General features: G+C 69.7%; 60 protein-coding genes and 1 pseudogene (2 of these 61 only partly in view). 26 read left to right on the top strand and 35 right to left on the bottom strand.

Annotation, left to right across the window (positions count from 1 at the left end; all coding sequences use genetic code 11):
* Both OXS27_RS11440 and OXS27_RS11435 read right to left on the bottom strand, forming a co-directional pair.
* Nucleotides 1-90: the 5' end (the start) of an ABC transporter permease gene (locus OXS27_RS11440; protein ID WP_267356315.1), read on the bottom strand. Its footprint begins 1,128 nt before the window's first position; only the first 90 of its 1,218 coding nucleotides appear in the window; its start codon is at nt 88-90; the stop codon falls past the left edge of the window.
* A 107-nt stretch (nt 91-197) separates the two neighbouring features.
* Nucleotides 198-1,106, bottom strand: a complete 909-nt coding sequence (locus tag OXS27_RS11435) for an ABC transporter substrate-binding protein (RefSeq protein WP_267356314.1) — start codon at nt 1,104-1,106, stop codon at nt 198-200.
* A 351-nt stretch (nt 1,107-1,457) separates the two neighbouring features.
* Here OXS27_RS11435 and OXS27_RS11430 point away from each other — a divergent pair, with 351 nt between their 5' ends.
* Entirely contained in the window at nt 1,458-1,673 is a 216-nt protein-coding gene (locus tag OXS27_RS11430; protein ID WP_243924007.1) for a hypothetical protein, read from the top strand.
* A 7-nt stretch (nt 1,674-1,680) separates the two neighbouring features.
* Here OXS27_RS11430 and OXS27_RS11425 read toward each other — a convergent pair whose 3' ends face one another.
* The 6 genes from OXS27_RS11425 to OXS27_RS11400 form a co-directional block, all read right to left on the bottom strand.
* Nucleotides 1,681-3,147: a protein adenylyltransferase SelO gene (locus tag OXS27_RS11425; protein ID WP_267356313.1), complete on the bottom strand. Its 1,467-nt coding sequence runs from the start codon at nt 3,145-3,147 to the stop codon at nt 1,681-1,683.
* A 237-nt stretch (nt 3,148-3,384) separates the two neighbouring features.
* Nucleotides 3,385-4,428 (bottom strand): phosphatase PAP2 family protein, encoded by a 1,044-nt coding sequence (locus OXS27_RS11420; protein ID WP_267356312.1) that lies wholly within the window; start codon nt 4,426-4,428, stop codon nt 3,385-3,387.
* Nucleotides 4,429-4,534: 106 nt separating this feature from the next.
* Complete coding sequence (locus OXS27_RS11415; protein WP_267356311.1) at nt 4,535-4,786, bottom strand: hypothetical protein; 252 nt, start codon at nt 4,784-4,786, stop codon at nt 4,535-4,537.
* Nucleotides 4,787-4,894: 108 nt separating this feature from the next.
* The gene (locus OXS27_RS11410; RefSeq protein ID WP_243924015.1) at nt 4,895-5,410 is read right to left on the bottom strand and encodes a MucR family transcriptional regulator; all 516 of its coding nucleotides are present in this window, start codon (nt 5,408-5,410) and stop codon (nt 4,895-4,897) included.
* A 502-nt stretch (nt 5,411-5,912) separates the two neighbouring features.
* A complete protein-coding gene (locus tag OXS27_RS11405; protein WP_243924017.1) occupies nt 5,913-6,215 on the bottom strand; it encodes a hypothetical protein in 303 nt (100 codons plus the stop codon).
* 147 nt (nt 6,216-6,362) lie between these two features.
* Nucleotides 6,363-6,743 (bottom strand): hypothetical protein, encoded by a 381-nt coding sequence (locus tag OXS27_RS11400; protein ID WP_243924019.1) that lies wholly within the window; start codon nt 6,741-6,743, stop codon nt 6,363-6,365.
* A 96-nt stretch (nt 6,744-6,839) separates the two neighbouring features.
* On the opposite strand from OXS27_RS11400, the gene OXS27_RS11395 reads away from it, so the two are divergent.
* The 3 genes from OXS27_RS11395 (at nt 6,840) to OXS27_RS11385 (ending at nt 8,454) form a co-directional block, all read left to right on the top strand.
* On the top strand, nt 6,840-7,598 hold the full coding sequence (locus OXS27_RS11395; RefSeq protein ID WP_267356310.1) for a CDP-diacylglycerol diphosphatase: 759 nt from the start codon (nt 6,840-6,842) through the stop codon (nt 7,596-7,598).
* Between the two features lie 81 nt (nt 7,599-7,679).
* Nucleotides 7,680-8,102: a hypothetical protein gene (locus OXS27_RS11390; protein ID WP_267356309.1), complete on the top strand. Its 423-nt coding sequence runs from the start codon at nt 7,680-7,682 to the stop codon at nt 8,100-8,102.
* 106 nt (nt 8,103-8,208) lie between these two features.
* Nucleotides 8,209-8,454, top strand: a complete 246-nt coding sequence (locus tag OXS27_RS11385) for a hypothetical protein (RefSeq protein ID WP_243924024.1) — start codon at nt 8,209-8,211, stop codon at nt 8,452-8,454.
* 12 nt (nt 8,455-8,466) lie between these two features.
* Here the strand turns inward: OXS27_RS11385 and OXS27_RS11380 are convergent, their stop codons facing one another.
* Nucleotides 8,467-8,655 (bottom strand): hypothetical protein, encoded by a 189-nt coding sequence (locus OXS27_RS11380; protein WP_243924026.1) that lies wholly within the window; start codon nt 8,653-8,655, stop codon nt 8,467-8,469.
* Between the two features lie 133 nt (nt 8,656-8,788).
* Entirely contained in the window at nt 8,789-9,049 is a 261-nt protein-coding gene (locus tag OXS27_RS11375) for a hypothetical protein (protein ID WP_267356308.1), read from the bottom strand.
* A 154-nt stretch (nt 9,050-9,203) separates the two neighbouring features.
* On the opposite strand from OXS27_RS11375, the gene OXS27_RS11370 reads away from it, so the two are divergent.
* The 3 genes from OXS27_RS11370 to OXS27_RS11360 all read left to right on the top strand — a co-directional run bounded on the left by OXS27_RS11370 (nt 9,204) and on the right by OXS27_RS11360 (nt 10,336).
* Entirely contained in the window at nt 9,204-9,470 is a 267-nt protein-coding gene (locus tag OXS27_RS11370) for a hypothetical protein (protein ID WP_243924030.1), read from the top strand.
* Nucleotides 9,471-9,527: 57 nt separating this feature from the next.
* Nucleotides 9,528-9,827 carry a hypothetical protein gene (locus OXS27_RS11365; protein ID WP_267356307.1) on the top strand — a complete coding sequence of 100 codons (300 nt, stop codon included), beginning with the start codon at nt 9,528-9,530 and terminating at the stop codon, nt 9,825-9,827.
* A gap of 188 nt (nt 9,828-10,015) precedes the next feature.
* Nucleotides 10,016-10,336 (top strand): hypothetical protein, encoded by a 321-nt coding sequence (locus OXS27_RS11360; protein WP_346732994.1) that lies wholly within the window; start codon nt 10,016-10,018, stop codon nt 10,334-10,336.
* A gap of 24 nt (nt 10,337-10,360) precedes the next feature.
* Here OXS27_RS11360 and OXS27_RS11355 read toward each other — a convergent pair whose 3' ends face one another.
* Nucleotides 10,361-11,101, bottom strand: a complete 741-nt coding sequence (locus OXS27_RS11355) for a DUF4336 domain-containing protein (protein WP_267356306.1) — start codon at nt 11,099-11,101, stop codon at nt 10,361-10,363.
* Nucleotides 11,102-11,317: 216 nt separating this feature from the next.
* Nucleotides 11,318-11,893, bottom strand: coding sequence for a YgjV family protein (locus OXS27_RS11350; RefSeq protein ID WP_267356305.1), 576 nt, complete (start codon nt 11,891-11,893; stop codon nt 11,318-11,320).
* 613 nt (nt 11,894-12,506) lie between these two features.
* Between OXS27_RS11350 and OXS27_RS11345 the strand changes: the two genes are divergently transcribed.
* Entirely contained in the window at nt 12,507-13,484 is a 978-nt protein-coding gene (locus tag OXS27_RS11345) for a class I SAM-dependent methyltransferase (protein WP_267356304.1), read from the top strand.
* Nucleotides 13,481-14,394, top strand: a pseudogene (gene egtD / locus OXS27_RS11340) (L-histidine N(alpha)-methyltransferase). The gene OXS27_RS11345 and the pseudogene egtD overlap by 4 nt, the downstream one beginning before the upstream one ends.
* Nucleotides 14,395-14,428: 34 nt before the next feature.
* Here egtD and OXS27_RS11335 read toward each other — a convergent pair.
* The 3 genes from OXS27_RS11335 to OXS27_RS11325 all read right to left on the bottom strand — a co-directional run bounded on the left by OXS27_RS11335 (nt 14,429) and on the right by OXS27_RS11325 (nt 15,666).
* On the bottom strand, nt 14,429-14,653 hold the full coding sequence (locus OXS27_RS11335; protein WP_243924043.1) for a hypothetical protein: 225 nt from the start codon (nt 14,651-14,653) through the stop codon (nt 14,429-14,431).
* 71 nt (nt 14,654-14,724) lie between these two features.
* A complete protein-coding gene (locus OXS27_RS11330) occupies nt 14,725-15,168 on the bottom strand; it encodes a DMT family transporter (RefSeq protein WP_243924045.1) in 444 nt (147 codons plus the stop codon).
* Between the two features lie 39 nt (nt 15,169-15,207).
* The gene (locus OXS27_RS11325) at nt 15,208-15,666 is read right to left on the bottom strand and encodes a DMT family transporter (protein WP_267356301.1); all 459 of its coding nucleotides are present in this window, start codon (nt 15,664-15,666) and stop codon (nt 15,208-15,210) included.
* Nucleotides 15,667-15,888: 222 nt separating this feature from the next.
* Here OXS27_RS11325 and OXS27_RS11320 point away from each other — a divergent pair, with 222 nt between their 5' ends.
* Genes OXS27_RS11320 through OXS27_RS11310 form a run of 3 tightly spaced genes read left to right on the top strand, consistent with a single transcriptional unit; the run spans nt 15,889 to nt 18,553 of the window.
* The gene (locus OXS27_RS11320) at nt 15,889-17,895 is read left to right on the top strand and encodes an oligopeptide transporter, OPT family (protein WP_267356299.1); all 2,007 of its coding nucleotides are present in this window, start codon (nt 15,889-15,891) and stop codon (nt 17,893-17,895) included.
* Between the two features lie 2 nt (nt 17,896-17,897).
* Nucleotides 17,898-18,401, top strand: coding sequence for a DUF2243 domain-containing protein (locus tag OXS27_RS11315; RefSeq protein ID WP_243924051.1), 504 nt, complete (start codon nt 17,898-17,900; stop codon nt 18,399-18,401).
* Nucleotides 18,398-18,553: a hypothetical protein gene (locus OXS27_RS11310; RefSeq protein ID WP_243924053.1), complete on the top strand. Its 156-nt coding sequence runs from the start codon at nt 18,398-18,400 to the stop codon at nt 18,551-18,553. Before OXS27_RS11315 ends, OXS27_RS11310 begins: the two co-directional genes overlap by 4 nt.
* A gap of 16 nt (nt 18,554-18,569) precedes the next feature.
* Here the strand turns inward: OXS27_RS11310 and OXS27_RS11305 are convergent, their stop codons facing one another.
* The 3 genes from OXS27_RS11305 to OXS27_RS11295 all read right to left on the bottom strand — a co-directional run bounded on the left by OXS27_RS11305 (nt 18,570) and on the right by OXS27_RS11295 (nt 21,228).
* Complete coding sequence (locus OXS27_RS11305) at nt 18,570-19,328, bottom strand: amino acid ABC transporter ATP-binding protein (RefSeq protein ID WP_267356297.1); 759 nt, start codon at nt 19,326-19,328, stop codon at nt 18,570-18,572.
* Nucleotides 19,325-20,005 (bottom strand): amino acid ABC transporter permease, encoded by a 681-nt coding sequence (locus OXS27_RS11300; RefSeq protein WP_267356295.1) that lies wholly within the window; start codon nt 20,003-20,005, stop codon nt 19,325-19,327. The genes OXS27_RS11305 and OXS27_RS11300 overlap by 4 nt, the downstream gene beginning before the upstream one ends.
* A gap of 446 nt (nt 20,006-20,451) precedes the next feature.
* Nucleotides 20,452-21,228, bottom strand: coding sequence for an amino acid ABC transporter substrate-binding protein (locus OXS27_RS11295; protein ID WP_267356293.1), 777 nt, complete (start codon nt 21,226-21,228; stop codon nt 20,452-20,454).
* A 329-nt stretch (nt 21,229-21,557) separates the two neighbouring features.
* On the opposite strand from OXS27_RS11295, the gene OXS27_RS11290 reads away from it, so the two are divergent.
* A complete protein-coding gene (locus tag OXS27_RS11290; RefSeq protein ID WP_267356291.1) occupies nt 21,558-22,484 on the top strand; it encodes a dihydrodipicolinate synthase family protein in 927 nt (308 codons plus the stop codon).
* Between the two features lie 7 nt (nt 22,485-22,491).
* Here OXS27_RS11290 and OXS27_RS11285 read toward each other — a convergent pair whose 3' ends face one another.
* Nucleotides 22,492-23,706, bottom strand: a complete 1,215-nt coding sequence (locus tag OXS27_RS11285) for a pyridoxal phosphate-dependent aminotransferase (RefSeq protein WP_243924062.1) — start codon at nt 23,704-23,706, stop codon at nt 22,492-22,494.
* A gap of 253 nt (nt 23,707-23,959) precedes the next feature.
* Here OXS27_RS11285 and OXS27_RS11280 point away from each other — a divergent pair, with 253 nt between their 5' ends.
* Genes OXS27_RS11280 through OXS27_RS11265 form a run of 4 tightly spaced genes read left to right on the top strand, consistent with a single transcriptional unit; the run spans nt 23,960 to nt 27,116 of the window.
* Nucleotides 23,960-25,378, top strand: a complete 1,419-nt coding sequence (locus OXS27_RS11280; RefSeq protein ID WP_267356289.1) for a cytochrome ubiquinol oxidase subunit I — start codon at nt 23,960-23,962, stop codon at nt 25,376-25,378.
* 7 nt (nt 25,379-25,385) lie between these two features.
* The gene (gene cydB, locus OXS27_RS11275; protein ID WP_267356287.1) at nt 25,386-26,393 is read left to right on the top strand and encodes a cytochrome d ubiquinol oxidase subunit II; all 1,008 of its coding nucleotides are present in this window, start codon (nt 25,386-25,388) and stop codon (nt 26,391-26,393) included.
* Nucleotides 26,393-26,515 carry a DUF2474 family protein gene (locus OXS27_RS11270; protein WP_243924069.1) on the top strand — a complete coding sequence of 41 codons (123 nt, stop codon included), beginning with the start codon at nt 26,393-26,395 and terminating at the stop codon, nt 26,513-26,515. Before cydB ends, OXS27_RS11270 begins: the two co-directional genes overlap by 1 nt.
* Before the next feature lie 34 nt (nt 26,516-26,549).
* Nucleotides 26,550-27,116 carry a GbsR/MarR family transcriptional regulator gene (locus OXS27_RS11265; RefSeq protein ID WP_243924071.1) on the top strand — a complete coding sequence of 189 codons (567 nt, stop codon included), beginning with the start codon at nt 26,550-26,552 and terminating at the stop codon, nt 27,114-27,116.
* 48 nt (nt 27,117-27,164) lie between these two features.
* Here the strand turns inward: OXS27_RS11265 and OXS27_RS11260 are convergent, their stop codons facing one another.
* Nucleotides 27,165-27,860, bottom strand: a complete 696-nt coding sequence (locus OXS27_RS11260; RefSeq protein ID WP_267356284.1) for a GntR family transcriptional regulator — start codon at nt 27,858-27,860, stop codon at nt 27,165-27,167.
* A 317-nt stretch (nt 27,861-28,177) separates the two neighbouring features.
* Nucleotides 28,178-29,143, bottom strand: coding sequence for a LysR family transcriptional regulator (locus OXS27_RS11255; RefSeq protein WP_267356282.1), 966 nt, complete (start codon nt 29,141-29,143; stop codon nt 28,178-28,180).
* A 121-nt stretch (nt 29,144-29,264) separates the two neighbouring features.
* Between OXS27_RS11255 and OXS27_RS11250 the strand changes: the two genes are divergently transcribed.
* The 4 genes from OXS27_RS11250 (at nt 29,265) to OXS27_RS11235 (ending at nt 32,413) form a co-directional block, all read left to right on the top strand.
* Complete coding sequence (locus tag OXS27_RS11250) at nt 29,265-30,188, top strand: ring-cleaving dioxygenase (RefSeq protein ID WP_267356280.1); 924 nt, start codon at nt 29,265-29,267, stop codon at nt 30,186-30,188.
* 59 nt (nt 30,189-30,247) lie between these two features.
* Nucleotides 30,248-30,880 carry an alpha/beta hydrolase gene (locus tag OXS27_RS11245; RefSeq protein ID WP_267356278.1) on the top strand — a complete coding sequence of 211 codons (633 nt, stop codon included), beginning with the start codon at nt 30,248-30,250 and terminating at the stop codon, nt 30,878-30,880.
* 37 nt (nt 30,881-30,917) lie between these two features.
* Nucleotides 30,918-31,340, top strand: coding sequence for a DoxX family protein (locus OXS27_RS11240; RefSeq protein WP_243924081.1), 423 nt, complete (start codon nt 30,918-30,920; stop codon nt 31,338-31,340).
* 95 nt (nt 31,341-31,435) lie between these two features.
* Complete coding sequence (locus OXS27_RS11235) at nt 31,436-32,413, top strand: Gfo/Idh/MocA family oxidoreductase (protein ID WP_243924082.1); 978 nt, start codon at nt 31,436-31,438, stop codon at nt 32,411-32,413.
* 10 nt (nt 32,414-32,423) lie between these two features.
* Here the strand turns inward: OXS27_RS11235 and OXS27_RS11230 are convergent, their stop codons facing one another.
* The 3 genes from OXS27_RS11230 to argJ are packed head-to-tail and all read right to left on the bottom strand — an operon-like array spanning nt 32,424 to nt 34,806.
* Complete coding sequence (locus OXS27_RS11230) at nt 32,424-32,852, bottom strand: (deoxy)nucleoside triphosphate pyrophosphohydrolase (protein ID WP_243924083.1); 429 nt, start codon at nt 32,850-32,852, stop codon at nt 32,424-32,426.
* The gene (locus tag OXS27_RS11225) at nt 32,849-33,559 is read right to left on the bottom strand and encodes an SIMPL domain-containing protein (protein WP_267356274.1); all 711 of its coding nucleotides are present in this window, start codon (nt 33,557-33,559) and stop codon (nt 32,849-32,851) included. Before OXS27_RS11225 ends, OXS27_RS11230 begins: the two co-directional genes overlap by 4 nt.
* The gene (argJ, locus tag OXS27_RS11220) at nt 33,556-34,806 is read right to left on the bottom strand and encodes a bifunctional glutamate N-acetyltransferase/amino-acid acetyltransferase ArgJ (RefSeq protein WP_267356272.1); all 1,251 of its coding nucleotides are present in this window, start codon (nt 34,804-34,806) and stop codon (nt 33,556-33,558) included. Before argJ ends, OXS27_RS11225 begins: the two co-directional genes overlap by 4 nt.
* 230 nt (nt 34,807-35,036) lie before the next feature.
* On the opposite strand from argJ, the gene OXS27_RS11215 reads away from it, so the two are divergent.
* Nucleotides 35,037-35,471, top strand: a complete 435-nt coding sequence (locus OXS27_RS11215) for a histidine kinase (protein WP_243924086.1) — start codon at nt 35,037-35,039, stop codon at nt 35,469-35,471.
* 656 nt (nt 35,472-36,127) lie between these two features.
* Nucleotides 36,128-38,023 carry a HAMP domain-containing methyl-accepting chemotaxis protein gene (locus tag OXS27_RS11210; protein WP_267356268.1) on the top strand — a complete coding sequence of 632 codons (1,896 nt, stop codon included), beginning with the start codon at nt 36,128-36,130 and terminating at the stop codon, nt 38,021-38,023.
* Between the two features lie 26 nt (nt 38,024-38,049).
* On the opposite strand, the gene OXS27_RS11205 is transcribed toward OXS27_RS11210, so the two are convergent.
* From OXS27_RS11205 to OXS27_RS11170, 8 genes are all read right to left on the bottom strand, one after another.
* The gene (locus OXS27_RS11205) at nt 38,050-38,874 is read right to left on the bottom strand and encodes a TetR/AcrR family transcriptional regulator (protein WP_267356266.1); all 825 of its coding nucleotides are present in this window, start codon (nt 38,872-38,874) and stop codon (nt 38,050-38,052) included.
* Nucleotides 38,875-38,977: 103 nt separating this feature from the next.
* Entirely contained in the window at nt 38,978-39,781 is an 804-nt protein-coding gene (gene proC, locus OXS27_RS11200; protein ID WP_267356264.1) for a pyrroline-5-carboxylate reductase, read from the bottom strand.
* A gap of 26 nt (nt 39,782-39,807) precedes the next feature.
* A complete protein-coding gene (locus OXS27_RS11195; RefSeq protein ID WP_243924094.1) occupies nt 39,808-40,317 on the bottom strand; it encodes a YbjN domain-containing protein in 510 nt (169 codons plus the stop codon).
* A gap of 294 nt (nt 40,318-40,611) precedes the next feature.
* Nucleotides 40,612-40,896, bottom strand: a complete 285-nt coding sequence (locus tag OXS27_RS11190; RefSeq protein WP_243924096.1) for an accessory factor UbiK family protein — start codon at nt 40,894-40,896, stop codon at nt 40,612-40,614.
* Nucleotides 40,897-41,042: 146 nt separating this feature from the next.
* Nucleotides 41,043-41,285, bottom strand: coding sequence for a hypothetical protein (locus OXS27_RS11185; RefSeq protein WP_267356261.1), 243 nt, complete (start codon nt 41,283-41,285; stop codon nt 41,043-41,045).
* A gap of 133 nt (nt 41,286-41,418) precedes the next feature.
* The gene (locus tag OXS27_RS11180; protein WP_243924100.1) at nt 41,419-42,135 is read right to left on the bottom strand and encodes a PhoH family protein; all 717 of its coding nucleotides are present in this window, start codon (nt 42,133-42,135) and stop codon (nt 41,419-41,421) included.
* A 421-nt stretch (nt 42,136-42,556) separates the two neighbouring features.
* The gene (locus OXS27_RS11175) at nt 42,557-44,911 is read right to left on the bottom strand and encodes a UvrD-helicase domain-containing protein (RefSeq protein WP_267356259.1); all 2,355 of its coding nucleotides are present in this window, start codon (nt 44,909-44,911) and stop codon (nt 42,557-42,559) included.
* Between the two features lie 299 nt (nt 44,912-45,210).
* Complete coding sequence (locus tag OXS27_RS11170; RefSeq protein ID WP_243924102.1) at nt 45,211-45,408, bottom strand: hypothetical protein; 198 nt, start codon at nt 45,406-45,408, stop codon at nt 45,211-45,213.
* A gap of 392 nt (nt 45,409-45,800) precedes the next feature.
* Between OXS27_RS11170 and OXS27_RS11165 the strand changes: the two genes are divergently transcribed.
* On the top strand, nt 45,801-49,244 hold the full coding sequence (locus OXS27_RS11165) for an AsmA protein (protein WP_267356256.1): 3,444 nt from the start codon (nt 45,801-45,803) through the stop codon (nt 49,242-49,244).
* A gap of 10 nt (nt 49,245-49,254) precedes the next feature.
* On the opposite strand, the gene OXS27_RS11160 is transcribed toward OXS27_RS11165, so the two are convergent.
* Nucleotides 49,255-51,402 carry a S9 family peptidase gene (locus tag OXS27_RS11160; RefSeq protein ID WP_267356254.1) on the bottom strand — a complete coding sequence of 716 codons (2,148 nt, stop codon included), beginning with the start codon at nt 51,400-51,402 and terminating at the stop codon, nt 49,255-49,257.
* 229 nt (nt 51,403-51,631) lie between these two features.
* Between OXS27_RS11160 and OXS27_RS11155 the strand changes: the two genes are divergently transcribed.
* Nucleotides 51,632-51,853 (top strand): hypothetical protein, encoded by a 222-nt coding sequence (locus tag OXS27_RS11155; protein ID WP_243924105.1) that lies wholly within the window; start codon nt 51,632-51,634, stop codon nt 51,851-51,853.
* A gap of 95 nt (nt 51,854-51,948) precedes the next feature.
* Entirely contained in the window at nt 51,949-52,803 is an 855-nt protein-coding gene (locus OXS27_RS11150; protein WP_243924106.1) for a DUF6456 domain-containing protein, read from the top strand.
* Nucleotides 52,804-52,973: 170 nt separating this feature from the next.
* Here OXS27_RS11150 and OXS27_RS11145 read toward each other — a convergent pair whose 3' ends face one another.
* The gene (locus OXS27_RS11145; protein WP_243924107.1) at nt 52,974-53,402 is read right to left on the bottom strand and encodes a SufE family protein; all 429 of its coding nucleotides are present in this window, start codon (nt 53,400-53,402) and stop codon (nt 52,974-52,976) included.
* A gap of 96 nt (nt 53,403-53,498) precedes the next feature.
* A protein-coding gene (locus OXS27_RS11140) for a histidine kinase dimerization/phosphoacceptor domain -containing protein (protein ID WP_243924109.1) crosses the window boundary here: on the bottom strand, nt 53,499-53,676 show its final stretch. Its footprint extends 917 nt past the window's final position; the window shows 178 of its 1,095 coding nt (coding positions 918-1,095); its start codon lies beyond the right edge, outside the window; its stop codon occupies nt 53,499-53,501.

The raw sequence follows: 53,676 nt of genomic DNA, 5'->3' as shown, positions 1-53,676 counted from the left end.
GAGGGCCACGCCCAGGAAATCGAGGCCGGATACGATCCGGCTGGCCGGATGGGCGTCAATGCGCGCGCCGGCTGCAGAGGGTTGGCCCATCCCGAGGCTCCGGGCGCGGCCGCAGGAGCGTGGCCGCGCGTCGCTTGGACTTAGCGTGCGCTCCGCCGAAGTGGAAACCGGTTCGGCTCAGACCGCGCGCCTCCGCCTTACGGCACGAACCCCGCCGCCTTCAAAAAATCCGCCGCCACCGTGGAGGCAGGTTCGCCGCCGATCTGAACCCGTCCGTTGAGGTCGCGCAGTGTGGCGAGGTCGAGCCGGCGGAAGATCGGATCGAGCACCGTCGCGATCTCTGGATGCACCTTGAGGACAGCTCCGCGGACCACGGGTGCCGGCTGGTAGACCGGCTGGACGCCGCGGTCGTCCGCCATCACGATGAGGCGGGCGGCGGCGAGGCTGCCATCGGTCCCGAACACCATGGCGGCGTTGGTTCCGGAGGTGCCCCGCGCCGCCGCCGCGATCGTGGCGGCGGTGTCCCCGCCGGCCAGGATGACGAGCTGGTCCGGCCTGAGGCCGAAGCCGTAGGTCCGGCCGAAGGCCGGGAGCGCGGCGGGCGCGGAGACGAATTCCGATGAGGCGGCGAGCTTGATCGGACCGCCACCGGCCACGTAGCGGCCGAAATCGCTCATCGTCCCGAGGGCGTTCGCCTTGGCGATGTCGTCGCGCACCGCGATCGCCCAGGTGTTGTTGGCCGAGGCGGGCGCCAGCCAGACGAAGTCGTTGGCCTCGCGGTCGAGGCGCCGGGCGGTCTCGTAGGCGGCCTGTGCGTCCTTCCAGACCGGGAGATCCTGCCGTCCGAAGAAGAACGCCGCGTTGCCGGTGTATTCCGGGTAGATGTCGATCTGGCCCTCCAGCAGGGCCTGGCGGACGATCAATGTCGACCCGAGCTGGGTCTTATCCACCGTCGGGATGCCCCTGGCTCCGAGCGCCTGCAGGATGATGGCACCGAGAACCCCGCCCTCCGTGTCGAGCTTGGAACTGACCACGACGGGCGCTGCCTGCGCGGTCGCCAGACCGATCAGCAGCGCGACGAGTCCGGCCAGGATCCGCTTGCCCATCGATCCGGATTCCCCAGTCCGCGCCGCCCAGGATCGGCACCGGGCCGGATCACGGTACACGACCCCGTGGCAGAAACATCGCGCGATCCCGTTCACCTGCTCTTCCCAAGGTGACCGCGTCGCCGCTGCAGCGGCGATGAAGCTGATGCTGACCCTGCTTCAGCTAACCGAGCCGGATCGCGCGGCCGGGTCGTATCGGCCGGCCTGAAGCGCGCTGGTTCGTGAAGACTCCATCAAGTCTCCAAAATCTAGTTAAGACCGCTTAACCTTGACACGAACTTGCACTGAACCCAAGCGATCCAGGCGATATATGCACGTATAGGTTGTTCCAGGTGGAGCCGAGTCTGACACATGTCGTATTCGATCTTCGTCCGTGATCTTGCCCATGACGACGGGCGTACGCCGCAACTCCTGGCCTATGACATCCAAGACCGCTCCCTGGCGGCCTCCCTCGTGTCGGTGATCGCCACCTCGTACCGGGATCACGGGTTCAACCCGGCCACGCGGGTGCATTGGTTCCGCGCCGCGGGCACCGTGCACGAGATCTACACGTGGCCACAGGCGTGAAGGCGCACTACGTGCCACAGAAGGTCCGGTAGCCGACCCCGCCGTCCTCCGGCGCCTGCGCGTAGCGGGCGTACTCCGACTGGTCGGCGTAGGGCCGTGCCAGCACCGCCAACAAGGTTTCGAAGGGTGCGAAATCGTTCCGCTCCACGGCGGCCGCAATCATCGCCTCGACCTGATGGTTGCGCGGGATGAAGGCCGGATTCACCGCCCGCATCGCGGCGGCGGTCTCGGCCGGGTCGCGGGCTTCCTCGTCGAGGCGCGCCTGCCAGCGAACCGCCCAGTCGTCGTACGCGGTCGGGTCGACGAACAGGTCGCGTACGGCTCCGTCGCCCTCAACGGCTCCGCAAAGGGTCCGGAAGGCCAGGGTGAAGTCGGCCTGGTTCTCGGCCATCCGTTTCAGCAGGTCGCCCGCCAGCGCGGGGTCGCCGTCCCGGACCGCGCCGAGCCCGAGCTTCCGATTGAGGCCGCCGTGATAGCCGTCTTCGAAGGCCTGTGCGTAGCCGGAGAGCGCCGCTTCGGCCTCACGGACCGCCTGCTCTTCGGCATCAGCGAGCAAGGGCAGCAGGGTTTCGGCGAACCGGGTGAGGTTCCAGAGCGCGATGCGCGGCTGCTGGCCGTAGGCGTAGCGCCCGTTCTGATCGATCGAGCTGAAAACCGTGCCTGGATCGTAGGCGTCGAGGAAGGCGCAGGGGCCGTAATCGATCGTCTCGCCGGCCACCGCCATGTTGTCGGTGTTCATTACCCCGTGGACGAAGCCCACGAGCAGCCACCGCGCCACCAGCCTGGCCTGGGCGGCGATGACCGCGTCGAGCAGCGTCCGGTAGGGATTCGCCGCCTCCGCCGCCGTGGGATAGTGCCGGGCCACGACATGGTCGGCCAGTGCCCGCAGGCCCTCGACGTCACCCCGGGCCGCGAAGAACTGGAAGGTGCCGACCCGGATGTGGCTCGCCGCGACCCGCGTGAGCACGGCCCCGGGCAGCGGGGTCTCGCGCACCACGGGTTCACCGGTGGCGACGGCCGCGAGCGCCCGGGTGGTCGGAATGCCGAGCGCCGCCATGGCCTCGCTGACGAGGTACTCGCGCAGCACCGGTCCGAGGGCCGCCCGGCCGTCGCCGCGCCGGGAGAACGGGGTCGGGCCGGAGCCCTTGAGCTGGATGTCGCGGCGGATGCCGGTCCGGTCGATTACTTCGCCGAGCAGGACTGCGCGCCCGTCCCCGAGTTGCGGCACGAACTGGCCGAACTGGTGCCCGGCATAGGCCGCCGCGATCGGTTCGGCGCCGTCCGGAACCGTGTTCCCCGCCAGCGCCGCCACCCCGTCCGGACCTGCGAGCCAGTCTGCATCGAGCCCGAGCTCGTCCGCCAGTGCCCGATTCAGGTGGATCAGGCGCGGGGCCTTCACGGGCGTCGCAGGGCGGCGCGCGTAGAAGCGCTCCGGCAGGCGGGTGTAGCTGTTGTCGAAGGGAAGTGCCGTCATTGGGATGATCTATGGAGCGGCGTTGCCGCGGGCAAGCAGGGCGGGTTTCGACCGGGACCGTGCAGGCGGTTCCGGTCAGCGTCTCCGAGAGAGACCAGAACCCCTCCGCCGCGGCGCCCGTGAGATAGCCAGCCGTCCGGCTTGGCGCGCCTCGTCCACCGCGTCTCAGGCATGGTCCGTCGGATCCCCCTGTCAGGCTAATCAGCTGGCGGTGGGATGGTTCGCGGCCAACCCCGCTCAGGCATCGGCCGGGCTGATCGCCCCAGGAAGCGGACAGGCCGGGACGGCGGACGGCGTGCGCCGCCGGACCCGCGCCCGAACCGCCAGGGCCGCGATCGCCAGGGTCGCCCCAGCCAGCACGTCCGGCAGGTAGTGGCCGCCCGCGCCCAGCGTCGCCACGATCACGGCCGCGTTGAGGAGGATCGCGAACGGGCCGAGGACGGGCAGGGGTGCCAGCGCCCAGGCGGTCAGGAGCGCGAGGCACACGTGGAAGGACGGGAAGGTGGCCAGCCCCCGCAGGTCGCCGAGCGCCAGCGTGTCGAGCGTCCCTGCCCGCAGCCGTGCCACCGGCTCTAGATGCCAGAGCGCGCCGACGGTCTCCAGATGGTCCGACGGAATGATGCGGGGCGCGTAATGGGCGTAGGGGCCCAGCGCCGGCAACAGGGCGGCGAGGACGATCACGCACAGCAGTGTGACCGAGAACAGCCGGATATAGGCCCAGAGCCGCCCAAGCCGGCGGGTCGCGCTCAACGCGATGACCACGACGCCCACCTGCGGCCCGCTGGAGTGATAGGCGAGCGCCAGCCACCACGACAGGGTGGGATGGTGCGCCAGGAAGGCCACGTAGGCCGTCCAGTCGAAGCCGAGCCGCGCCTCGAACCGAGCCAGCGCGTCGTCGATGAAGGGCAGCCCCAGACCCGCGGCGAGGAAGTGCAGAACCGCCACCGGTAGGGTGAAGGTGATCAGGAATGCGCTCGCGAGCGCCATGCCGCGCAGGGGCGGATCCGATTTCACGGTCGCGAGGCAGGCCGCCGCGACCAGTAGGACCACCACCATGGCGGCAGCCACGACGAAGCCGGTTGGCGCGATCGTCATGCCGGCCGCTCGCATCCAGGCGGCGTCGATCCCGATAAGGGCGAGGCTCAGGGCCCAGAGCCGGGGATCGGGGGCGGCAATTCCCGTGGTGGACCGGCGTAGCCTGCGCGACCAAGAGGGATACGCGCCCGCATTGTGGTTGCCGGCCCAGGGTCGGGCTGCCCCGACCCGCTCGTGAGATATCATCCGGCTCTGCTCACCCCGCGGCCGATGCTTGGCCGCACCGGGCAGACGCATGAGGGCCGCAATGGTTCGCCCGCGGACGCGCGGGCGGGCCCTGTGTGTGGCCGGCCTATCGGCCCGGCGCGGGGGCCGTGCCGGCAGCCGGCGGCTTGCCGCTGCCGACGGCGCCTTCGGTCGGCGGCACGGTGGCGGGGTTGGTCACGGCCTCCGTTGCCGTCTTGCCCGGATCCCGCGTGTCGGCTGCAGGCTTGGTCGCGGTCTCGGCCTTGGGATCCGCCCCGGTCCGATCCTGCGCCCGAGCCGCCGACAGGCCGCTGAGCGTCGCGGCCGCAATGAGGAGGGCGAGGATCGATCGGTTCAATGTCGGCTCCGGGCTGATCGAGGGGCAACGGTCGGCCGCACGCGTCGTTCCGGCCCGGGCGAGCGCAGGGGCGCATCGCCCGGGATCGCCGGACCGAAGCGGTCAGGCCTACGCGTCGGCCTTCTTGCGGCCCCGCGTCGCCTTGGCGGGCTCCGGTGCCGCCGCGACGGTCTCGGTTGTAGCCGCGCCCTTTGCTGCCGGGCCCCGGCGCTTGTGACCGAGGCCGGCATTGCGGGCGAACTCGGCGCGCATCGCCGAGTAGGTCGACGCCGTCGTCGGGTAATCGGGCGGCAGGCCGTAGCGCTGCCGGTACTGCTCGATCGTCATGCCGTTGCCGGTCAGGTGGCGCTTGAGCGTCTTGTACGGCTTGCCGTCGATGAAGCTGACCAGCGCGTCCGGCGTAATCGACTTCTTGATCTGCGCGGGTGTCGCCTTCTTGAAGTCCGGCTCCGCAGGTGTCGAACCTTGGCCAAGGCTCGACAGCGCAGCATGGACGCCGGACAGAAGCGTCGGCAGGTCCGGCATGGGAACGGAGTTGTTGGCTACATAAGCCGAGACGATATCGGCGGTCAGCTCGACGAAATCGATCGTGTCTTGGTGCGGGGCTGAAGTGTTATCTTCCATCGACGCCTCTCTCGCGGGAATGCGCCATGAACGTGGCTTTCTCTGCCATCCGTCAAGGGCTGGTCTGATCGAATATAACCAATCACGGTTGTTATCTACCGGTTGCACGGCAAATAACAACATGGATCAATCGCTGCGCTCTTGCCGGAGACGTTCAGTTACAATCTTGCGTGGGCCCCTTTACGGGCCTTAGGTCTACGCATTCGGTTCGAAGACGTGTCTGCCCGACCCCTGCCTACTCTGCTCGCGAGCTTGCAAAGGAACGCCTCGTGGGCTCACCCGCGAGGTCGAAGGGGCACGGGGCCCCTTTCTGTGGAGGAGACCTGATCCACTCAACGCTGGGCTGCTCAAGCGCCCGCGGCGGATCCGAGAAGCTCTCTTCCCACAAGCAAGACGAGGGGGAACCCGCGCTCCGACTTGAGATGTATGAACATTCAAGCCCACCAGAGACAGGATGGCTGTCGTGGCCCGAAGGGCGCGGCTCGGCGCTCCTCCGCCGCCGTCAGGCGCTGGCTGCCGTCCCGTGCGGCGTGGCTATGGCGCCCCGTGTCCCGGACGGGACGACTGACTGAAGCACCCGCGCAGCGCTCGAACCGTAATCCGCCCGATACGTCCGTTCGAGGGTCATCAGCGTGCGCATCGGCGCCTCCGCCAGATCGAGCAGCCGCGCGTCGCGCCAGCGCAGCTTGGTGAGTCGGCCGCGGCTCAACCACCGCGGCTTCTCCTCCTCGACGAGCAGGACCAGCTTGCCCGTCCACGTCTTGCGAAACCAGAACCGTCCCGTGAGCTTGGCCGCGCCGAACATGCCATCCTCGCGTGCATGAACCTTGTCACGCCCCCGTGAGACAATGCGCCGGTTGATCGGCGGTTGCCGGGGGAAACCGGTCCGGTGCGCCGAAATCGGACCGCCTGTCTCGTGAGGTTGGGCCTCCGACGTCGGGGCCCGCGGGCGCTATCGATCCGAGAGGCGTGTCGGGCGTCGGGCTGCCAATGTTGCGACCACGAGACCCGTCACCGCGCCGGCCAGCGCGGCACCCGCCTTGATCAGAAAATCCTCGAACCGGCCGTGGCGCGTGCTGGTGAGGGTCTGCGCGGCCTCGAGGCCGCCGGCCAGGAGGACGCTGCCGATCAGGATCTGAAGCCGGTGTCGCGGGTAGCCCACCATCATCAGCAGCCCGGCAAGCGCGTAGGCGGCAATCCGCTCGATGCTCGGATTATGGGTCACCACCGGCCGGAGGCCGATCGGCACGAGGGTCACAGCCACGATGAAGGCCACCAGGATCCAGGCCGCGATCCGCACCAGACGCAGGTGCCGCGTGTCCGATTCAAGCATTGGCGGTCCGTAACCTCGTGCTGACGGCTTGAGGATACACTGTTTGCCGGCCGTTGCCTGTTGCTGAACGGCCGACGAGGATCGGACGGTCTGATCATGCGCCGTATGCTGGCCATCGGGACGCTGCTCGCATTCACGCTGATCCCGGTCGCCGACGCGGCCAATCCGGCGCGGGACGTGCTGTGGATCGCGCTGCAGGGCTGTGTCCTCGCCAAGAAGGCCGCGGGTCGAAGCTTCCCGTGCCTGTCCGTCGATCTCGGCGACGGCGAGCGGCCGGGTTCGGCGGTGCTGCGCGCGCCGGGCGAGCCGACCCACGTCGTCGTGATGCCCACCGACAACGTGTCGGGGATCGAGGCCCCGGTACTCCAGGGCCCCCGCGGCGTCGCGTACTGGCAGGCTGCGCTCCGCGCGCGGCACTTCGTGTCGGACGCCCTCCAGGGGCGCCTGCCGGCTGCCGCGGTGGGTTTGGGGGTGAACTCCGTCGATGGCCGCAGCCAGGACCAGCTCCACATCCACCTCGATTGCATGCATCGCGGCGTCATGGCGGCCCTGAAGGCGCATGGCTCCACCATCGGCGAGAGCTGGGCGCCGTTCCCCGTGCTCCTGGATGAGGATCAATACCTCGCCCTGCGGGTGCCGGCCGACGCGGTTGAGCACTTCAACCCGTTCGCGGCGCTTGCCCGCGTGCCGGGCTGGCAGGGGAACCTCCACGATGCGAGCTTCGCGGCGGTCGCCGCCGATCCGGACGATCCCGGCGCGGGCATGATCGTCCTGGCCTACAGGATGCCGGAGGCAAGCGCCGAAGCGCTGATGGACCACACCTGCCGGGTCACCCGACCCGGCCGGGGCAGTTGAGCCGCGGCGCCGAACACGCCCCACTGTTGCCGATCCGTTCTATCTAGAAGCTTGGCCTTGGGGCATAGGACAGGCATGCGCATGCCGTTGCCCGAGCGCTATCCGTCGGACGTGATCCGGCGGTGGGAAGCGCGTTGCGACACAGGTCCGAAAAGGCTTCCGGAGCTGACGCGCCCGGGGGCTCTCCTCGGCTTGTCTGCGATCCTGACCCTGGCCACCGTCCCGGTACGCGCCGGCCCGTCGGCTGAGGCGGTTGATCCGCGCGCCCTGGAACTGGCTTGGCACCGCTGCCTGCGCGAAGCGTCCGCGCATCAGCCTTCGGGGCAAAGCCGCGCTGGGGACGAGCGCAACGCCCTGGACGAATGCAAGCCGCGGGAGGACGCCCTGGTGGCCGCGCTCATGGCCAGCCGCCCCGAGGACGGCCGGAGCGGGACAGTCTGGTCACGGACCTGGGCGGCCTTCGTGGAACCGCTGACAGCCTGGATCGGCGGCTTACGGCGCTGAGCGCCGGGGCATCGCATCGGTTTATCGAGCACGCGCTCTCGGCCTCCGCGGCACCGCACCGCGCCGATCCAGCCGAACCAGCGCGCAGGCCGCTCGTTGGGCCCGCATGACAGAGCAAGCCCAAACCTCGCCCCAAGACCCGATCGTCGAGGCCCGCCGCCGCGAAATGGCGACCGAGCATCTACTGTTCGGGACGATCCGCTTCCTCGCCCAGCGCCATCCGGAACTGCTGGACGAACTCGACGGCAGCCTCGATCACCTCTGGGATACCGGCGATAGCGAATCGCGAGACGATGCGGCCGTGCGCAAGATCGCGAGCCGCATCATCAAGAGCCTGCGCGCCGAGCGCTGAGCCGGCCCAGCTCTACCGCTGGCCGTTGTCGTTCAGCCGGATGGTCGGGATCATCGCGACGGCCTTAGCGGTCACGCGGTCGAAGACCTCGCCGGTCAGGCCGCGCTCGGTCGCCAGTTTCCTGATCCGCTCCGCGAGCTGGGACAGTGTCAGGCCGTAATAGGTCTTCTCTGTCGTCTGATCGACAGCCTCGTTTGCCACGCGTCAACTCCTGTTCGTGGTGGGTTGGGGATCGGTGATGTGGCCGATGCTGTGCGGCCGTTCAAGTCACTTTGCACGATGGCTGCCTTGAAACGGCCCGAAGCGGATCGCTCCGCTTCGGGTCCATTCGCACTTAGCGTGCGCAGCCGATGCAGATGCCGTTGGTGATGGCATCGTTGCGCTGCTCGTTGACACTGCGCCGGTCGATGCTGCCGGTCTCTTTCGGGTTGAGAGCGCTCGGGCTCGGCACGGTTTGGCCCGTCGCGGCGGTGTGCGGGGCCTTCGCGGCCGTGGTCGGGCCGCCGCCCGTGCCAGTCTCGCTCACCGGATCCGCGAAGGCGGGGACGGCGAAGGCGAGGGAGGCGGTCAGTGCGAGGATCAGCGGCGTACGCATCGGAAGCTCCTGAAACGACAAGCGTCTATGTGCGAAATCGACGCTCGCGGACGGCGGAAGTTCCCGCGGACGTCGCGCGGCCCGCTGACGGGGCGACGGTCATGGCCTATGACAACCGGAAGGGATCGCGCGCGGACGTGAAGGGGGCGCAGGGATGGGCAACGGCGAGGGTATCCGCGCGCCGAACGGGAAACTCGCGGAGGTCCAGCGTCTGGCGACGGCGCTCGCCGCCCGGGTGCGCTACGCGCAACTCGTCGGGCGGCCGGTCTACGATGCGCAGATCACCGCCCTGGTCAGCGCCGCGCGCCTGATGGATGCGGAGCACGCAACCTGGCCCCCCATGGTCGAGGAGGTGCTGACCGAACTCGCCAAGTCCCTCGAGAGCGGCGATCCGGGCCCTGAGGCTGGCGACGGCCCTTGAAGGCGCGGCGCCATGAGCCACCCTAGTCGCTCGGAGCAGCGGGATGAAAGGTGCGCGATGAATCAGGACACGCCGGAGGTCGATCAGACCGCGCGAACGATCGCCGAGAAAGTCTATGCAGCATATTGGCGGCAGGCGCAGGGCTCGGACCATTCGCAGATCGAGCAGACGGTGCTCGCCCGGCTGGTCGAGGCCATCCGGCCGGAGATTCCGGGCAGCTCGCCGGGCGCGATCATCGCGGCAGCCAACACGGTTCTCGACGCCCTGGAGCAACGCAGCCCCGAGATTCGCGGGCCCCGGGTGAGTGCCCTCAACCGGGCGGACGGCACCGTTGTGATGGGGCCGACCGGCGGCTGACGCCGCCGTGTTGGCCCGGGTTCCAGCGGCGCGCATGGAGCCGTGCCCGATCGCATTGCAATCGAACGCGGCTCTGAGCCATTGTTGTGACGCGCTTTAGGAGAGTTCGGCCGGCCGGGCGGTCTCGGCCGTGTTCCGGGGCGGTGCCGGTGAGGAACTTCGGTGTGGGGGGCTGATTGGACAGGCAGGTGCGGAACGCTGCGGAGCACGTCCCGTCGCCGCATATCCGCTCGCCGGACGCACGATGGAAAGCCGGGCGCCCCATGATCCTGAACCTGCAACCCGCGCAGGTCGCGACGAAGAGCGACGATGCCGATAGCCAGCTCGTCTTCGCGGATGGCTTCCTTGTGGCGGTGCTGGTCCGCCTCTCGGAGCAGCACGGGGCCGATGCGGGCAAGTGGTTCCTGGAAGCCGGGTTCGGTCCGGTCGACCCGATCTGTCCGCCGACCTTCGCGGATCTCGCCGCCGCGCGGGCCTGGATCCTGCGGCAGCTCGTCAACGACCCTTAACGAGGGTCGCGGTCCGGCGCGCTCTCAGGTGAACCGACCCAGCCAGCGCAGGGCGTGGCGCAGGCGCGCGGTCGCATCCCCCGCGAACCACAATCCATGCGCGAAGATGACCCGTTCCGGCACCAGCACGACGAGTTCCGCGGCCGCCCGTGCCGCCGCCTGTCGACGCAGCTTGATGACGAGGCGCAGGTAGGGCGGCGGCTGGCCGTGGGGCGTGGTCATGCGGGCCAGCTGCAGGAACGGCCGCAGCACCGCCGGCATCTTGGCCGGTTCGAGGTTGAGGACGAGGTCGGTCAGGATCAGCGTCCGGCTCGGTCCGTGGAAGAAGCCGAACTCCCGGAACCCGAGGCCGCCGGGGACGATGGTCTGGCGTAGATCCGCGGCCCATTCCGGCGGCGCCGCGTCTCCCAGCACCCGGTCGACCCGCAGGCCGGAGCGTTGGACCTGCCCCCGCTGGCGCAGGTTCGGGGCCGCCCAGGTCAGCGCCTCCGGGCAATGGTCCTGCCACGCTTTCAGGTAGGTCCAATGCGCGATGTTCGGCGCGACCAGATGGCGGATCGGTCCCAGCGCCGCGATGTCCCGGTGCAGGCGCGGGTCGTAGCGCGTCGGCGAGTGCAGCCAGAGCGCGCCGTCGCGGAGGCGGATGATCGTCATCCGCACGGGCAGCGGGATGCCGAGGGCGCGCAGCGGGCCGCTATCGACGATCCAGACACCCTCGGCCACCGGCTTGAGTACGTCGAGCGGGGGATAGGTGGCCTCTGACAAACGGGATCTCCGGTGGAAGGCCGGCGGCCTCGCACGCCAGGATTGGCTTTACCGGAACGCCGGAGGCCTGCGGGGTTTCCGGGGTGGATCGCCGCAGGGGCGGCGTATCCTGAGCGCCGTGCCCGATCGCGTTATCATCGCGCACAGCTCTAAGCCCGTGTTGTCACGTACTCTCTTATGCCGCACCGGTGTCCAGTTCGGCGGAGAACTCTTTAGCTACGCCCGCAGGCCGACCGGCGTGACCGGGCGGGACGGCAGGGCACGCAGCAGCGCGATCGTCAGGCCGAAGATCGTCAGCAGGTCGCAGGTCAGGCCGAAGACCGAGCCGACCAGCAGGTTGTGCCCGGCCCAGCACAGGGAGGCGCCGAGGAAGAGCAGACGCATGGGCTGCGGTGACGCATGGAGGCGGGCCCCCGTGGCGAGGAGCGTGCCGAACGCCGCGCAGGCCGAGGGCCAGCCGTTCCAGGTGGCAGCCGTCAGGCAGGCCGCCGCGAGGGTGCTGGCCACGAACAGGGGCGGCACCCAGCCGCTCCGGCCCGGACGGCCGAGGCAGGTCAGCGCGACGAGGCTCTGCAGCACCGAGATGGCGCACATGGCGGTGCCGGTGAGCGCCCCGAGCGTCAGATAGTGGACGCCGAAGGCGGCTGCGCAGGCCGCAGAGGCCAGCAGGATCCGGTCCCGCCGCGGCATGATGCCGGCCGTAAAACCCAGGCACAGGCCCAGCGATCCGAACAGATCGAGATGGGCCGCGGCCGAGACCGCCCAGACAGACAAGTAATCGACGGCGTTCATCGTCAGCGCCCGACCGGCGCGGATGCGCCGTTTCTATCGGATGCGCTAGGTTTTCATGGTAAGCGGATCGTTAATGCCGGTCCGTCGCCGGGACACGACGGCGTGAGCGTGACCTTTCGGTCTCTACAGGCGCGGATTTCTTGGCCCGAGCGGGAAACACGACCCACGCTCGCCCCTGACTGGCCTTGCCAGACCCATTGGCGAACCCGCTCGCCCTTCGGCGGGGGAGGGGCGTGGGACCCGTATCCTGCGGATTGACGGAAGGGGTATTCTTGGCAACCCTGCGGAGGATCGGCAGGTCCATCCTGGATCACTCCATGCAGACGGGAAGCATAGACGTCTTATCATCCAACAACACTGTATTAACATAAATTAATCGTCAAAATTGGTGTTTCTGTAGTCGGAACAACGCCTAGAGCGATCGGTTTTCCGGGCATTCAATCAAGTGCGAGACCGCGGCCATTCGGCCCGCGGTAGGTGCAGCCTTGCCCGACGACTGGACCTGCCCGTACCCGCGGGTCGGCGACCGCACCCTGGAACGCCCGGCAGGCGGCCGAGACCCTCTGGTTCGGCGCCTGTGTGGCGCGCCAGATGGACAGCTGAGGACCGGCCGATGACGCGATCCGAACCGTTTCCCCAACACGCGTTCCCCGCCGACGAGGGAGCCGTACTGGCGCTGGCGCGCGCCCTGCGCGACATGGGCTACAGCTTCACCACGGTAACCCCGGCCAGCCACGCCCATGTCAACGTGCGGCCGCGCAACGCCGAGGCGCAGGCCCTGCGCGACGTGTTCGGTTGGAGCCGGCCGTTCCGGGCCGGGCTGCTCCCCGAACCGATCCTGCGGCTGATGCGCGAAGCCGGCGCCGTAGTGGAGGACGGGCCGCTCCTGCGGCCCACACTCCGGTTCTCCAACCTCGATGGCGAACTCTTCGCCCATTCCGCCTATCCGCCGAGCGCCGCCGACGCGGTGTTCTTCGGCCCCGACACGATGCGCTTCGTGGGCGCGGTGATCGCCCACGTCGAGGGTCGAACCGCCCCGGTGCGCCGGGCGGTCGATCTCGGCTGCGGCTCGGGCGCCGCCGGGATCTGCATCGCCAAGCGTAAGCCGGGCGCCGAAATCGTGCTGGTCGACATCAACCCCGCCGCCATGCGCGCGGCCCAGGTCAACGCTCGCCTCGCCGGGACCGAAGGCGTCGTGGTCCGCCGCAGTGACATGCTGCGCGACGTCGAGGGTTCGTTCGACCTGATCGTGTCGAACCCGCCCTTCATGATCGACCCCGCCGCCCGGGCCTATCGGGATGGCGGCGGCCCGTTCGGGGCCGGCCTGTCGCTCGCCGTGGCCGAGCAGGCGGTGGAGCGTCTCGCGCCCGGTGGTACTCTGGTCCTGTTCACTGGCGCGGCCATCGTCGAAGGGAAGGACCCGTTCCGCGACGCCGTAGCCGAGCTGTGCATCGGCGCCGGCCTGGACTGGACCTATCGCGAGTTCGACCCGGACGCGTACGGCGAGGAGCTGGCGACCGGGGCTTACGACGCCGTGGAGCGCCTCGCCCTCGTCGTCCTCACGGCCACGCGCCCGGGGTCGCACGCATGAGCGACGCGTTCCTCCGCGATGCCCTTGCGGGCCTGACCGCCGTGCCGAAGACGCTGCCCGGAAAATACCTCTGGGACGAGATCGGCTCCGACCTGTTCGACCGGATCTGCCACAGCGCCGACTACTACCCGACCGCCCAGGAGACCGCGCTCCTGCCCCAGGCCGCCGCCGACGTGGCGCGGCAGGTCCGGCCGGGCGTGACCGTGGTCGAGTTCGGCAGCGGCGCGAGCCGCAAAATCCGCACGCTGCTCGACGCGCTCCCCGAGCCCGCGGCCTACATCGCCATCGACATCTCGGGTGCGTATCTGGAAGCGGCGATCCGGCGGCTCGCGCCGGACTATCCGGGCATCGCCATGGTGCCGGTCTGCGCGGATTACTCGAAGCCGGTCACGTTGCCGGTCCGGGGGGAATCCTCGGCTTCTATCCGGGCACGAGCATCGGCAATTTCGATCCCAGCGAGGCCGGCCGGTTCCTGGAGCGGGCGCGCGAAACGCTCGGGCCCAGCCTGTTCCTGGTGGGTGCGGACGGGACCGCCGACCCTGAGCGTCTGCAGCGCGCCTACGGCGCCGCCGACGGGTTGATGGCGGCGTTCCACCGCAACATCCTCACCCGGCTGAACCGCGAATGCGGGGCGGATTTCGACACCGATAATTTCCGGCACCAGATCCGGCTGCTGCCGGATCCATTCCGCGTCGAGGCGCATCTCGTGGCGACTCGGCCCGAAACCTACCGGCTCGGCGCGCACACCATCGCGTTCGCGGCCTCCGAGAGCATCCGAACCGACACGTCGCACAAGTACACGGCGGACGCGTTCCAGGCGCTCGCGCGCGGGGCCGGCTGGCAGCCGCGTGCGCTTTGGCAGGCCGAAGGTGGCAGCTTCAACCTGCATCTGTTGCAGGCCCAGGACTGATCCCGACGATTGATCCCAACGACTGATATTGGCGTCAGACGACCTCGATCGGCGCGTGCTTGCCATCGTGGGCCGAGCCGGATTCGAGGCTCTGCGTCTCGGCTGCGTGCTGCTGATCCCGCGCCGGCGGCGGGTAATCCGCGAGCGGGCGCCAGGGCGCCGCCGGGACCCCCTGGCGGAGGCCCCCTGGCCTCAGGAACAGCCAGGCGGCAACGGCCATCCAGGGAATCACGAAGAAAGCGAAAGCGGCGAGCCCCACGATATGCTCCGGGCAGGGGTTGCGACCGGGTAAAACGCCGTAGTGATGGACTGGGATCCCTCCGGCCACCCTTAGAACCGCGCGACAAGTCCCACGCCGCCGATCATCAGGGCGCCGCCGAGGACGCGCCACAGGCTTGCCGGGTGGACCTTGAATCCGACGAGCCCGAAATGATCGAGCAGGGTCGAGGTGATAACCCCTGCAGTGACGATCAGCCCAAGGAAGGTCGCGGCGCCGATCTTCTTGGCGATGAAGAGCTGCGCCATCATGAGGCCCGCGCTCATCAGTCCGCCGAACCACGCCCACCAGGGTACCTCGGCGAGGCGGTCCGCCCCCGGCAGGCCGAACTGCCCGGTCGCCAGCATGATCACCCCGGTGGTCGCGAGGCTCACCAGCAGGCTGAGCACGCCCGCCGGGAGCGGCCGCGCGAACGCCTTGGCGAGTGTGGCGTTCTGGCCCGGCGCGACCGCGCTGGCGAGCCCGGCCAGCAGGGCGAACCCGTAGAGGAACAACATGCCGAGACCTTGATGACGGAGCGGGGACGCGCGGGGCCTTCAGAACACCGCCACCAGGGCGACGCCGACGATCATCAGGACGCCTCCGGCCAGACGCCAGCGGCCGGCGGGGTGGCGATCGAACCCGACGAGCCCGTAATGATCGAGGGCGATCGAGCCGATCACGCCCGCCGTGATCACGCAGCTCAGGAAAGGGGCAGCGCCGATCTGCTCCGAGACGTAGAGCTGCGCCAGGACGATGGCGGCGCCGAGGACACCCCCGGGCCAAGCCCACCAGGGGACGGCGGCGACGTCCTCAGCCCCCACCTGCCCGGCGCCCGGCCGGGCGAAGCGTCGGGCTACCACCATGATGATTGCGAAGCAGGCGGTCGCCAGGGCGAAGCAGAAGATTCCGGCTAGCATCGGCTGACCCGTGGCCTTGGCCAGCGTCGCATTCTGGCCCGGCTCGATGGCGTTCGCGACGCCGGCCAGCAGGGCAAGGCCGTAGAGATACCACATGGGGCGTCTGGGTTGTCTCGGAGCGGAGCCGACAACGCAGTCGGTCTGCTGCCAAACCCGCCGGGGCGGCGGATGACTGCATCGAACCGGCGGGACGCCCCGGGTCAGATCGCCCCAGGTGCCAGCAACGGGGCCTGCAACGCTTGGTCGAAAGGCCGCAAGCGCCGTCTCGGGAAAGTTTTGTACCCTCGCGCTGTTTGCTTATGACAGCCAGAGGGACTGATGGACGCGCGCAGCCCGACGCCGCCCAAGACGCAGCAGAGTCCCGTAGAGCTGACGCTTCGCGGCATCGCCCTCGGCGCGGCCATCACGATCGTCTTCATGGCCGCCAACCTCTACATGGGGTTGAAGACCGGGATGACGTTCTCGTCGTCGATCCCGGCCGCGATGATCTCGATGGGTGCGTTCCGGCTGATGGGCGGCGCCGGCATCCTCGAAAACAACATCGTGCAGACGCAGGCCTCGGCCGCCGGCACGTTGTGCAATGTCATCCTGGCGCTGCCGGGCCTCGTCCTCATCGGGCACTGGCAGGGTTTCCCGTTCTGGCAGACCACTGCGGTCTGCCTGCTCGGGGGTCTGCTCGGCGTCGCGTTCTCGATTCCCCTGCGCCGCGCCCTCGTGGCCGGCAGCGACCTTCCCTATCCGGAGGGGATCGCCGCTGCCGAGGTGCTCCGGACCGGACAGGAGGAGGAGGGCGGCCACGGCCTGCGCGATCTGCTGGCTGCGGCAGGCGTGGCCGGGACGATCGGGTTCGCCACCACCGGGCTGAAAATCCTGGGCGAAGGCATGAACGGCGCGATCAGCCTCGGCGGGGCGGCGTTCCGCACCGGGACCGGCTTCTCGCTGGCGCTGGTCGGTGTCGGCTACCTCGTTGGGATCGGGGCCTGCCTCGCGCTGCTGACCGGCGTCGTGATCGCCTGGGGGATCGCGGTCCCGGTGCTCACAGCGCTGTCGCCCAATCCGGGCCAGTCCGCCGGGGCGGCGGCCGAGGCGGTCTGGTCGAGCCACGTGCGGCTGATGGGAGCCGGGATCATCGCGGTCGGCGGCGTGTGGACGGTCGGCTCGCTGGCGAAACCGATCCTGGGCAGCATCCGCGCGGCCCTGTCCGGCGCCGGCGGCCTCGGCAGGGACCATCCCCGCGAGGAGCGTGACCTACCGATCACCTGGGTCGCCGCCGGGACGCTAACGCTGGGTGTGCCGCTGGCGGGCCTGTTCTGGGTCTTCGCAAAGCCCGCTGATCTCGGCGGCCTGCTGATCGTGCTGGCGCTATCCGCGACCCTGTTCACGATCCTGTTCGGCTTCCTGATGGCGGCGGCCTGCGGCTACCTCGCGGGGTTGCTGGGCTCGTCGTCGAGCCCGATCTCAGGGATCGGCATCCTGACCACGATGGCGACCGCGCTGCTGCTGCCGCTGATCCTCGGCCATTCCGCCGGGCCGGAGGGCGACCGGTTCGTCACCGGCATGGCCCTGCTGCTGACCGCCGTCATCGTCACGACCTCCTCGATCGCCAACGACAACCTGCAGGACCTGAAGACCGGGCAGGTGCTCGGCGCCACGCCCTGGCACCAGCAGGTCGCCCTGATCCTCGGCGTCGGGATCGGGGCCGTGGTGATCGCCCCGATCCTGTCGCTTCTGTACGAGGCCTACGGCTTCGTCGGCACGCCGCTGCGCGAGGGCCAGGATGCGGCGAGCGCCATGCCGGCGCCCCAGGCCGCCCTGATGACCCAGATCGCCAACGGCATCGTCCACAGTGAGCTGCCCTGGCGCATGGTGCTGATCGGTGCCGGGCTCGGAGTGGTGCTGGTCGCCGTCGAGACCCGGCTTAAGCGGCGCGACTTCACCTTCCCGGCGCTCACGGTCGGGATCGGCATGTACCTGCCGCTCTCCGTCGAGATGACGATCGCCATCGGCGGCGTGCTCGGCTGGGTGGCCGAGCGCCGGTTGCGCGCCCGGGTCGGGACCAAGGGCGACAAGAGGGCCGACACGGTGGTGGGCGTCGCCCGCCGCCGCGGCGTCCTCCTCGCCTCGGGCTTTCTGGTCGGGGAGAGCTGCGTCGGCGTCCTGCTCGCCGGTGCCGATCTCATGGCGGGGCACAGCGCGGCGCTCGCCGTCGTCGGAAAGGGCTTCGCGCCCTATGCGACCGGGCTCGGGCTCGTGGTGTTCCTGGCGGCCCTGACGGTCTACCTGCGGATGGTCTCGACCCCGGGCCGTCCTGAGCCCGGGACATGAGCATGGACGCGACCCGAGACCGAGGATTTCCCCTCAGCGCCGGCCTCCTGTTCGGGCTCGGGCTCGGCGGCTTCTTCGACGGGATCGTGCTGCATCAGGTGCTGCAATGGCACCACATGGTGAGCAGCTGGTACCCGATCGATTCGATCGGCAATCTCGAGCTGAACACCCGATGGGACGGCATCTTCCACAGCGCGACCTACGTGTTCGTCGTGCTCGGATTGTTCGTCCTCTGGCGCGCGGCGCATCGCACGCATCTCGTCTGGTCCGGCAAGCTCCTCGCCGGGTCGGTGCTGATCGGCTGGGGCGTGTTCAACCTCGTCGAGGGCGTGATCGACCACGAGGTGCTCGGCGTCCATCACGTCAACGAGCTGATGCCGCGGGCGCAGTGGCTCTACTGGGATCTCGGCTTCCTGCTCTGGGGCGGCGCCATGCTGGCAGTGGGCCTCGGCCTCGTGCAGATCGGCCGGGCGGAGGACACCGCGACGGCGCGCGGGCCGACATGAGGGCTGCCGCGCCCAACCTTCGGGCCGCCGTACCCTGGCTCGCCCTGGCGGCCGGCCTGATCCTCGCCACATTGCCGGCGTGGCGACCGCTATTCTTCGAGACCGCTTTGTCGATCGAGGACCTCCTGAACCTGCGCTGCCTGCCGCGCTGAGCCGCGCGGCCGCCGGTCAGGTGCCCGCCGCCTCGCCGAGCAGCGTCCGGACGAAGCGCTGCGTGCGCGGATCCCCTGGCTTTCCGAACAGGTCGGCGGCGGCGCCCTGCTCGACGATGGTGCCGCCCTCCAGGAACACCACCGTGTCGGCGACGCGACGCGCGAGGCGCAGGTCGTGGGTCGCCATCAGCATGGTCGTGCCCTCGCCTGCGAGGCCGGCCAGCACGTCCACCACTTCGGCGGCGAGTTCGGGATCGAGGGCCGAGGTCGGCTCGTCGCAGAGCAGCAGGCGCGGGGAGGGCGCGAGTGCCCGGGCGATCGCCACCCGCTGCTGCTGGCCGCCCGACAGGCTGGCGGGCCAGTCCGCCGCCTTGTGGGCGAGGCCGACGCGCTCCAGCAGATCCAGCGCCCGAGCTCGCGCCTTGGCCGGTGGCCATTGGGCTACCGTGACGAGGCCCTCCATCACGTTCTCGACCACGGTGCGGTGAGGGAAGAGCTGGAAGTTCTGGAACACCATGCCGGTCTGGCGGCGCACGGCGAGCACGTCCCGCCGGGCCGGCGGGTGTCCCGGTCGGAACTCGAGACGGAGGTCGCCGAGGGTGAGTGTGCCGCCTTGCGGGATCTCCAGCAGGTTCACGCAGCGCAGCAGCGTCGACTTGCCCGAGCCCGACGGGCCGATCAGCGCCGTCACCCGCCCCTCCGGAATGGCGAGATCGACGCCCCGCAGGACCGGGTTGGCGCCGAAGCGTTTCTCGATGGCCGATAGGGCGATCACGCGCGCGCCTCCAGATAGCCGCCATAGCGCCCGAGGCGCCGTTCCAAGAGCGTCTGCAGCCAGGACAGGAGCGAGGACAGGACGAGGTAGATCAGGGCGGCCTCGATATAGAGGATCAGCGGCTCGTAGGTGACCGCGACGATGCGCTGGGCCGCCTGGAACAGCTCCGGCACGGTGATGGCGGCGGCGAGCGAGGTGTCCTTCACCAGGGCGATGAAGGTGTTGGCGAGCGACGGCACCGCGACCCGCGCCGCCTGGGGCAGGATCGTGCGGCGCAGCGCCTGGGCGGGTGTCATGCCGATCGCGTAGGACGCCTCCCACTGGCCCTTCGGGATGGACGCGATGGCGGCGCGGATGATCTCGGACGTGTAGGCGCCGACGTTCAGCGTGAACCCGATCACCGCGGCCGGGAAGGCGTCGATCAGGATCCCGAGGCTTGGCAGGCCATAGAAGATCACGAAGAGCTGGACGAGGAGCGGCGTGCCCCGGAAGATCCACACGTAGAGCCACGCCAGGGCCGCCAGGGGGCGGGGGGCGAACAGGCGCAGGAGGGCGGTTCCGAAACCGAGGGCGAGCCCCAGCGTGAAGGCGATCAGCGTCAGCGGAACGGTGAAGCGCAAGCCTGCGACGAGGAGTGGCTCGAGCGATTGAAGCATGAGGTCGAGCCAATGCGGCACGGGGCGGCGTCTCCTTTCGGGGGAACGGGGTTACTTCGCATATCTTCACCGAAGAAGGGGCTCGAACCGCGCGTTTTCTTCCCCCGGCAGAGCGGCCGCGGGCGACCAACGTTCGAGGCACGCGGTTTGTGACAGAGCGCTACGGGCTCCCTCTCCCGAGCGGGAGAGGGTTGGGGTGAGGGACGAGAACTGTCAGGATCGAGCACGGGATTGATGCGCCGACGGGGCGCGCCCGATCCTGAAAGACCTGATCCCTCACCCTGTCCCTCTCCCGCACGGGAGAGGGGACCCGCGCTTTATCTTGCCGCCTGTTCCCTGCACACGATGTGTAGATCCGGTAGCCTTTGCGAGGCAGGGAGAGGCGCTGATGCTTTCGCCTTCTTACCGACGGCCCGGATCAACCTAGCTCTATGTGAGCGGCGTCGCGGCGCTGCCTCTCTGAAAATTCACTTCGAGACGTCCGCCTCAAAGTACTTCTGCGCGATCGCCGCATAGCTGCCATCGGCCTTGATCTCGTCGAGCGCCTTGTCGAGGGCGGCCTTCAGCGCGGGGTTGTTCTTGCGCAGGATGATCCCGGAGGCGTCCGCGTCGGCCTGCTCGGCGGCGATCTTCACGGGGGCGTTCGGCTTCTGCTTGCGGAAGTCGAGGAACGACAGGTTGTCGTTGACGGTGGCGTCGGCCCGTCCGGTGATCACCAACTGGACCGACTGATCGAACCCGTCCGTGCCGATGAGCTGCGCGCCGGACTGCTCGGCCAAGCGGGCGAAGTTGCTGGTCAGGCTCTGGGCGGCCTTCTTGCCCTTCAGGTCGGCGAAGGATGTGATGTCGGTCCGGTCCGACTTGGTGATCAGCACGGCGCGAGCCCGGATATAGGGCTCCGAGAAGTCGAACTTCGCCTGCCGCTCCTTGGTGATGCCGACTTGGTTGATCACCACGTCGTAGCGTCCGCCGTCGAGCCCCGCGATCAGCCCGTCCCACTTGCCCTCGAGAAACTGGGGCGTGACGCCGAGCTTCTCGGCGACCTTGCGGCCGATCTCCACGTCGAACCCGACGAGCGCCCCGGAGGCATCGTGGAACGTGAAGGGCGCGTAGGTGCCCTCGGTGCCGATGCGTAGGGTCTTGGCGGCCCGGATCGTGTCGAGGTCGTCGGCCCGGGCGGGCGCGCCCAGGATGAGAGCCGAGACGGCCAGCACCGCGGCCAGACCGGTCGAGAAAAGTCGCATCCGAAAATACCTCACGCCGATAACAATGTTCTCTCGCGGCCGTCGAAGTCGATCCGGCCCCGCGCGTTCATTTCGTCAATGAATCGAGCCGAGCCGTCAAGGCAAGCGAGCGGATCAATCGTGGTGAAGCCGAGCTCCTTCGCGCCGGTCTACTCCGGCCACGTCGCGATTGTTCTGGGTTAGGGGCTGAAACTAAGCTGACCATCCTGTCACATCGGCGGCTGCGCCCCGCGACGATGCCGCGCGGCGTTCGTGATAGGAGGCGGCCCGCCCCGGGCATCGAACGATTCGCGGGGTGGACTCTTGGCCCCGCCGCAGAAGGACCGCCCATGACTTCGCTCGCTCACGCCTATCGTGGCGTCTTCCCGGTCGCCCCCACGGTGTTCGACGCCTCCGGCGCCCTCGATCTCGACGGGCAGCGCCGGGCGATCGATTTCATGATCGATGCCGGCAGCCACGGCATCTGCATCCTCGCGAACTTCTCCGAGCAATTCGTGCTCACCGACGACGAGCGCGAGCGCGTGATGCACGCCGTGCTGGACCATGTGGCCGGCCGCGTGCCGGTGATCGTCACCACGACGCATTTCGCCACGCAGGTCTGTGCCGAGCGCTCGCGCCGGGCACAGGATGCCGGGGCCGCCATGGTGATGATCATGCCGCCCTATCACGGCGCCACGATCCGCGTGCCCGAGATCGGCGTCTACGACTTCTTCCGCACGGTTTCGGACGCGATCTCCATCCCGATCATGATCCAGGATGCGCCGGTTTCGGGCACGCCCCTCTCGGCTGCGTTCCTGGCGCGCATGGCCCGGGAAATCGCCAACGTCAGCTATTTCAAGATCGAGACCGCCCAGGCGGCCGCGAAACTGCGCGAGCTGATCGCGCGCGGCGGCGATGCCGTGGTCGGCCCCTGGGACGGCGAGGAGGCGATCACTCTGATGGCCGATCTCGATGCCGGCGCCACCGGGGCGATGACCGGCGGTGCCTATCCGGATGGGATCCGCCGGATCACCGACGCCTTTGCGGCCGGGCGCCGAGAGGAAGCTCTCGACGCCTATGAGCGCTGGCTGCCGCTGATCAACTACGAGAACCGGCAATGCGGGCTGCTCGCCTGCAAGGCATTGATGCAGGAGGGCGGGGTGATCGCCCACGAGACCGCGCGCCTCCCGCTTCAGCCGCTCCACCCGGCGACCCGGGCGGGCCTGATCGAACTCGCCCGCCGGAACGACGCGCTGGTGCTGCGCTGGGGGCGGTAGGCTCGGTTCAGCCTGCGCGGCCGAACACGGCGGAGAGGCGCTCCACCGCCTCCCGCGCCAGTTCCGGGCTGATGGCGAAGCAGATCCGCACCAGACCCTCGCCCTCCGGCCCGAAGGCGGTGCCGGGGGCCACACCGACCTTGGCCTCGCGCAGCAGGCGCAGCGCGAGGTCGAGGCTCGGCTCGTCGCCGCCCATCCGGGCCATCAGGTAGAAGGCGCCGTCTGGCGGCGCCACGGTGACGCCCGGCAGCCGGGACAGGCCGTCCACCAGGATCGCGCGCGCCTCGGCGCAGCGGTCGACCATGGTGCGGATGAAGCCGTCGCCCTCGTTCAGCGCCGCGATGCAGGCGTGCTGCACGAAGGTCGAGATCGAGGTGGTGCTGTACTGCCCGAGCTTGGCGAAGGTCGGCGCCAACCCGCGCGGATAGATGACCCAGCCGGCGCGCCAGCCGGTCATCGCCCAGTTCTTCGAGAAGGTGTTGGTCACGATCAGCCGGTCGTCCGGCTCGCAGATCTGCAGGAAGGACGGGGCGATCCGGTTGCCGTAGGTGAAATGCGCGTAGACCTCGTCCGACAGGATCCAGAGACCGCGGGCGCGGGCGAGGTCGCGCAGGGCCGTCATCTCGGCGAGCGGCATGGTCCAGCCCGTCGGGTTCGAGGGCGAGTTGATCATGATCACCCGGGTGCGGGGCGTCAGCGCGGCCTCGATATCGGCGAGCGGCAGGGCGAAGCGCCCGTCCGCCTGCCTGCGGTAGGGCACCGCCACCGGCACGCCGCCGGTGATGCGCACGGCTTCGCGCAGATTCGGCCAGGCGGGGGAGGGGATGATGATCTCGTCGCCGGGCTCCAGCAGCACCTGGGCGGCCTGCATGATCGCGTTCATGCCGCCGGCCGTGACGGCGAACCGGTCGGGCGGGATCTCCACGCCCCAGTGGCGGGCGTGATAGGCGCCCAGCGCCTCGCGCAGGGCCGGCAGGCCCAGCGAGGTCGTGTAGCGGGTATGCCCCGCGAGCATCGCCCGGTGCGCCGCCTCGATGATGAAGGGCGGCGTCGCGAGGTCGCCCTCTCCGATCCAGAGCTTCACCACCTCCGGGTCGTCGCGCCCGCGATCCGCCACGAGGCCGATCTGGCTCGTGCCGATGCCGCGGATGCGGTCCGACAGGAGCGCGGCGAGATCGACCGGAGCGGCTTCAGCAAAGGGCGCGGCAAGGGAATCGGCCATGGGGCGCGGGGGCTCTCGTGAGGTCCGGGCGCAGCCGACAGGGGGGCGCTCCGCGGCCCTTTGGCCCGATGCGTCGCCGGGCCTGCCGCGTCCCGATCGTGAGTGAGGGACTGAACCTGCCGCGTTCCGGACCACGCGTCCAGAGACCCTGCGTGGCGCACCGGCCCAAACCGAGACGCAGAAATTATCGTCTTTTCAGAAATTTCTGAAATTGCTAGACCGTGAGTCGCCATCGCTTGGCTGGAGGCCTGCCGTGCTCGCCCATCTCGATCCGCTGATCCTCGCACGTGCGCAGTTCGGGTTCACGGTGGCGTTCCACATCGTGTTCCCATCCTTCTCGATCGGACTGGCCAGTTACCTCGCCGTGTTGGAAGGCCTGTGGCTCGCCACCGGGCGGCCGGTCTACATGGATCTGTTCCGCTACTGGCTGAAGATCTTCGCCATCGCCTTCGCCATGGGCGTCGTGTCCGGGCTGGTGATGTCCTACCAGTTCGGCACCAACTGGTCGGTCTTCTCCGACAAGACCGGGCCGGTGCTCGGGCCGATGATGGCCTACGAGGTGCTGTCGGCGTTCTTTCTGGAGGCCGGCTTCCTCGGGGTGATGCTGTTCGGCATGACGAAGGTCGGCCCGCGGCTCCACTTCGCCGCGACCCTGATGGTGGCGCTCGGGACCTTCTTCTCGGCCTTCTGGATCCTGTCGGTGAACTCGTGGATGCAGACGCCGGCCGGTTACGGCACCAACCCGCAGGGCCAGTTCGTGCCCCTGGACTGGTGGGCGGTGGTGTTCAACCCGTCCTTCCCGTTCCGCCTCGTCCACATGGTGCTGGCCGCCTACCTTACGACCTCCCTGGTGGTGGGCGCGGTCGGCGCGTGGCATCTGCTGCGCGACCGGGCCAACCCAGCCGCCCGCACGATGTTCTCGATGGCGATGTGGATGGCCGCGCTGGTGGCCCCCGCCCAAATCCTGGCCGGGGACGCGCACGGGCTCAGCACCCTGGAGCACCAGCCCGCCAAGGTCATGGCCATGGAGGGCCATTACCAGAGCCATCCGGACGGGGCGCCGCTGGTGCTGTTCGGCCTGCCCGATCAGGAGGCCGGGACGATCCGCTATGCGGTGGAGATCCCGAAGCTGTCCTCGCTGGTGCTCAAGCACGCCCTCGACGCGCCGCTCGCCGGCCTCGACAGCCTGCCCCGTAAGGACTGGCCGCCGGTGCCGGTCGTATTCTGGTCGTTCCGGGTGATGGTGGGCCTGGGGCTGCTGATGCTCCTGCTTGGCGGCCTCAGTCTGCTCGCCCGTTATCAGGGCCGGCTCTACGCGTGGGCCCCCCTGCACCGCTTCGCCCTCGCCATGGGGCCGGCCGGCTTCGTGGCGGTGCTGGCCGGCTGGATCACCACCGAGGTCGGGCGCCAGCCCTACACGGTCTACGGCCTGCTGCGCACGGCGGACTCCGCATCGCCGCTCGCCGGGCCGGCGGTGGCCGCCTCGCTCACCGCCTTCGTGATGGTCTATTTCTCGGTCTTCGCCATGGGGACGTTCTACATCCTGCGCCTCATGGCCAAGCCGCCGCAGGTCGGCGAGCCCGGTCTCCAGCTGGGCGTGCCGATCCGCACCGCGGGCATCACGCCCGCCCCCGCGGTCGATCCCGACCGTCATCTCCAGCCGGCCGAGTGACGCAGCCATGCTGTACAGCGTCGATCTCACCATCGTCTGGGCGTTCGTCATCGCCTTCGCGGTCTTCGCCTACATCGTCATGGATGGCTTCGATCTTGGCATCGGCATCCTGTTCCCGATCCTGCGGCCGGGACCCGACCGGGACACCGCGATGAACTCGATCGCCCCGGTCTGGGACGGCAACGAGACCTGGCTGGTGATGGGCGGGGGTGGGCTGTTCGCGGTCTTCCCGCTCGCCTACGCGGTCATCCTGCCGGCGCTCTACGCGCCGATCCTCGCGATGCTGCTGGGGCTGGTCTTCCGGGGCGTCGCCTTCGAGTTCCGCTGGCGGGATCCTGGCCACCGGGCCGTCTGGGACATGGCCTTCACGGTCGGTTCCGTGGTGGCGGCCCTGGCCCAGGGGATCACCCTGGGGGCGCTGCTCCAGGGCATCGCCGTGGAGGGCCGCGCCTATGCGGGCGGCTGGTGGGATTGGCTGACGCCGTTCAGCCTGCTGGTCGGCGTGAGTCTCGCGATCGCCTACGCGCTGCTCGGGGCCACGTGGCTGGTGATGCGCACCGAGGGCCTGCTCCAGCTTCAGGCCCGGCGTCTGGCCCAGCGGCTCACCGTCGGGACCGTGGCGGCGGTCGCCCTGGTGAGCGCCGCCACCCCGTTCCTGCAGGGGCGCTACTTCGAGCGCTGGATGGCGATGCCGAACGTGCTCGTGACCGCGCAGGTGCCGCTCCTCGTGGCGCTGGCGAGCTACGCCCTGTGGCGGACCCTGCGGAACGGGGGCGAGCGGGCGCCGTTCCTGATCGCGCTCGGGCTGTTCGGCCTGTCGTTCTTAGGGCTCGGCATCAGCATCTACCCCGACGTGGTGCCGGGGCGGATCACGATCTGGCAGGCGGCCGCCCCCGAGGCGAGCCAGATCTTCCTGCTGGTGGGCGCCGCGGCGCTGATCCCGACCATCCTGGCCTACACCGCGTATTCGTATTGGGTGTTCCGCGGCAAGGTCGACACGCACGGATATCACTGATGATCACCGCCTCACCGCTGCCCCTGTGGAAGCGCCTCGCCTGGTTCGTGGCGATCTGGGCGCTCAGCATCGTGACGCTTGGATCGGTCGCGACGCTGCTCCGGTTCTGGCTCAGGACCTGATAGGCTGCGGATCCAGACCCCGTCGGAACGCCCCGTGCAGCTGCCCCCCCTCGTCCAGACCTTCGTGCTCCATTTCGGCGAGATGGGTTCCCGGTGGGGGATCAACCGGACGGTCGGTCAGATTTACGCGGTGCTGTTCGTGGCAGAGAGGCCGCTGAACGCCGACGAGATCGTCGAGCGGCTCGGCGTGTCGCGCTCCAACGTCAGCATGGGCCTGAAGGAGCTGCAGGCCTGGAACCTCGTGCGCCTCCAGCACAGGCCCGGGGACCGGCGGGACTACTTCGCCACCCCCGAGGATGTCTGGCAGATCGTCCGCACCCTGGTCGAAGAGCGCAAGAAGCGCGAGATCGACCCGACCCTGACGATCCTGCGCGAGTTGCTGATGCAGCGCGTCGAGACCGATGCCGAGCGTCATGCCCAGGCCCGCCTCGGGGAGATGCACGACCTGTTCGAGCTCTTCACCGGCTGGTACGACGACATGCGCCGGCTCGAGACCGACCGCCTCGTCCAGCTCCTCAGCCTCGGCACGAAGGTCCAGAAGGTGCTGGAGATGAAGGATCGGCTGACCGGCCGCGGCGGCCGGGCCGACAAGCGGGATTGAGGCTTCGGGGACTGCGGCTTCCGGTCGGGCGCGGCGGCGCGCAACCGGTCAGAGCCGGGCCAGCCCGTCCCGATAGATCCCCACGAGGCAGACGCCGACTGACTCGATATGGGCGCGCAGGGCCTCCGCAGCCGCCTCGACCTTGCCGGCCTCGCACAGATCGAGGATCTGCGCGTGTTCCTCGTGGGCGCGCGCAACGTCTCCGGTGGCCTGGAGCTGCAGGCGCGTCGGGCGGTCGCAATCCTGCAGCAGGCCCGTCACGATCGTCAGGGAGCGTGGCCGGTCCGCGTGGCGCAGCAGGTCGAAGTGGAAGCGCCGGTTCAACTCGCCCCAGCGCATGATTTCGCCGCCGCTTAGCGCCTCGCCATAGGCCTTCTGCACGGCGCGCAGATCCTGAAAGTCCTCGTCGGTCAGGTGGGGGACAGAGAGCGGCAGGAGCTGCGGCTCGAGCTGGACGCGCAGCCTGAAGATATCCTCCACCTCCTCAAGGGACAGGCCCGTCACCACGGCACCGCGATGCGGCACGATCTTGACGAGGTTGACGGCCTCCAATTGCAGGAGCGCTTCCCGGATCGGGATCCGGCTGATTCCGAATTCCTCGGCCAGCGCATCCTGGCGGAGCTGGACGCCCGGGCGCAATTCTCCGTTCAGGATCCGCTGCCGCAGCGAATCGGCCACCGCCGCCGCGACCGTCTTGTGCTGCAGCCGGTCAGGCGAACGCCGCCCGGGAACCGCTATGAACATCGAGGCCTCGACAGGACGGAATACACTCACACATAGGATCCCACGCAGCGAAGTCGCGCTGCGGCGGCTCGGACTATAGTCCTTGCATACGTCAGGTTGCCGCGCAAGTCGAAGATTAACCTGAAGGAACGATTCTCGTCAGGCCGGCCAGTCTTGTCGGTCTCTAGGCACCGTATAGGCCGCGTGAGACCGAGGTCTGCGCTGTACGATGCAGAAGGCGGTCCAAGTGTTCATGAGCAGCATCGTGCGCCCGGTCAGAGCGTTGCATTCGGTACTGAATTTTCATGCACTGGTAGCTTGCCGGCGGACACGCTGCCCTAAAATACATTAGGCTGCGCCGGAGTGGCGGGATCTTGCGTTGCTGTTGATATGTGCGGGGCTGCCCATGGGGCATGGGCAAGTCTTTGCGCCAGATAGGCCACCAGGGCCGTGACGCGCGCCGGCCGGGGGTCGCCGGGCGGCGTCACCAAGTGCAACGCGATCGGCGGCGGTGACCAGTCGGGCAAGACCCGCTCCAGGCGGCCGGCCTCCAAGTCGTCCCAGATCATGAAATCGGGCTGGAGCGCGAGGCCGAGCCCGGCCCGGAGCGCCGGCGCCAGCGCCTCGGCGTTGTTGGCCCGCAAAGCCCCGCCGGGCGTCACCACGGCCTCCGCACCGGTCGCATCCGCGAAACGCCACCGGTCCGGGGTCGGAAGGTAGGCGTAGCCGAGGCAGGCGTGGTGGGCGATCTCGTCCGGATGCCGGGGGCGGCCATGCCGGTCGAGATAGGCGGGGGTCGCCACGAGGGAGCGCCTTATGGCGCAGAGCCGGCGGGCGCGCAGCGATGAATCCGGTAGGGCCGCGATGCGCAGCCCGATGTCGAATCCCCCGCCCACGAGATCGACCACCGCGTCCGAGAGGTGCAGGTCCACCGACACGGCCGGGTGCTGACGGAGAAAATCCGGCAGCAGCGGCGCCACGTGCATCACCCCGAAGGTCATCGGGGCCGCGAGCCGCACCAGCCCCCGCGGCTCTGCGGCGCCCGCCAGGGCCTGGGCCTCGGCCGCCTCGCCCTCCGCCAGGATGCGCGCCGCGCTCGCCTTGGCGGCCTGCCCCGCCTCGGTGAGCGCGAGCTTGCGCGAGGTGCGGTTGAACAGCCGCGCCCCAATCCGGATCTCCAGCCGGCCGACCGCCTTCGAGACCGTACCCTTCGACAGCCCGAGATCCGCGGCAGCCCGGCCGAAGGAGCCGGTCTCCACCACTTTCGCGAACACCGCCCAGGCTTCGAAATCCGGCAGTCTCATGGGTCAAATTCGGAAACGATGAGTTTCCATCGTTTCTATTTTCTGGAGCATTGGCAAGGGGCAGATTGTGGTCATCGCACAACGCCCCGCGCCCGGCGCGGCAGCCTCAGGAGTCAGTGCCATGATCCAGACCGGCCTCCATCACGTTACGGCCTTCTCCGGGCAGGCCCTGCGCAACCTCGACTTCCACACCCGCGTGCTCGGGCTGCGGCTGGTGAAGAAGACCGTCAATTTCGACGATCCGGGCACCTATCACCTCTATTACGGCGATGCGGCCGGACGCCCGGGTACGATCCTGACCTTTTTCCCCATCGAGCGGGCGGCCCCCGGCCGCGTCGGGCTCGGCGAGACGCAGGAAACCGCGTTCCGGATCCCCCGCGCCTCCATCGGCTGGTGGACCCATCGCCTGATCGAGAAGGGCGTCGCCCACGAGCCGCTGGTTCAGGTCTTCGGCGAGCCGACCCTGCGCTTCCGCGACCCGGACGGCATGATGCTCGCGCTGGTGGGCGTCGAGGAGGCCGGGGCCGAGGCCTGGGCCTCCGGCGAGGTGCCGGCCGAGCACGCCATCCGCGGCCTGCACGGGGTCACGCTGCTCCTCGACAAGGCGGAGCCCACAGCCGCGATCCTCACGGAGGTGCTGGGCCTGCGCGAGACCGGCCACGAGGGCAACTTGATCCGCTTCGCGGGCAGCGCCGCGCTCGGCGGCTTCGTGACCCTGCGGGCCGTGGGTGGGTTTCTGCCCGGCCGGCCCGGCGCCGGCTCGGTCCACCACATCGCGTTCCGGGCGGCGGACGATGCTGCGCAGGCCGCGATGGGCGAAGCGCTCGCCGCCCGGGGTCTCCACGCCACCGAGCAGCGCGACCGCCAGTACTTCCGCTCGATCTACTTCCGCGAGCCCGGCGGCGTGCTGTTCGAGATCGCCACGGATGCGCCGGGCTTCGCGGTCGACGAGCCGATCGAGACCCTCGGGTCCGCGCTGAAGCTGCCCGCCGGGCTGGAGCCGCATCGGGCCGAGATCGAGGCGGTGCTGCCCAAGGTCGCCTGAACCCTCAAGACCCGCCCCGCAACAGCGCGGGGCGGGATCCAGAGCCTTGCGAGGTTGCCATGACTGACGGATCCCTCGGTTTCATCCATCGTTTCGAGCCCGGCCCCGATGCCGCGCACCCGCTGCTGCTCCTGCATGGGACCGGCGGCAACGAGGCCGATCTCGTTCCGCTCGGCCGGATGCTCGCGCCGGACGCCGCGCTGCTCTCGCCCCGGGGCGCGGTCTCCGAGAACGGCATGCCGCGCTTCTTCCGCCGGCTGGCGGAGGGCGTGTTCGACGAGGCCGATCTGCGCCGACGCACGGGCGATCTCGCGGGTTTCGTGGCGGCGGCGCGCGATCGCTACTGGCTCGGCGCGCCGGTGGCGCTGGGGTTCTCCAACGGCGCCAACATCGCCGCCGCGCTCCTGATGCTGCAGCCGGAAACCCTGGCGGGCGCCGTGCTGATCCGTCCGATGGTGCCCTTCGCCGAGCCCCCGGCGGCCGACCTCGCGGGACGTCCGGTCCTGATCCTGTCCGGCGCCATGGACCCGATCGTGCCGGTGGAGAACGCCCGCCGCCTCGCGGCGCAGCTCTCCGCCGCCGGTGCGCAGGTCGAGCATCGGATCCTGCCCGCCGGCCATGGCCTGTCGCAGGCCGATCTCGACCGCGCGGCGGATTGGCTCCGCGACCTCGAAATTCCGCACGCAGCCTGAAGCACGCGCACTCTCGCCCCACGAAAGGACAACGTCCATGGCCTCCTCGATCGCCCCCGTTTCGACCGCCACCGGAGCGGCCCTGCTGCCGGTGACCGGCCGGGTCCTGATGAGCGCGCTCTTCCTCGTGAGCGGGGTCGGCAAGCTCGCTGCGCCCGCCGCGACGCTCGCGACCATCGAGGCGGCCGGCCTGCCGCTGCCCACGCTCTCGTATGGGGCGGCAACGCTGGTGGAGATCGGCGGTGGCTTGCTGCTGATCGCCGGCTATCGCACCCGGCTCGTGGCCCTGGCGCTGGCCCTCTTCGCGGTGGCCACCGCGGTGACCTTCCACGCGGCTCTGGGGGACCAGAACCAGATGTTCCACTTCCTGAAGAACCTCGCCGTCGCGGGCGGCCTGTTGCAGGTCGCGGCCTTCGGTGCCGGCCCGCTCAGCCTTGATGCCCGGCGGGGTCGCGCCTGAAGCTGTGCCGGCCGGCTGACTTTCCCGCACCGGTTCGGTTCCGTAAGGCTGCGGCCGGGACGCGCATCCGCGCCGTCCGACATGCGGGACTTTCCATGCCGGCCACCGACGCCACGCTCGCCCTCGGGATCATCGGTGCGGGAATCATGGGCGAGCGCCTGCTCGGCGCCATCCACGGGGCATCGGAGCCGCCCGTCCGGGTCGCGGCGATTTGGGACCCGTCGCCGGAGGCCCTCGCCCGGATCGGTGCAGCCTTCCCGACGGTGCCCCGGGTTGCCGATGCCGAAGCCGTCGTGGCGGCGAGTGCCTGCCTCTACGTCGCCTCGCCGCCGGCCTCGCATCTGGGTTATGCGCGGGCAGCCCTGGCGGCGGGCCTAAGCGTCTTCTGCGAGAAGCCGCTCGCCATCGACCTCGCCGATGCCCGCGCTTTCGTGGCGGAGGCCGGACAGGCCGGCGCGGTGAACTTCCCCTTCGCGTCGTCGCCCGGCGTGACGGCGCTTCAGCACTGGATCGCCGAGGGCGCGGTCGGCACGCCGCGGCGCCTCGCCATTGCGCTGGAATTCGCCCGCTGGCCGCGCCCCTGGCAGGACGATGCGGCGCGCTGGCTCGACGCCCGGGCGGAGGGCGGCTTCACCCGCGAGGTGGTCTCGCACTTCCTGTTCCTCACCCGCCGCCTGCTCGGCCCCCTGGATGGGATCACCGGCCGCGTCGAATTCCCGGAGCCCGGCCTGTCCGAGCGGGCGATCACCGTGACGCTGACGGCGGGCGGCATCCCCGTGACGCTGACCGGCCGGGTCGGCGGCACCGACAAGGACGATCACAACACCTGGACGCTGGAGGGCGATGCGGGCGCCGTCCGGCTGCGCGACTGGGCCATCGCCGAGCGCCGTGCTGCCGATGGCCGCTTCGAGCCGGCGCCCGACGCAATCCCCAACGAGAAACTGCGTCCGATCACCCTGCGGCGCCAGCTCGACGGCGTCGTCCGGATGGCGCGGGGCGAGCCCCACCACCTCGCCACCTTCGCGGAGGCGCTCGCCGTGCAGGAGGCGGTCGAGGCGATCCTGGCGCTCTGAGGCGGTGCCGTCACACCTCTAGGAGATCGATCAGGAACGGGATCAGCGGCGCGTCGGCCGGCGGCATCGCGAGGTCGCGCAGGGCCTTCGGCCGGACCCATTTCAGCGCCTGACCCTCCATCGAGCGCGGCGTGCCGGTCCAGCGCCGGCAGACATAGAGCGGCATCAGGAGGTGGAAGTCCGGATAGGCGTGGCTGGCGAAGGTCAGCGGCGCGAGGCACGGCTCCTCGACCTGGATGCCCAGTTCCTCCGCCAGTTCGCGGATCAGCGTCTCCTCCGGCCGCTCGCCGGGCTCGACCTTGCCGCCGGGGAACTCCCAGAGGCCAGCGAGTTGCTTGCCCGCCGGGCGCTCGCTGACCAGCACGCGGCCGTCGACATCGACGAGGGCGACGGCAACCACCAGCAGGAGGCGAAGCGGAGCCCGTTCGGGCGTGCTCATGGCGACACCGCGAAGGTGGCGGCGACCTCGGACGACATCTGGATCGTCCCGGCCTCGATCGGCACGCGCCGCCCCTTGGCGGCCATCGGCGCCGCGAGGGTGCGGTTCGCGAGCGGGTAGGGCGCGCCGCCCGCGGGGCCGAGCGTGCAGAGCGGGCCGAGCTTGACGCCGAGGGCTTCGGCGAGCGCCACGGCCCGGCTGCGTGCGTCGCGGGCCGCGGCCACCTGCAAGGCGGCGTCGAGCTGATCGGGGTCGCGCAGGCCGAAGCTGACGCCGTCGATCCGATTCGCTCCGGCATCGAGGGCTTGGCGCAGCAGGTCGCCGAGCCGGCCCATATCGGCGAGGCGGACGTTCACGAGGTTGCTCGCCCGGTAGCCGTCCGGCTCCTCGCTGAGGCCGCCCGGCCGGGACACGGACCGCGTGGCGGCCTGCAGCGACACCGCGGCGGTGCCGATATCGGCCGCCGGGACCCCGAGGGCGCGGGCCTGCGCCGAGACCCCCGCTACGGCCTTCGAGGCCGCGTCGAGGGCCACCGCTGCGGTCGGCGCGCGCGCTTCGATGCCCACCGTCACTTCGGCAAAATCCGGCGCCCGCGCCTCGGCGGCGCGGCCGATCACGCTGATGTGGCGGGTACAGGCCGAATCGTCGGCCCGGGCCCCGGAAGCCAGCGCAACGAGCAGGATGGCGCCGGCCAGGCCGGCCCTCACGACCGGTAATCCCCGTTGATCTCGATGTAGCCCTTGGTCAGATCGCAGGTCCAGACGCGGGCCTGACCTTCACCCAGGCCCAGATCCACCCGGATGCCGATCTCCGGCTCGCGCATCACGGCGCTCGCCGCCGCCTCGCTGTAATCCGGGTCGCGGGCACCCGCGACGGCCACGCGCACGTCGCCGAACCAGATGGCGAGCCGGTCGCGATCGGCGGGCTCGCCGGCCTTGCCGACCGCCATCACCACCCGGCCCCAATTGGCGTCCTCGCCCGCCACCGCGGTCTTCACCAGCGGCGAGTTGGCGATTGATAGGGCGATCCGGTGCGCCGAGGCGTCGCTTTCGGCCCCCGTGACCCGGATGGTGACGAACTTGCGCGCGCCCTCGCCGTCCTTCGCGACGAGCTGGGCCAGCTCGATCAGTAGGCTGTCCAGGGCGTCTTGAAAGCTTGCCAGCCGCGGATCGGCCGGGTCGGTTATTTGGGCATGGCCGGCCTTGCCGGTCGCGAACAGCATCAGCGTGTCGGAGGTGGAGGTGTCGCCATCCACCGTCACGCAGTTGAAGCTGGTCTTCGTGCCCGCCGACAACAGCGTCTGGAGCACCGCCTGGGGCAGCGCGGCGTCGGTGAACACGAAGGACAGCATCGTCGCCATGTCGGGGGCGATCATGCCGGCGCCCTTGGCGATGCCGTTGAGCGTCACCGTCACGCCGTCGATCGTGGCCCTGCGGGTCGCGAGCTTCGGAAAGGTGTCGGTCGTCATGATGGCGCGCGCCGCCTCGGCCCAGGCGGCCGAGCCGTCCGTGGCCCGGGCCGCGCAATCGGCCAGAACGCCCTCGAAACGCTCGGCCGGCAGCGGCTCGCCGATCACGCCGGTCGACGCAACGTAGACCTCGCGGGCACCGCAGCCCGCCGCCTGCGCGGCGATCTCGACCGTGCGGGCCACCGCCTCTCGGCCGAGGCGGCCCGTGAAGGCGTTGGCGTTGCCGGAATTGACCACCAGCGCCCGCGCCGAACCGTCGGCCAGCGCCTCACGGCACCAATCGACCGGCGCGGACGGGCATTTCGAGCGGGTGAAGACGCCGGCCGCCTGGGTCCCGGCTTCGAGCGCCATGTAGAGCACATCGGTGCGGCCGCTGTAGCGGATCCCGGCCTGGGCGGTGGCGATTCGCACCCCCGGCAGGGGTGGCAGCTCCGGCACGGCGGTGGGCGCCAGCGGGGAGACAGGCGGGGACTTCGCGGACGACATCGGCTCGGGCTCCGGCAGCGCGCGGTGGTGTTCCGCGGGCGGCCCGGTGTTGAGCGCAGGACCTCGGCTGCGTCAACCGTATGCCCGACCATTGATCAGGGATCCCGGCTGCCGTCAGTTTGGGCGATTCCGGCGCAGAATGCGGCGCCTTCGCGGCGGCAGGCTTGCGTCAGGATTGCGTCGTGGCATAGCATGCTGCATCGCAAAGCCAGCGCGAAGTCGAGTGCGGAATGCCCACAGCCGACATCGGGACTGCCTCCAGCACGATGCCCCAGGGCGGCTGCTACCGGATCCAGGTTCTGGTCGTCGGCCGCCACAAGCGCTGGCGCGACGAGGTGGCCGCGCAGGTCCGCCTGTTGGGTTATCAGGTCACCGCCTGCGACCGCGGGGTCGACGCCATGACGGTGCTGGCGCTCGGCCTGCCGGTCGACGTGATGGTGGTGGATTCCGGCCTGCAGGGCGGCCTGTGCTGCGCACAGTTGGCCGTCGAGGCACGGACGCTGCGTCCGGGGCTGCGCATCGTGCTCGCGGGGGATGCGCGCGATGATCGGGAGCCGGAGGCACCGGCCCACATCCCCGACGCGCTGTGGGTCCGGCATGAGCAGCTCCAGAGCGGGATGGTGGCGACCCTGATGCGCGAAGCGCTGGCCGATCGCGCCGCCTGATCGTACGCGCTGCCGGGATATATTGACGACCTGCGCCGGCGTGGGCCCGCAGGGCTGATCGGAGCCGAACCGGTCATCGCACTGCGCGAGCCGTCTGGCGTCTGACAGGGGCTTGATTCCTATCCGTCCAGCAATGCCGTTCCGCGTAGAGCCGGCGGATCAGCATTGGTCGATCGCTCGTGAATCTGGAACTCGTGCCGCAGTTCAGACGACCCTTCCGGCCAAGACCCGAGGATCGGGCCACGCAAAAGCACGATGTTCAAGATCTCGACGTGTGACGCTCATCATCTCGTCCAAGTTGATCGAAAACATGATAGGGTTTGAGTCACATATTTTGGATCTGTTCTTGAATAACTCGAAAACCCTGTTGGGTGCGTAACACGGCGGCTCGTGAAATTTGCTCAGAACAAGGCACGTTTTTCCGTGAGCAGAAGCTGTATTTCGACAATAAAACTTTAGGTTACGTGGTTAAAATGTCACGATACTGTCATGTGCGAATCGCTTGCTGGTAGAGCTAGGTCCCACCAAAGACCGTCTCAGCCAAGGGGCAGGTTGCCGTGATAATAGGAATTCGTATCCGTCTGTACGCGGGGTTCGCTATTCTCGTCGCGATCACCGCCGTCATCGGTGCATTTGCAACCTACCAGCAAGATAACTTGAATCGCGAATACGAGCGGCTGACCTTCATCGGAGAAAGCGCCCAGGAGATCATCGCGATGGACGGCCTCGCCGCCCAGCTCTCAGCCAAAGCCGAGCATTACCGCTTGGCGCCGGAAGCTGCCCAGATCACCGCCATGCAGACGGTGCGGAGCGCATTGGAGGAGATCGCCATACACCGTAAGGCCAAGGCGCTGACCGAGGAGGGGAGAAATCGGTATGACGCCATCGTCGGCAGCGCGGCCGCGATGAAGTCGGATCTGGACCACCTCGCGGAAGCCGGCATCCGGCTTGATGCCGCGAAGCTGCGCCTCATCAAGGCGGGCAACACTATCGCCCACCTCATTGAGGGCCTGCTCGCGGAGATAAACCAGGACGGCGATCATGAAGCGAGGCTGCAGGCCAGCCGCTTCGAGAATGCCGTGCTGGCCGCGCGTCTCGCGGCCGCGCGCTCCGTGATTGATCCGAAACCGCTCTATCAGGAGGAATTTCGGGGCAAGATCGAGCGGGCTCGTGCCGAGCTCCGGGGGCTCGGAGGCCCTCGCCTTGCGGCCATTGCCGGGCGGGTCAAGGAACTCGCGGACGCGCTCGTCACCTACAAGGCGGAGCTCGACAGCTTCCACGAGGCGGCGACTGCCTCGAAGGCGACGTTCGAGACCGGCATCAAGCCGCATACGGACGCCATCGCGGCGGATTGCGCCAAACTTCGGGAGCGGATCCTGAGCGCGTCGACGGCGATCAAGGCGTCGACCGCGGAACTGGCCCTGCGCGCTTGGCGCATCGAGATCGGCCTCGGCGCACTGGCCCTGGTCATCGGCGTCACTCTGGCCTCACTCATCGCGCGCAGCATCATCACGCCCATCGAGGGCATGGTGGATGCCATGGCGCGCTTGGCCGACGGTGACACGGATCTCGTGGTCCCCTCGCAGAATGCCGCTGGCGAACTGGGCGCCATGGCCAAGGCGGTGGAGGTTTTCCGGACGAACGCCATCGTCCGGGCCGAGCTGGAAGCCGCCCAGGCGGCCGACCGGGAGGCACGTGAGCGCCGGGCCGAGCGTCGCGACCAACTCGTCGAGATCTTCGATCAAAGGGTAGCGGCCTCCCTGGAGATCGTCACCCTGGCCACCGACGAGCTCGATGCCACGGCACACTCGATGACGCAGATTGCGGAAGACACGAACAACCAAGCGGTCGCCTCCAGCACGGCTGCCGATCTCGCGTCCATGAACGTGGAGACCGTGGCGGCGGCGGCCGAAGAGATGGTCTCGTCGCTTCAGGAGATCGAGCGTCAGGTGCTCCGCGCCAACGAGGCGGCTGGCTTGGCCGCCCACGAGGCCGAGGCCAGCAACGCCGCCATGGCGAGCCTCCGTGCAGCCTCCGAGCAGATCGGCGCGGCAGTCACGACCATCTCGGGAATTGCGGCCCAGACCAACCTTCTGGCCCTCAACGCCACGATCGAGGCGGCCCGCGCCGGCGAGGCAGGACGGGGTTTCGCCGTGGTTGCGGCCGAAGTGAAGGAACTGGCCAGCCAGACCGGCAAGGCCACCGACGAGATCGGCGGGCTGATCACCGCGATCCAGGCAGCCACAGCGCAGGCGGCCGCGGCGATGCAGCAGATCGCGCACACGATCACGAGCGTGAACGAAATCAGCGGAGCGATCGCCTCGACGGTGGTGGAGCAGACGGCCGCGACCAGCGAGATCTCGCGCAATGCCAGCGAGGCGGCCAACGGAACGCAGCACGTGTCGACCAACGTATCGCGTGTGCTGACGTCTGCCAGCGAGACCGGCAGCGCCGCCTCGCAGGTGCTGAGCGCAGCGGCCGAGCTGTCCAAGCAGTCACGAGCGGTCAAGCAGGAGGTGAGTAACTTCCTGCGCGACATCCAGGCCGTGTGAGTCGGCGATCTGAGCGCCGCACGCGCTCAGATCGCGGCGGCGGGATCCGTCTCGTCGCCGTCGCGGCTGCGCCGCCCGCGCGGCCGACGGTCGAGGAAGGCGCGGCCCAGCGCGCGCAGCGGTGCGGTGAGCCGGCGGGCATCCTCGGCCCGCTCCATGATCCGCTCGCCGTTGCGGATCTCCTTGTCGAGCCGGGCCATCGTCCGGGCGAGCGCCGGATCGTCGTCGTCGAGCCAGACCTGCGTGACGCGGGCGAAGGCGATCACCACGCCCTGGAGCTTCAGCTGGCCGAGCGGTCCCTCGGTGTCGATCCCGGCGGCTGCCAGCATGTAGCGGTGCGAGTTCAGCATCACGCCGTTCAGCGCCAGCATCGACAGCGGCTCGCCACGCAACGCGTAGGCGATCCGCTGTAGGGCCGGCTTGTAGGGCTCCATTGCATCGAGGCGGCGCATCAGCACGTCGAACAGGCGCTCGCGGGTCGGCTCCTCCTCAAGGCCTGAGAGGTCGCCCTCCAACACCTTGCGGTCGATGATCCGGGTGAGGCCGCCGAGGACGGCACCCTTCGATGGGAACAGATCGCGCAGTTCGGCGAGTGTCAGCCCTGCTTCCCGGGCGATGTCGCCGATCTCGATGTCGTTCCAGGGCTGCTCGGCGGCGAGCCGCATCAGCCCCTCGACGGCGGCCTCCCGGGGCGAGAGCTTCGGTGCGCTGCTCTCACTCGCAGCCGTGCTGATCCGAGGCGGGGCCTCGGGCGCACCGCTTTCCGGCGCGACGCCCTCGGATGCACCGCTCGTCTTGGCTGGGCTCGTGGCCTTGCGGGGGCGCTTCGAAGGGCCTTTGCTCACAGTCATGGGTCTGTCGCCCGCTCCTGTCGGTTATTCCACCTGATGTAGGCAGTCCGCCACGGAAGGGCAGGGGTTTCGCGCGGCCATGCCGCACGGGGCCGACCGGATGTCAGTCGGCGAGTTCCCCGGCCCGCCGCCGGGCTGCCGCCACGGCTTCCCGCATCAGCGCGCCGAGCCCGTCCGGGCGCATCAGCACGTCGAGGGCCGCCGCCGTGGTCCCGCCGGGGGACGTCACGTTGCGGCGCAGTTCCGCCGCCTCGGCGGGATTGGCGTCGAGGAGCGCGCCCGATCCCGAAACGGTCGCCCGGGCGAGGCGCCGCGCCACCTCCGGATCGAGCCCGGCCGCGATCCCGGCTTCGGCCAGCGCCTCGACCAGAAGGAAGACATAGGCCGGTCCGGAGCCCGAGACCGCCGTCACCGCGTCGATCTGCGCCTCGTCGGCCAGCCACGCGACGGTGCCGTTCGCCGCCAGCAGGGCGTCCGCCGCGGCATGCTGCCCGGGTGTGACCTGCGGGCTGGCATAGGCCCCGGTCGCGCCGCGGCCGATGCTGGCCGGCAGGTTCGGCATCGCCCGGACGATGGCCCGCGCCCGCTTGAGCCGGCCGGTCAGGTCAGCCACCGTCTTGCCGGCCAGGATCGATACGAGGAGCGTGTCGCGGCCGATCAGGCGGTCGAGCCCGGGGGCGGCTGCCTCCAGCCCCTGCGGCTTGATGCCGAGCACCAAGACGGCGCCGGGCTCCGGGTCCGGCGGGTTGAGGGCGATGCCCCGCTCCGTGCAGAGGGCGACGATCTCCCGGCTCGGCACCGGATCGATCAGCGTGGTGCGGCGCGGATCCAGGCCCGCCGCCAGCCAGCCCGCCAGCATCGATCCGCCCATCTTGCCGGCCCCAGCCAGGACAAGCGAGGCGGGCATCGATGCCGGACGAGGGTCTTGGGCGGTCACGCCTCGCCTTCGGTCTCGAACAGCACGGCGTCCAGGGCGTCGCGGGCGCTCTTGCCGGCCCAGAGCACGAACTGGAAGGCCTGGAAGTAACGCTCGCAGGCGTCGACCGCGGTCTTCATCATGGTGGCGCATTGCGGGTGGGTCGGGACCGCGCCCCCCGTCAGCAGCAGCGCGTGGCGGAACATCACCACGCCGTCGCTCGACCACAGGTCAAAATGCCCGACCCAGAGCTGCTCGTTGATCAGCGCGATGAGGCGCATCACCTCGGTCCGCTGCCGATCCGGCACCTTCAGATCGAACGCGCAGGCGACGTGAAGCGCCTCGACATCCTCGATCCAGGTGAAGGCCACGTTGTAGTCGGTCCAGCGGCCGGGGCTCGTTACCGACATCTCGTCGGTCTCGGCCCGATCGAAGATCCAGTCGCGCAACGACGCCAAACGCTCGACAACGTCGAGCGGATGCTCGTTCCTGTCCGGGTCGTGGAAGTCGACGTTGAGCAGCGGCATGACGATCCAAAATGACGGTCCGGACGAGAAGTCCGGTCCGTCGTGAGCGGTGATGCGAAACCGGAGTGCCGAGAACACTCCGAGACCTGGAACAGCCGGCAGATCTGCGCCGGTGGTGATGCGATCGACTGTCGAAGCTCCGCGGACATCGCCCCGCAGCGCTCGAATCACCCTCTGCCCGACTATAGACCGGCCCTGACTCGCGACACAAAGTGCAGGCCCTAAGCAGTGAACAGGAAACCGGATCGTCGCCGCGGCTTCCTGTGTAAAAGCTCCGGCCGTTGCCGCGCGGACTCAGACCACCTCGCTCAGGCCCGCCGCACCCGCAGCAGCGGAGCCGGATTTGGCCTCAAGGGCTGCGACGCGGGCCGTGAGCGCCGTGTTCTGCGTCTGCAGGCTGGTCACGAGATCGCGAAGCACGTCGAGTTCTTCGCGCGAGGCGATGTCGAGGTCGCGGATCACACGTTCGAGCTGGGCCCGGGCCACGGTCTCGGCCTCGCGGCGCACCCCCTGCGCGGCGCCGGCCGCGTCGGTCATCAGGCGGGCGAGGTCGTCAAACAGGCGATTGGAGGGGGGCATCCTGGTCTCCCGGATCGGCCGGCTGCCGCGACGGCCGCCTGACGGCACAATTCCAGACGACGAGATAGGAATCTTCGAAGGGCCGGGCAACGCCCGGATCGCAGGAAGCGGAGCAGGGCCCGGTCGGGCCCCGCTCCGCACCGGAATCACATGCGGTGCATACGGTGCATGCGGTGATGCATCATCCGGCGATCCATCCGCCGATGCATGTGGTGGCGCATCATGCGGCGATGCGTCATGCGCCGCTCCATGGGCGTCATCCGGACCTGGGTGACGGCATCGGACGTCGTGACAGCGCCCGGCATGGCGGGGGCCGCGGAGGCGGGCTGGACGAGGGCGGCACCACCCAGCGAGGCCAGGACGGCGAAGGCGAAAGTCAGTTTCCTCACGAGGAGACTCCAATTCTCTGATGGCCGGGTATGGCGCCCGGTTCATCCTCCCAGACGGGAGGTGCGGAGAGTCGTCTCGTGCCGCAGGGCGGCACGGCGGGCCGTCGAGGACCCGCCGCCATCAACTGCTGAGTTACAGATTCGTTTCCTCGAACGCCTTGACCCACTCGGCGCAGATCCCGGAGCGCACGATGTCGTTTCGCGTAAACTCAACCACCGGTATCGGCATCATCCGGCTTTTGACGAGATGCATCACGGTACGCAGGCCGGAGGTCTCGCGCAGATCGGTCTGCGAGATGTCTCCGTTGATGATGACCTGGCAATCGTCGCCGATGCGGGTCAGGAACATCTTGATTTCGTTGACCGTGGTGTTCTGCGCCTCGTCGAGGATCACGAGACAGTTCTTGAAGGTGCGTCCGCGCATCACCTCGAACGGGACGATCTCGATGTCGCCGGTCTTGAGGGCGATTTCGAAGGCGGCGGCGCCCATGCGCTCCTTCATGGCCTCGGTCAGCGGGGCGACCCAGGGCGCGATCTTCTCTTCGAGGGTTCCGGGGAAGAACCCGAGCGAGCGGCCCGAGGGCACGTTCGGGCGGGTGATGACGACTTTGGAGATGCGGCGCTGGCGGAGCTGATCCGCGGCGCGGGTGCCGGCGATGAAGGTCTTGCCGGTGCCGGCCGGCCCCAGGACGATGACCTGCGGGGAGCGCGCGAGGGCGTCGAGATACTCGGCTTGGCGTTCGGTGAGGGGCTGGATGGGAGCGAGGTTGCGTTCTTCGTCGAAGCGTGTGCGGTGAATGCGGGACGTGCGGTCTTCAACCAGTTCAAGTCGTGCGCGGCGTCTCTTCATGGATGTACACTCCAACGGGACTTGCCAACCTGGATCTGCTTTTGAACTGCCGTTTACCTGCGTGCTCCCGGATCAACGTCTATCGCGGAACTAATACGGGCCCCTTCCCAAAGGTTCCGCACCGCGCGCGCCCGCCTGTGGAGAGCGTCACGACATGCCGCGCGCGGCCGAATACGTGATGCAACTGTCGCACCAGCGTGATCCGTGCTCCACGATTGCGCGCAGGGTGTGACCAGGGGGTGACGGTAGACTCGGCCGCCGCGAAAAAGTCGTGAGGCTGGCACGGATGCATCAGGCTCGGAATTGGGGAGACGCGAACACGCGACATCCGGCACGATCACGATACCTCCCCGCCCGCGGGGGGCGAAGCCGGCCGACCCTGCCGCCCTGAAACGTCCGGGCTTGGTCGGCGGGACCTGCCTCACCCGGCCTGGATGAAGCTGTCGAGGACCATCTTCCGGCCGGCCTTATCGAAGTCAACGGTCAGCTTATTGCCATCCACGCCGGCGATCGTTCCCGGGCCGAACTTGGTGTGGAAGACCCGCTGGCCCCCCTCGAACGCGGACGGCGTACCGGTCGATTTGGCGATCAGCTCGCCCTCGATCTGACGCGGGCCGCCGGATCGCCCACCCGGTGCCGAGCCGAAGCCGCGGCCGCCCTGGGGCGCCGTGTTGGCCTGCGCCCGCTGCCAGCCCGGCGTGCCGTAGCTCGATCCGAATGGCGTCGGGTTGCGGTCGAACCGCGAGGCGCCGGCGGAGAAATGAGCCGGCGCCTCGACCACGTCGACCGCGGATTCCGGCAATTCGTCGATGAACCGGGACGGGATGGTCGAGGACCAGAGGCCGTGGATCCGCCGGTTGACCGCGAAGGACAGCTTCGCTCGCTTGCGGGCTCGGGTCAGCCCGACATGGGCGAGCCGCCGCTCCTCCTCCAGGCCCGCCCGCCCGCTCTCGTCCAGCGCCCGCTGGCTCGGGAACAAGCCGTCCTCCCAGCCTGGGAGGAACACGGTGTCGAATTCCAGGCCCTTGGCGGCGTGGAGCGTCATCAGCGAGACGCGGTCGGCGCCCTCGGTCTCGGAGGCTTCCATCACCAGGGAGACGTGCTCCAGGAACGCCGCCATGTCGGGGAATTCCTCCATTGAGCGGACGAATTCCTTCAGGTTCTCCAGGCGGCCTGCGGCGTCGGCCGAGCGGTCCTTCTGCCACAGCTCGGTGTAGCCGGATTCCTCCAGGATGGTCTGCGCGACCTCGCTGTGCGGCTGCGACTCCACGAGCCGCGCCCAGCGGGAAAAGCTCTCGGTGAGCGCCCGCACGGTCGAGCGGACCCGGGGCTTCAACTCGTCGGTCTCGCACAGGCGCTCGGCGGCGATTCGCAGGGGCAGGCGGTTGGCCCGGCCGTAGGTGTGGAGCTGCTGGAGCGTGGCGTCGCCGAGGCCGCGCTTCGGGGTGTTGACGATCCGCTCGAAGGCGAGGTCGTCGCTGACATTCACGGTGGCGCGTAGATACGCCAGCGCGTCGCGGATCTCGGCCCGCTCGTAGAAGCGGGGGCCGCCGATCACCCGGTAGGGCAGGCCGAGCTGGACGAACCGGTCCTCGATTTCGCGCATCTGCGCGGAGATCCGCACCAGAACGGCGATCTCCGACAGGGCGTGCTGCTTGGCCTGGAGGGATTCGATCGATTCGGCGAGCATCCGCGCCTCCTCTTCCGAATCCCAGGCGCCCGTCACGGTGACGCGCTCGCCCGGCTCGTCGTCGGTGCGCAGGGTCTTGCCGAGGCGGCTCTCGTTCTTGGCGATCAGCCCGGAGGCGGCGGCCAGGATGTGGCCCGTGGAGCGGTAGTTGCGCTCCAGTCGCACCACCACGGCGCCGGGGAAATCGTGCTCGAAGCGCAGGATGTTGTCGACCTCGGCGCCGCGCCAGCCGTAGATCGACTGGTCGTCGTCACCCACGCAGGCGATGTTCTTCCGGTTTTGCGCCAGTAATCTCAGCCACAGGTACTGGGCGACGTTGGTGTCCTGATACTCGTCCACCAGGATGTAGCGGAACCTGTCCTGGTAGTTGGCCAGAACGTCGGGATTTTCCCGCCAGAGCTTGAGGCAGAGCAGCAAGAGATCGCCGAAATCGACGGCGTTCAGCGTCGCGAGCCGGGCCTGATAGGCGGTGTAGAGGGTGCCACCCTTGCCGAACGCGAAGGCCGAGGCCTCGCCGGGCGGCACCTGCTCGGGGGAGAGGCCGCGGTTCTTCCAGCCGTCGATGGCGTGTGACAGGGCCCGGGCGGGCCAGCGCTTCTCGTCGACGTTCTGGTCAGCGATCACCTGCTTCATCAGCCGGAGCTGGTCGTCGGTGCCCAGGATGGTGAAATCGGATTTGAGCCCGACCATTTCGGCGTGGCGCCGCAGGATCTTGGTGCCGATGGCGTGGAAGGTGCCGAGCCAGGGCATGCCCTCGCCGGCGGGGCCGATCAGCGCACCGATCCGGTGCTTCATTTCCCGGGCGGCCTTGTTGGTGAAGGTCACCGCCAGGATGTCGAATGGGCGCGCCCGGTTGGTGGAGATCAGGTGGGCGATGCGGGTGGTCAGCACCCGTGTCTTGCCGGTGCCGGCGCCGGCCAGCACGAGGATGGGGCCCTCCGTGGTCTCGACGGCGCGCCGCTGCTCGGGGTTGAGGCCTTCGAGATACGAGGCGGCGTCGCGACGGAGCGCGCCCATGGCGCGGGCGGCGATGGAGGAGGACGGAGCGCCGTCCCCGGCGGGCTGCGCATGCGGGTGGTTCTGCATCCTGCTTCCCTGGACCAAATCGCGAACGGCGTCGAGGTGGTTCGGGTGGGGATGCGACTGGAGGGTGTGGGACGGGGTGGTGGATCTTGCCCGTCGGCTGCGGCGTCGCTGTACACCCCGAGCGCTGGGCCGAGCCCGGTCCGCGAGTGCTCGAACAGCTACCGGCAGGGCACCCGAGACGAGACTTGCGTCCCGCGCGGCGAGGGACGTGGCGAAGTCCCGATCAGCCCCGCTGGCAAAGGGCTCCGGATCCCACCCCCGCCCAACCTTGGGCGGAAGCCGGACCCGGAAACCGCTACTTACTTGTGGTTCTCGGCGCTCTTGCCGTGAGCCTTGGTCGAATGCTCCTTGGCCTTGTCCGCGTGGCCGTGCGCTTCCGTCGAGTGCTTGTGGCCTGCCGCGTGGTCGCCCTTGCCGTGATGCTCGGCGGCTGCGCGATGCGACTTGGCGGCCTTCTCGTGGTGCTCGGCAGCCTCGGTATGAGCCTTCTGGGGCATGATGTTTTCCTGTGCTGACGTGCCTGTTTGGCGGGCCTCAAACATCCTGGCGGCGATCCCGTTGCGCACCTCGCGGCAAGTTGACAATTTTTGCGAATGTACCATCAAGCATACTAGATTTTTAGACCGGACCTAAGTGCCTTCCGCCGTATGATTATACATTTCGAGACTGGAATTTCGATCAAGATCGGTGGGTAAATCATACCGTCTCTTTTCCGGCCATGAACGATCCGTTCCTGCGGATAGTCAGGCCGCGACAGGGCGACATGGTCCTGACCGCGTAGATCCCGCGCTGGCGCCCCCGGCCCCTTATCGTGCTAAGGCCGGTGCGATTTGCCCGCGGGGGCACGCGGGGGGCGGTCCCGCGCGGACACGAGTGCGGAACGGGAACGGTGCGTGATCTTCTGACCGCGCTGGCGGGCGCCGTCATCCTGGTTCTCGTGGCGGCGCTGGCCGTCCCGCCTTTCGTGGATTGGCAGGCCCACCGCGCCCTGGTCGACCGGGCGATCGCCCAATCGCTCGGCGTCCCGGCCCGGACCGATGGGCGGATCGAGGTCCGGCTCCTGCCCTCACCGCGGCTGCGCATGGATCGCCTGCATATCGGGACCGACCCGGAGCGCCCGAGCCTCGATGCCCGGTTCGTCAAGGCCGAGATCGCGCTGGCGCCGCTCCTTAAGGGCGAGTTCCGCTTCACCGAAACCCGGGTCGGCCGGGCCGAGATCAGGCTCCCGCTCGCCGGTCCCGACGCCCTGAAGTTGCCGCCCGATCTCGGCGAATCCCTGCGTGGGCGCGATTTCGCGATCGAGGCGCTGCACGTCCAGCAATTCCTCGTCACCACGCAAGTGCCGGCGACCGGCCGGACCGATCAGTTCTACGCCCAGGATCTGACCCTGCAGGCGCCGGCCCTCGCCGGGCCGTGGCGCGTGGAGGGCACGAGCGGCGGCGTGCCGTTCCGGGCGGTCAGCGGCACGCCGGGGTCGGACGGGCGGGTCGCGGTGAAGATCTCGGGTGGCGGCGATGCCCATCCGCGATTCGAGGCGGACGCGCGGTTCGGCCTCGCCCCCCAGGAGAGCGGCGGCGCTGTCCAGGTGGAGTCCGAGGGCACCGCCCGCCTTGTGGTCGGCCCGCCCACCCAGGTCGCGGGCGCCTATCTGCCGTTCTCGCTGAGCGGGGCGTTCAAGGCCCGGGGCGCGCTGGTGCGGTTCGAGGGGGTGGATCTCGCGATCGATCCCGGCGGGCGCACCCTGCGGCTCGGCGGCACCGGCCGGCTCGACCTGCGCCAATGGCGCGCCGGCCTGAGCCTGGAAGCCCGACGCCTCGACCTCGACGCCTTCCTGACCTCGACCGAGGGCCAGAACCTGATCGCCCGCGGCCTGCCCAATTGGGGCGGTGCGCTTCCGGCGATGCTCGATCTCGACCTTTCGGTGGGCAGCGCCGTGCTCGGGGGCGACGAGTTGTCGAACCTCGTGCTGACCGGCACCGTGGAGCGCGCCGGCGGCCTGCTGCTGCGCCGCCTCTCGGTCACCGGCCCGGCGGACTCGACCCTGAGCGTGAGCGGGCAGGTCGAGACGGCGCCGTTCCGCCTGACCGGCCCGGTGGCGCTCGTCGCGCCCGATTCGGAGGCGCTGGGCCGCTATCTGCGCCGCCTCGGCGTGGAGGGGCCGCTGACCGCGCTGCTCGACGGACGCCGGATCGAGGCCGCGGCCGATCTGTCCGCCGATCCCGCGAGCCTGTCCCTGCGCAACCTGCGCGTCGCGCTCGGCCCCGCCCGGATCACCGGGAACGCCCGCTACACGGCCGCTGAGGCCGGGGTCCGGGGCCGGTTCGATGCGCAGATCCGGGCGAACGGCATCGACATCGCCGCCCTGCCGCCCCTCGGGACGACGCTCGGGACCCTGCGCGACCTCGATCTCGCCCTGACCCTGGAGGCCCGGGACGTTCGCTTCGGGACCATCGGATCCGGCAACGGCACCATCGCGGCCAGCATCCAGACGGATGGCGCCAGCGTCGTGGTCGATAGTCTCGCGGTGACCGATCTCGCGGGGGCGAGCGCCACGCTGTCCGGCCGGATCGGCGCGGACGGGACCGGGCGCGTCTCGGGCCGCCTGAAGGCCCCGGTGGCGGCGCCGCTGCTCGGCCTGCTCGAACGGGTCTGGGTCGGCGAGCTGCGCCTGCTGCCGCCGTTCCTGAAGGATGCGCCCCTCGACCTCGCCGTCACCCTCGACCGGGAGGGCACCGCCGGGGCGCTGCGCACGCAGGCGAAGGGCAGCGCGGGCGGCGGTACCCTCGATCTGACGCTGGCGAGCCGCGGGGCACGGATCGAGGCCGGCACCGCCGCCTTGAGCACCGCCCGGGCCGGCACATGGTTCGGGCGGGCGGACATCCCGGGCCTCCAGCGACCGGCCGAGCTGCGCTTGAGCGCCGAGCGGCCGGAGGAGTCCGCCCTCGCGATCACGGCCGACGGGACGGTGGCGGGGTTACGGATCGCGACGGCCCGGCCGATCCTCGTCGGCGCGGACGCGCTGCCGACCGGGGGGGCGCTCCGGGTTGAAACGGCCGACCTCGCGCCCTTCCTGACGCTGGCCGGCGCCGCGAGCCTGCAGCCCGGCGCGTGGCCTGCCGACCTGACCGTCACGCTGTCTCAGGAGGCGGGCGCCAGCGCCGCGGCGCTGACCGGGCAGATCGCAGGATCCGCTGTCGACGGGACGCTGCTGCACGCGCCCGGCGGCATCCTGCGCGGTCGCCTCACCCTCGACCGGTTGTCGCTGCCCCAGGTGGCGGCCGCGCTCGTGCTCCCGGTGCAGGAGAACGGACGGTTCGGGTCGCCGGGTCATTTCCCGGCCATCACCCTCGACGCGCGCATCGCCAAGCTCGATCTCGGCCGCGGCCTCGCGGCGACCGACGCCACCGTGGCGCTGGGCCTGTCGGAGGCCAGCCTGACCCTGCGCGACCTGACGGCCAAGCTCGGCTGGGGGCGGATCGCGGGATCGGCCACGATCACCCGGGCGGGCGCCGGCGCGGCACTCTCGGGTTCCGGCAGCCTGGCGGACGTGGCGATCGCCGGGCTCGGCGGCGGCCCGATCGGCGGGCGCCTGGATGCGGATCTGCGCTTCTCCACCGCCGCCGAGACGCTCCCGGGCCTCGGCGACGGGCTCTCGGGCAGCGGCACGCTGATCCTCAAGGACCTGCGCATACCGGCGGCCGATCCGGGCGCGCCAGGGCGCGCGCTCGCCCGGGCAGTGGAGATCGATGACCCGCTGCGTGAGGGGCGCCTGCAGGCCCTGGTCGCGGAGGAACTCGGCAAGGCGGCGGCCCAGGCCAGCGGTCCCGCACGCGCCGCCGCCACGATCGTGGGCGGGATCCTGCGGGCCGGCCCGTACGACATCGATTTCGGGTCCGCCCGCTGGGCCGGCACGATCGGCTACGACCTGCGCAACGCCCGCCTCGACGCCCGCGGGACGTTGACCGGCGGTCCGGTGCCCCGGGGCTGGAGCACCGGATCATCGACGATCCAGCTCGGCCTCGCGGGACCGCTTTCGGCCCCCGACCAGGTGCTCGATGTCGGCGCCCTGTCGAATGGGCTCGCCGCCTTCGTGCTCCAGCGCGAGCTGGAGACGATCGAGCTGACGGAGGCCGATCAGGTGGAGCGGCAGCGCCGCCGCGCCCGGATCGAGATGGACAAGGCCCGCGCGGCGGCCCTCAAGGCGGCTGCCGATAAGGCCGCGGCGGAGAAAGCTGCCGCGGAGAAAGCCGCCACCGAGGAGGCGGCGCGCCGGGCGCGGAGCCTCGGTGAGGGGATCGCCCAGCCGCCCGCACCCGAGGAGGCTCAGCCCTGACCGGCGGGTCTCAAGCCTTCCCCACCGCCATCAGCGCGAACGCATAGATCAACGCCACCTCCTCCAGCCGGTCGAACCGTCCGGCGGCGCCCCCGTGGCCGGCCTCCATGTTGATCCGCAGGAGCACCGGGCCGCCCCCCGTCATGGTGGCGCGCAGCCGCGCCACCCATTTGGCCGGCTCCCAGTAGGTCACCCGCGGATCGGTGAGGCCGCCGAGCGCCAGGATCGCCGGGTAATCCTGCGCGGCGACGTTGTCGTACGGCGAGTACGAAAGGATCGTCTGGAAGGCGGTCTCGCTCTCGGCCGGATTGCCCCATTCGGGCCATTCGGGCGGGGTCAGCGGCAGTTCGGCGTCGAGCATCGTGTTGAGCACGTCGACGAAGGGCACATCGGCCACGATGCCGGCGAACAGCTCGGGCGCCATGTTGGCCACCGCCCCCATCAGCATGCCGCCCGCCGATCCGCCGTGGGCGACGATGCGTTTCTCGGCGGTGTAGCGGGCCGCGATCAGCGCCCGCGCGCAGGCGATGAAGTCCGTGAACGTGTTGGGCTTCTTCTCGCGCTTGCCGTCGAGATACCAGCGCCAGCCCTTCTCGGTGCCGCCGCGGATATGCGCGATGGCGTAGACGAAGCCGCGATCGACGAGGCTCAGCAGGCTGGTCCGGAACGCCGCCGGCATCAGCGTGCCGTAGGAGCCGTAGCCGTAGAGCAGCAGCGGCGCGCTGCCGTCGAGGACCAGATCCCGCCGGTGCAGCAGCGAGATCGGCACCTGCTCGCCGTCCGGCGCGGTGGCGAACAGCCGCCGCGTCACGTAGGCCGCCGGGTCGTGCCCGCTCGGCACCGCCTGCCGCTTGCGCAGGGTGCGTGCCTTGGACCGGCACCCGTAGTCCCAGGTCTCCGATGGGGTCGTCATCGACGAGTAGACGAAACGGATCGTCTCCGTGTCGAAGGCGAGGCCGGCGCGCAGGCCGAGGGAATAGGCCTCCTCATCGAAGGCGACCGTGTGCTCGGCATCGTCGGCGAGGTCACGGATCACGATCCGCGGCCGCGCATTCTCGATTTCCAGCCGGATCAGGTGATCCGCGAGCAGGTGCAGGTGGCGGATCATCACCCCCGGCCGATGCGGCACGAGGTCGGTCCAGCTGGCCCGGCCCGGATCGTCGAGCGGCGCGGTGACGATCTTGAAATCCTCGGCGCCGTCCGCGTTGGTGCGGATGAACAGCCGGTCGCCCCGGTGCTCCACCCCGTAGATCAGGAGCGGCTCACGCGGATGCACGAGGCGCAACGGCGCCTCCGCCGCCTGCCGGTCGAGCAGCCGGACCTCGGAGGTCTCGTGGTCGCTCGCGGTCACGTCGAGGAAGGCGCCGGACTGGGTCTTGCCGATATGGACGAAATAGCCGGCATCCGGCTCGGTGTAGATCGTCTCGTCCGCGCTCTGCGCCGTGCCGAGGCGATGGCGCAGGACCTTGGCGGGGCGGTGGTTGGCGTCGAGCGCCACGTACCAGAAGCTGTCTCCGTCCGCGGCCCAGACCGCCTCGCCGGAGGTCGCCTCGACCCGGTCGTCGAGGTCGAGACCGGTCGCGATGTCGCGTACCCGGATCGTGTAGAGTTCCGATCCCTTGGTGTCGGCGCTCCAGGCGAGGCGCGCGTGGTCGTCGGAATGGACGGCTGCGGCAATCTCGAAGAACGTAAGGCCCGCGCCCTCTTGGTCGCCGTCGATCAGGATCGTCTCGTCCGGGTCCGGTCCGGATTCGGGCACGTCAGGCGAGGTCGCCGGCCGCCGGCAGATCAACGGGTGCTGCCCGCCCTCCCGGTGGCGCGTGTAGTAGGCGAACGGCCCGTCCGGATCCGGGACGCCGCTCTCGTCCTCCTGGATCCGTCCGCGCATCTCGGCGACAAGCTGCCTGCGGAGATCCACGGTCCCGGCAAGCGCCGATTCCGCGAAGGCGTTCTCGGCCTTCAGGTAGGCGGCGATGTCCTCGGGCAGCGCGGCGGGGTCCTTGAGGACCGTCTGCCAGTTCTCGGCCTTGAGCCACGCATAGGGATCCGTGATCTCCTGCCCGTGCACGCTGAACCGCCGGGGCCGCGCCTCGGCGATGGGGTGGGCAATCGGCATCCCGGTCTGGTGCGCCGGGAAGCCTCGGCCGATCTCCGTCATCGTGTCTCCCATTGGATCCCGTCGCCTGGAATCCCGTCGCCTGCGGGCCAGGGCATGTGTCGCGCTGGCGCGCGGGATGCAAGGCGGTCCGGTGCAGGGCTGGTCCCAGGCCGCCGCGTCCTGAGCGGGGCGCGGCAGTCGCGTGGAGCCGGTTCCGGACTCAGGCGTTGGGACGCTGGCCGCGGCGCATCCGCGCGGGTGGTCGCCGGTCCGAATCGAAGGTGCCGACATGGCTGAAGCCCCCGATCCGAAGCCCGATCACCCCAAGCCGGACTTGGAGCAGGTGAACGACATTCTCGCGGAATGGGCCGCGCGCTCGGCGACCAGCAGCGCGGCGCTGATCGATCGACTTGAGGCGATGGGCTACGACGTGCGGGACAAGTCGGAAGACGAGATCGCCGATATCCTGCATCGGCCGCCGACCCGCCAGGCCCGGCGAGATCCAAACTGATCGCTGGGGATATAGGCAAAAAAGCCTTGAATTTCTCGAATTTCCTGAGAGGCTGAGCGCGCAGGCTGTTGCGTTGATCCTCAAGTGAACAAAACATGAACAGAAGCACCGGGCAAGATCCCCGCGGCGTCGACCCGTCGAAACGACGCGCGAAGCGAGCGACCGATCTGCCTCGCGAGGCCGCCCGTCTGCTGGCGCGGCTCGGCGAGCCAGGCGCCTATGCCCGGCCCGATCCGCTCGCCGAGGATTCACTGATCGTCCGGCGCGGGGGCGATGGCATCTCGGTGGGAAGCGGGCGCTTTGCGGCCGCCTCCGGCCGGGCCCTCGCGGCGGCCGATCTAGCGGACTGGGATGCCGCTGGCACGCGGTTGACGATCAGCACGGCCGGTCGGTCGCGTCTGCGCCGACAGGCAGCGGGGGGCGAGGCCGCCTTCGCGGCGCAGCACCGCGACTTGGTCGTGGAGCAGGAGGACCGGACGGCAGAGCCCGTTCTGCGCAACGCTGCCGAGAACCCGCTCGCCTGGATGGTGCGCCGCCGAGGCCGGGACGGCGTCCCGCTGATCGACGCCGCCTGCTTCGAAGCCGGCGAGCGGCTGCGGCGGGACATGACCGCCGCCGCGCTGCTGCCCCGGATGGGCGGCGAGTTCGGGGCCACGCGGGTCGATGGCGGCGGCCCGCGCGACCCGGCCTCGGCGGCCGACCACGTGGTCGCGGCCCGGCAGCGGGTGCGTGGCGCCCTCGACGCGGTCGGAAGCGACCTGTCCGGCCTGCTGATCGATCTCTGCGGCTTCCTGAAGGGGCTGGAGCGGATCGAGGTCGAGCGGCGCTGGCCGGCCCGCTCCGCCAAGGTCGTGGCCCGCATCGCCCTCGGTCGGCTCGCCGAGCATTACGGCCTGGAGCGGGAGGCGACCGGGCCGGAGCGGGCACGGCTGCGCCTGTGGCGGGGGTGAGGGCGGGCGTTCCCCTGGGGCTGCGATGGTTGCACATCGCAGGCCGATCCGCTCTCCCCTCCCCACAAGGGGGAGGGAAAAGCGTTCAATTCTCAAACCCGTGGTGTCGGGCAGAGACGTGCGAATCCGCTAGGCGGGGGAGTGGAGGTTACGCCCGGCGTCCGAAAACCTCACCCCTGCGCGGCGAGCTGGGTTGCGTCCCGGTGGATCCGTTCGGCCATCGCCCGCACGCCGTTGGAGCGCTTCGACGTCACGTGGGAGCCGAAGCGGAGCTGCCGGAACAGATCCAGCCCGTCGGTCTCGGCAGCCTCGCGCGGGGTCTTGCCGGTGTAGAGCGCCACCATCAGCGCGACGAAGCCGCGGACGATGAACGAATCGCTGAACCCCTGCAGCCTGAGATGCCGCTCCGCGCCCGAGCCCTCGGCGGCCGTGTCGATCCAGACCTGGCTCTCGCAGCCATGGACCCGGTTGGCCTCGTTGCGCAGGGATTCGGGCATCGGCGGCAGGGCGCGGCCGAGTTCGATCAAATATTCGAGCCGCATATCGTCGTCTTCGACGATTTCGAAATTCTCGATGATGGTGTCGATCGGGGGCAGCATGCTCGTCCGGATCCGGAAAGGGGCCGTGCCGCTATAGGCCGGTCCGGCGGCCGTGGCGACGGGGCCGGGCGACGCGGCAGGTCGTTACGCCGCGCCTCATTGCGCGGTGGCGGTCGGCGGCAGGGTCAGCCTCAGGGGATCGGCCGGGCTGGCATCCCCGGACACGGCAATCTCGGCCTGCGCCGCATAAGCCGCGATGAGCCGGGGCCCGAGCTTCGGCACGTTGGGCCGGCCGGAGGCCGCCATCTCGCTGACGCCGGAGACGATCGAGACG

This window comes from Methylobacterium sp. GC_Met_3 (assembly GCF_026540775.1).
In the GTDB taxonomy this organism is placed as follows: Bacteria; Pseudomonadota; Alphaproteobacteria; order Rhizobiales; family Beijerinckiaceae; genus Methylobacterium.
Note: the sequence above shows the minus strand (reverse complement) of the source record. Positions and strands in the feature narration are given on the sequence as shown.

What these genes read in the sequence shown, in the direction of transcription:
- OXS27_RS11435 (WP_267356314.1), bottom strand. Translation starts at nt 1,106, where the DNA reads ATGGGCAAGCGGATCCTGGCCGGACTCGTCGCGCTGCTGATCGGTCTG.
- OXS27_RS11430 (WP_243924007.1), top strand. Translation starts at nt 1,458, where the DNA reads ATGTCGTATTCGATCTTCGTCCGTGATCTTGCCCATGACGACGGGCGT.
- OXS27_RS11425 (WP_267356313.1), bottom strand. Translation starts at nt 3,147, where the DNA reads ATGACGGCACTTCCCTTCGACAACAGCTACACCCGCCTGCCGGAGCGC.
- OXS27_RS11420 (WP_267356312.1), bottom strand. Translation starts at nt 4,428, where the DNA reads ATGATATCTCACGAGCGGGTCGGGGCAGCCCGACCCTGGGCCGGCAAC.
- OXS27_RS11410 (WP_243924015.1), bottom strand. Translation starts at nt 5,410, where the DNA reads ATGGAAGATAACACTTCAGCCCCGCACCAAGACACGATCGATTTCGTC.
- OXS27_RS11405 (WP_243924017.1), bottom strand. Translation starts at nt 6,215, where the DNA reads ATGTTCGGCGCGGCCAAGCTCACGGGACGGTTCTGGTTTCGCAAGACG.
- OXS27_RS11400 (WP_243924019.1), bottom strand. Translation starts at nt 6,743, where the DNA reads ATGCTTGAATCGGACACGCGGCACCTGCGTCTGGTGCGGATCGCGGCC.
- OXS27_RS11395 (WP_267356310.1), top strand. Translation starts at nt 6,840, where the DNA reads ATGCGCCGTATGCTGGCCATCGGGACGCTGCTCGCATTCACGCTGATC.
- OXS27_RS11390 (WP_267356309.1), top strand. Translation starts at nt 7,680, where the DNA reads ATGCCGTTGCCCGAGCGCTATCCGTCGGACGTGATCCGGCGGTGGGAA.
- OXS27_RS11385 (WP_243924024.1), top strand. Translation starts at nt 8,209, where the DNA reads ATGACAGAGCAAGCCCAAACCTCGCCCCAAGACCCGATCGTCGAGGCC.
- OXS27_RS11375 (WP_267356308.1), bottom strand. Translation starts at nt 9,049, where the DNA reads ATGCGTACGCCGCTGATCCTCGCACTGACCGCCTCCCTCGCCTTCGCC.
- OXS27_RS11370 (WP_243924030.1), top strand. Translation starts at nt 9,204, where the DNA reads ATGGGCAACGGCGAGGGTATCCGCGCGCCGAACGGGAAACTCGCGGAG.
- OXS27_RS11365 (WP_267356307.1), top strand. Translation starts at nt 9,528, where the DNA reads ATGAATCAGGACACGCCGGAGGTCGATCAGACCGCGCGAACGATCGCC.
- OXS27_RS11350 (WP_267356305.1), bottom strand. Translation starts at nt 11,893, where the DNA reads ATGAACGCCGTCGATTACTTGTCTGTCTGGGCGGTCTCGGCCGCGGCC.
- OXS27_RS11345 (WP_267356304.1), top strand. Translation starts at nt 12,507, where the DNA reads ATGACGCGATCCGAACCGTTTCCCCAACACGCGTTCCCCGCCGACGAG.
- OXS27_RS11330 (WP_243924045.1), bottom strand. Translation starts at nt 15,168, where the DNA reads ATGTTGTTCCTCTACGGGTTCGCCCTGCTGGCCGGGCTCGCCAGCGCG.
- OXS27_RS11325 (WP_267356301.1), bottom strand. Translation starts at nt 15,666, where the DNA reads ATGTGGTATCTCTACGGCCTTGCCCTGCTGGCCGGCGTCGCGAACGCC.
- OXS27_RS11320 (WP_267356299.1), top strand. Translation starts at nt 15,889, where the DNA reads ATGGACGCGCGCAGCCCGACGCCGCCCAAGACGCAGCAGAGTCCCGTA.
- OXS27_RS11315 (WP_243924051.1), top strand. Translation starts at nt 17,898, where the DNA reads ATGGACGCGACCCGAGACCGAGGATTTCCCCTCAGCGCCGGCCTCCTG.
- OXS27_RS11310 (WP_243924053.1), top strand. Translation starts at nt 18,398, where the DNA reads ATGAGGGCTGCCGCGCCCAACCTTCGGGCCGCCGTACCCTGGCTCGCC.
- OXS27_RS11295 (WP_267356293.1), bottom strand. Translation starts at nt 21,228, where the DNA reads ATGCGACTTTTCTCGACCGGTCTGGCCGCGGTGCTGGCCGTCTCGGCT.
- OXS27_RS11290 (WP_267356291.1), top strand. Translation starts at nt 21,558, where the DNA reads ATGACTTCGCTCGCTCACGCCTATCGTGGCGTCTTCCCGGTCGCCCCC.
- OXS27_RS11285 (WP_243924062.1), bottom strand. Translation starts at nt 23,706, where the DNA reads ATGGCCGATTCCCTTGCCGCGCCCTTTGCTGAAGCCGCTCCGGTCGAT.
- cydB (WP_267356287.1), top strand. Translation starts at nt 25,386, where the DNA reads ATGCTGTACAGCGTCGATCTCACCATCGTCTGGGCGTTCGTCATCGCC.
- OXS27_RS11270 (WP_243924069.1), top strand. Translation starts at nt 26,393, where the DNA reads ATGATCACCGCCTCACCGCTGCCCCTGTGGAAGCGCCTCGCCTGGTTC.
- OXS27_RS11260 (WP_267356284.1), bottom strand. Translation starts at nt 27,860, where the DNA reads ATGTTCATAGCGGTTCCCGGGCGGCGTTCGCCTGACCGGCTGCAGCAC.
- OXS27_RS11255 (WP_267356282.1), bottom strand. Translation starts at nt 29,143, where the DNA reads ATGAGACTGCCGGATTTCGAAGCCTGGGCGGTGTTCGCGAAAGTGGTG.
- OXS27_RS11250 (WP_267356280.1), top strand. Translation starts at nt 29,265, where the DNA reads ATGATCCAGACCGGCCTCCATCACGTTACGGCCTTCTCCGGGCAGGCC.
- OXS27_RS11245 (WP_267356278.1), top strand. Translation starts at nt 30,248, where the DNA reads ATGACTGACGGATCCCTCGGTTTCATCCATCGTTTCGAGCCCGGCCCC.
- OXS27_RS11240 (WP_243924081.1), top strand. Translation starts at nt 30,918, where the DNA reads ATGGCCTCCTCGATCGCCCCCGTTTCGACCGCCACCGGAGCGGCCCTG.
- OXS27_RS11235 (WP_243924082.1), top strand. Translation starts at nt 31,436, where the DNA reads ATGCCGGCCACCGACGCCACGCTCGCCCTCGGGATCATCGGTGCGGGA.
- OXS27_RS11230 (WP_243924083.1), bottom strand. Translation starts at nt 32,852, where the DNA reads ATGAGCACGCCCGAACGGGCTCCGCTTCGCCTCCTGCTGGTGGTTGCC.
- argJ (WP_267356272.1), bottom strand. Translation starts at nt 34,806, where the DNA reads ATGTCGTCCGCGAAGTCCCCGCCTGTCTCCCCGCTGGCGCCCACCGCC.
- OXS27_RS11215 (WP_243924086.1), top strand. Translation starts at nt 35,037, where the DNA reads ATGCCCACAGCCGACATCGGGACTGCCTCCAGCACGATGCCCCAGGGC.
- OXS27_RS11205 (WP_267356266.1), bottom strand. Translation starts at nt 38,874, where the DNA reads ATGACTGTGAGCAAAGGCCCTTCGAAGCGCCCCCGCAAGGCCACGAGC.
- proC (WP_267356264.1), bottom strand. Translation starts at nt 39,781, where the DNA reads ATGCCCGCCTCGCTTGTCCTGGCTGGGGCCGGCAAGATGGGCGGATCG.
- OXS27_RS11195 (WP_243924094.1), bottom strand. Translation starts at nt 40,317, where the DNA reads ATGCCGCTGCTCAACGTCGACTTCCACGACCCGGACAGGAACGAGCAT.
- OXS27_RS11190 (WP_243924096.1), bottom strand. Translation starts at nt 40,896, where the DNA reads ATGCCCCCCTCCAATCGCCTGTTTGACGACCTCGCCCGCCTGATGACC.
- OXS27_RS11180 (WP_243924100.1), bottom strand. Translation starts at nt 42,135, where the DNA reads ATGAAGAGACGCCGCGCACGACTTGAACTGGTTGAAGACCGCACGTCC.
- OXS27_RS11175 (WP_267356259.1), bottom strand. Translation starts at nt 44,911, where the DNA reads ATGCAGAACCACCCGCATGCGCAGCCCGCCGGGGACGGCGCTCCGTCC.
- OXS27_RS11170 (WP_243924102.1), bottom strand. Translation starts at nt 45,408, where the DNA reads ATGCCCCAGAAGGCTCATACCGAGGCTGCCGAGCACCACGAGAAGGCC.
- OXS27_RS11160 (WP_267356254.1), bottom strand. Translation starts at nt 51,402, where the DNA reads ATGACGGAGATCGGCCGAGGCTTCCCGGCGCACCAGACCGGGATGCCG.
- OXS27_RS11155 (WP_243924105.1), top strand. Translation starts at nt 51,632, where the DNA reads ATGGCTGAAGCCCCCGATCCGAAGCCCGATCACCCCAAGCCGGACTTG.
- OXS27_RS11150 (WP_243924106.1), top strand. Translation starts at nt 51,949, where the DNA reads ATGAACAGAAGCACCGGGCAAGATCCCCGCGGCGTCGACCCGTCGAAA.
- OXS27_RS11145 (WP_243924107.1), bottom strand. Translation starts at nt 53,402, where the DNA reads ATGCTGCCCCCGATCGACACCATCATCGAGAATTTCGAAATCGTCGAA.